52 protein-coding genes and 1 tRNA gene (2 of these 53 cut by a window edge) are annotated in these 57,020 nt (G+C 62.8%); 25 read left to right on the top strand and 28 right to left on the bottom strand.

Features of this window, described 5'->3' with window-relative positions:
• From clpX to O3300_RS01870, 6 genes are all read right to left on the bottom strand, one after another.
• On the bottom strand, positions 1-745 hold the 5' portion of the coding sequence (clpX, locus tag O3300_RS01895; RefSeq protein WP_010398446.1) for an ATP-dependent Clp protease ATP-binding subunit ClpX. Its footprint begins 524 nt before the window's first position; only the first 745 of its 1,269 coding nucleotides appear in the window; it begins with the start codon at positions 743-745; its stop codon lies off the left edge, out of view.
• A gap of 200 nt (positions 746-945) precedes the next feature.
• Complete coding sequence (clpP, locus tag O3300_RS01890; RefSeq protein ID WP_369811567.1) at positions 946-1,563, bottom strand: ATP-dependent Clp endopeptidase proteolytic subunit ClpP; 618 nt, start codon at positions 1,561-1,563, stop codon at positions 946-948.
• 207 nt (positions 1,564-1,770) lie between these two features.
• Positions 1,771-3,111, bottom strand: coding sequence for a trigger factor (gene tig / locus O3300_RS01885; RefSeq protein WP_077409110.1), 1,341 nt, complete (start codon positions 3,109-3,111; stop codon positions 1,771-1,773).
• 724 nt (positions 3,112-3,835) lie between these two features.
• Positions 3,836-3,918: transfer RNA gene (locus O3300_RS01880), tRNA-Leu, on the bottom strand.
• Positions 3,919-4,107: 189 nt separating this feature from the next.
• Positions 4,108-7,206, bottom strand: a complete 3,099-nt coding sequence (locus tag O3300_RS01875) for an efflux RND transporter permease subunit (protein WP_099664143.1) — start codon at positions 7,204-7,206, stop codon at positions 4,108-4,110.
• On the bottom strand, positions 7,203-8,366 hold the full coding sequence (locus tag O3300_RS01870) for an efflux RND transporter periplasmic adaptor subunit (protein ID WP_305051819.1): 1,164 nt from the start codon (positions 8,364-8,366) through the stop codon (positions 7,203-7,205). Before O3300_RS01870 ends, O3300_RS01875 begins: the two co-directional genes overlap by 4 nt.
• Before the next feature lie 289 nt (positions 8,367-8,655).
• On the opposite strand from O3300_RS01870, the gene hpnC reads away from it, so the two are divergent.
• The 6 genes from hpnC to O3300_RS01840 all read left to right on the top strand — a co-directional run bounded on the left by hpnC (position 8,656) and on the right by O3300_RS01840 (position 13,700).
• Positions 8,656-9,537, top strand: a complete 882-nt coding sequence (hpnC, locus tag O3300_RS01865; RefSeq protein WP_289905140.1) for a squalene synthase HpnC — start codon at positions 8,656-8,658, stop codon at positions 9,535-9,537.
• A gap of 46 nt (positions 9,538-9,583) precedes the next feature.
• Entirely contained in the window at positions 9,584-10,417 is an 834-nt protein-coding gene (gene hpnD / locus O3300_RS01860) for a presqualene diphosphate synthase HpnD (protein WP_077403957.1), read from the top strand.
• Complete coding sequence (hpnE, locus tag O3300_RS01855) at positions 10,410-11,789, top strand: hydroxysqualene dehydroxylase HpnE (RefSeq protein WP_305051818.1); 1,380 nt, start codon at positions 10,410-10,412, stop codon at positions 11,787-11,789. The genes hpnD and hpnE overlap by 8 nt, the downstream gene beginning before the upstream one ends.
• Before the next feature lie 130 nt (positions 11,790-11,919).
• The gene (locus O3300_RS01850; RefSeq protein ID WP_305051817.1) at positions 11,920-12,075 is read left to right on the top strand and encodes a hypothetical protein; all 156 of its coding nucleotides are present in this window, start codon (positions 11,920-11,922) and stop codon (positions 12,073-12,075) included.
• Positions 12,076-12,094: 19 nt separating this feature from the next.
• Positions 12,095-12,883 (top strand): DUF1700 domain-containing protein, encoded by a 789-nt coding sequence (locus tag O3300_RS01845; RefSeq protein ID WP_257218618.1) that lies wholly within the window; start codon positions 12,095-12,097, stop codon positions 12,881-12,883.
• A gap of 10 nt (positions 12,884-12,893) precedes the next feature.
• Complete coding sequence (locus tag O3300_RS01840) at positions 12,894-13,700, top strand: head GIN domain-containing protein (protein WP_305051816.1); 807 nt, start codon at positions 12,894-12,896, stop codon at positions 13,698-13,700.
• On the opposite strand, the gene O3300_RS01835 is transcribed toward O3300_RS01840, so the two are convergent.
• On the bottom strand, positions 13,687-14,937 hold the full coding sequence (locus O3300_RS01835; protein ID WP_305051815.1) for a TIGR03862 family flavoprotein: 1,251 nt from the start codon (positions 14,935-14,937) through the stop codon (positions 13,687-13,689). The genes O3300_RS01840 and O3300_RS01835 overlap by 14 nt on opposite strands.
• Positions 14,938-15,092: 155 nt before the next feature.
• Here O3300_RS01835 and O3300_RS01830 point away from each other — a divergent pair, with 155 nt between their 5' ends.
• Entirely contained in the window at positions 15,093-15,335 is a 243-nt protein-coding gene (locus O3300_RS01830; protein WP_099664150.1) for a hypothetical protein, read from the top strand.
• A gap of 47 nt (positions 15,336-15,382) precedes the next feature.
• Here O3300_RS01830 and moaD read toward each other — a convergent pair whose 3' ends face one another.
• Genes moaD through thrC form a run of 3 tightly spaced genes read right to left on the bottom strand, consistent with a single transcriptional unit; the run spans position 15,383 to position 18,355 of the window.
• Positions 15,383-15,637: a molybdopterin converting factor subunit 1 gene (moaD, locus tag O3300_RS01825; RefSeq protein ID WP_077403939.1), complete on the bottom strand. Its 255-nt coding sequence runs from the start codon at positions 15,635-15,637 to the stop codon at positions 15,383-15,385.
• Positions 15,638-15,647: 10 nt separating this feature from the next.
• A complete protein-coding gene (glp, locus tag O3300_RS01820) occupies positions 15,648-16,874 on the bottom strand; it encodes a gephyrin-like molybdotransferase Glp (protein ID WP_305051814.1) in 1,227 nt (408 codons plus the stop codon).
• The gene (gene thrC, locus O3300_RS01815) at positions 16,874-18,355 is read right to left on the bottom strand and encodes a threonine synthase (protein ID WP_305051813.1); all 1,482 of its coding nucleotides are present in this window, start codon (positions 18,353-18,355) and stop codon (positions 16,874-16,876) included. The genes glp and thrC overlap by 1 nt, the downstream gene beginning before the upstream one ends.
• 268 nt (positions 18,356-18,623) lie before the next feature.
• Between thrC and O3300_RS01810 the strand changes: the two genes are divergently transcribed.
• The gene (locus O3300_RS01810; RefSeq protein ID WP_099664153.1) at positions 18,624-19,364 is read left to right on the top strand and encodes an AAA family ATPase; all 741 of its coding nucleotides are present in this window, start codon (positions 18,624-18,626) and stop codon (positions 19,362-19,364) included.
• Positions 19,365-19,489: 125 nt separating this feature from the next.
• On the opposite strand, the gene O3300_RS01805 is transcribed toward O3300_RS01810, so the two are convergent.
• The 3 genes from O3300_RS01805 to kbl are packed head-to-tail and all read right to left on the bottom strand — an operon-like array spanning position 19,490 to position 23,151.
• Positions 19,490-20,890, bottom strand: a complete 1,401-nt coding sequence (locus O3300_RS01805; protein WP_305051812.1) for an L-serine ammonia-lyase — start codon at positions 20,888-20,890, stop codon at positions 19,490-19,492.
• Positions 20,891-20,938: 48 nt separating this feature from the next.
• Entirely contained in the window at positions 20,939-21,904 is a 966-nt protein-coding gene (locus tag O3300_RS01800; protein WP_099664155.1) for an NAD-dependent epimerase/dehydratase family protein, read from the bottom strand.
• Between the two features lie 20 nt (positions 21,905-21,924).
• Complete coding sequence (gene kbl, locus O3300_RS01795; protein WP_305051811.1) at positions 21,925-23,151, bottom strand: glycine C-acetyltransferase; 1,227 nt, start codon at positions 23,149-23,151, stop codon at positions 21,925-21,927.
• Positions 23,152-23,372: 221 nt separating this feature from the next.
• Between kbl and O3300_RS01790 the strand changes: the two genes are divergently transcribed.
• Positions 23,373-23,948 (top strand): helix-turn-helix domain-containing protein, encoded by a 576-nt coding sequence (locus O3300_RS01790; protein WP_077403922.1) that lies wholly within the window; start codon positions 23,373-23,375, stop codon positions 23,946-23,948.
• A 33-nt stretch (positions 23,949-23,981) separates the two neighbouring features.
• Here the strand turns inward: O3300_RS01790 and O3300_RS01785 are convergent, their stop codons facing one another.
• Entirely contained in the window at positions 23,982-25,088 is a 1,107-nt protein-coding gene (locus tag O3300_RS01785; RefSeq protein WP_305051810.1) for a PEP-CTERM sorting domain-containing protein, read from the bottom strand.
• A gap of 190 nt (positions 25,089-25,278) precedes the next feature.
• Here O3300_RS01785 and O3300_RS01780 point away from each other — a divergent pair, with 190 nt between their 5' ends.
• The 5 genes from O3300_RS01780 to O3300_RS01760 are packed head-to-tail and all read left to right on the top strand — an operon-like array spanning position 25,279 to position 30,410.
• Positions 25,279-26,205 carry an STM4015 family protein gene (locus O3300_RS01780; protein ID WP_289905153.1) on the top strand — a complete coding sequence of 309 codons (927 nt, stop codon included), beginning with the start codon at positions 25,279-25,281 and terminating at the stop codon, positions 26,203-26,205.
• A 15-nt stretch (positions 26,206-26,220) separates the two neighbouring features.
• The gene (locus tag O3300_RS01775; RefSeq protein WP_305051809.1) at positions 26,221-27,318 is read left to right on the top strand and encodes an STM4014 family protein; all 1,098 of its coding nucleotides are present in this window, start codon (positions 26,221-26,223) and stop codon (positions 27,316-27,318) included.
• The gene (locus O3300_RS01770) at positions 27,311-28,162 is read left to right on the top strand and encodes an STM4013/SEN3800 family hydrolase (RefSeq protein WP_305051808.1); all 852 of its coding nucleotides are present in this window, start codon (positions 27,311-27,313) and stop codon (positions 28,160-28,162) included. The genes O3300_RS01775 and O3300_RS01770 overlap by 8 nt, the downstream gene beginning before the upstream one ends.
• Positions 28,159-29,538, top strand: a complete 1,380-nt coding sequence (locus O3300_RS01765; RefSeq protein WP_305051807.1) for an STM4012 family radical SAM protein — start codon at positions 28,159-28,161, stop codon at positions 29,536-29,538. The genes O3300_RS01770 and O3300_RS01765 overlap by 4 nt, the downstream gene beginning before the upstream one ends.
• On the top strand, positions 29,532-30,410 hold the full coding sequence (locus tag O3300_RS01760) for an STM4011 family radical SAM protein (protein WP_305051806.1): 879 nt from the start codon (positions 29,532-29,534) through the stop codon (positions 30,408-30,410). The genes O3300_RS01765 and O3300_RS01760 overlap by 7 nt, the downstream gene beginning before the upstream one ends.
• Positions 30,411-30,459: 49 nt before the next feature.
• Here the strand turns inward: O3300_RS01760 and O3300_RS01755 are convergent, their stop codons facing one another.
• Entirely contained in the window at positions 30,460-32,655 is a 2,196-nt protein-coding gene (locus O3300_RS01755) for a prolyl oligopeptidase family protein (protein WP_289898094.1), read from the bottom strand.
• Positions 32,656-33,067: 412 nt separating this feature from the next.
• On the opposite strand from O3300_RS01755, the gene O3300_RS01750 reads away from it, so the two are divergent.
• Positions 33,068-34,855 carry a GGDEF domain-containing protein gene (locus O3300_RS01750; RefSeq protein ID WP_289898418.1) on the top strand — a complete coding sequence of 596 codons (1,788 nt, stop codon included), beginning with the start codon at positions 33,068-33,070 and terminating at the stop codon, positions 34,853-34,855.
• Positions 34,856-34,899: 44 nt separating this feature from the next.
• On the opposite strand, the gene O3300_RS01745 is transcribed toward O3300_RS01750, so the two are convergent.
• The 5 genes from O3300_RS01745 to O3300_RS01725 form a co-directional block, all read right to left on the bottom strand.
• Positions 34,900-35,343 carry a DUF6386 family protein gene (locus O3300_RS01745; RefSeq protein WP_289898095.1) on the bottom strand — a complete coding sequence of 148 codons (444 nt, stop codon included), beginning with the start codon at positions 35,341-35,343 and terminating at the stop codon, positions 34,900-34,902.
• A complete protein-coding gene (locus O3300_RS01740) occupies positions 35,340-35,816 on the bottom strand; it encodes a DUF4262 domain-containing protein (protein ID WP_251348931.1) in 477 nt (158 codons plus the stop codon). Before O3300_RS01740 ends, O3300_RS01745 begins: the two co-directional genes overlap by 4 nt.
• 90 nt (positions 35,817-35,906) lie before the next feature.
• Positions 35,907-37,304 carry a tetratricopeptide repeat protein gene (locus O3300_RS01735; RefSeq protein ID WP_289898097.1) on the bottom strand — a complete coding sequence of 466 codons (1,398 nt, stop codon included), beginning with the start codon at positions 37,302-37,304 and terminating at the stop codon, positions 35,907-35,909.
• Between the two features lie 175 nt (positions 37,305-37,479).
• A complete protein-coding gene (locus tag O3300_RS01730) occupies positions 37,480-38,109 on the bottom strand; it encodes a PolC-type DNA polymerase III (protein WP_171985014.1) in 630 nt (209 codons plus the stop codon).
• Between the two features lie 119 nt (positions 38,110-38,228).
• Entirely contained in the window at positions 38,229-39,479 is a 1,251-nt protein-coding gene (locus O3300_RS01725) for an Hsp70 family protein (RefSeq protein ID WP_034781446.1), read from the bottom strand.
• A 179-nt stretch (positions 39,480-39,658) separates the two neighbouring features.
• Here O3300_RS01725 and O3300_RS01720 point away from each other — a divergent pair, with 179 nt between their 5' ends.
• Positions 39,659-41,761 (top strand): Ig-like domain-containing protein, encoded by a 2,103-nt coding sequence (locus O3300_RS01720; RefSeq protein ID WP_305051805.1) that lies wholly within the window; start codon positions 39,659-39,661, stop codon positions 41,759-41,761.
• A 239-nt stretch (positions 41,762-42,000) separates the two neighbouring features.
• A complete protein-coding gene (locus O3300_RS01715) occupies positions 42,001-43,038 on the top strand; it encodes a LacI family DNA-binding transcriptional regulator (protein ID WP_257218619.1) in 1,038 nt (345 codons plus the stop codon).
• 178 nt (positions 43,039-43,216) lie between these two features.
• Here O3300_RS01715 and O3300_RS01710 read toward each other — a convergent pair whose 3' ends face one another.
• Positions 43,217-43,636, bottom strand: a complete 420-nt coding sequence (locus O3300_RS01710; RefSeq protein WP_034751100.1) for a YidB family protein — start codon at positions 43,634-43,636, stop codon at positions 43,217-43,219.
• A 260-nt stretch (positions 43,637-43,896) separates the two neighbouring features.
• Between O3300_RS01710 and O3300_RS01705 the strand changes: the two genes are divergently transcribed.
• From O3300_RS01705 to O3300_RS01695, 3 genes are all read left to right on the top strand, one after another.
• Entirely contained in the window at positions 43,897-44,109 is a 213-nt protein-coding gene (locus tag O3300_RS01705; protein ID WP_034751103.1) for a hypothetical protein, read from the top strand.
• A gap of 109 nt (positions 44,110-44,218) precedes the next feature.
• Entirely contained in the window at positions 44,219-44,926 is a 708-nt protein-coding gene (locus tag O3300_RS01700; RefSeq protein ID WP_305051804.1) for a hypothetical protein, read from the top strand.
• 88 nt (positions 44,927-45,014) lie between these two features.
• On the top strand, positions 45,015-45,488 hold the full coding sequence (locus O3300_RS01695) for a DUF6328 family protein (RefSeq protein ID WP_305051803.1): 474 nt from the start codon (positions 45,015-45,017) through the stop codon (positions 45,486-45,488).
• On the opposite strand, the gene O3300_RS01690 is transcribed toward O3300_RS01695, so the two are convergent.
• Positions 45,485-46,387 (bottom strand): LysR family transcriptional regulator, encoded by a 903-nt coding sequence (locus O3300_RS01690; protein WP_305051802.1) that lies wholly within the window; start codon positions 46,385-46,387, stop codon positions 45,485-45,487. The genes O3300_RS01695 and O3300_RS01690 overlap by 4 nt on opposite strands.
• Positions 46,388-46,489: 102 nt before the next feature.
• Between O3300_RS01690 and O3300_RS01685 the strand changes: the two genes are divergently transcribed.
• The 3 genes from O3300_RS01685 to O3300_RS01675 all read left to right on the top strand — a co-directional run bounded on the left by O3300_RS01685 (position 46,490) and on the right by O3300_RS01675 (position 49,451).
• Positions 46,490-47,506: an aldo/keto reductase gene (locus tag O3300_RS01685; protein ID WP_305051801.1), complete on the top strand. Its 1,017-nt coding sequence runs from the start codon at positions 46,490-46,492 to the stop codon at positions 47,504-47,506.
• 16 nt (positions 47,507-47,522) lie between these two features.
• Positions 47,523-47,939 (top strand): SRPBCC family protein, encoded by a 417-nt coding sequence (locus O3300_RS01680; RefSeq protein ID WP_305051800.1) that lies wholly within the window; start codon positions 47,523-47,525, stop codon positions 47,937-47,939.
• 294 nt (positions 47,940-48,233) lie between these two features.
• Positions 48,234-49,451 (top strand): MFS transporter, encoded by a 1,218-nt coding sequence (locus tag O3300_RS01675; RefSeq protein WP_083299622.1) that lies wholly within the window; start codon positions 48,234-48,236, stop codon positions 49,449-49,451.
• A gap of 49 nt (positions 49,452-49,500) precedes the next feature.
• Here O3300_RS01675 and O3300_RS01670 read toward each other — a convergent pair whose 3' ends face one another.
• The 6 genes from O3300_RS01670 to O3300_RS01645 form a co-directional block, all read right to left on the bottom strand.
• Complete coding sequence (locus O3300_RS01670) at positions 49,501-50,199, bottom strand: aspartate/glutamate racemase family protein (protein ID WP_305051799.1); 699 nt, start codon at positions 50,197-50,199, stop codon at positions 49,501-49,503.
• Between the two features lie 67 nt (positions 50,200-50,266).
• Positions 50,267-50,671 carry a hypothetical protein gene (locus O3300_RS01665; protein ID WP_305051798.1) on the bottom strand — a complete coding sequence of 135 codons (405 nt, stop codon included), beginning with the start codon at positions 50,669-50,671 and terminating at the stop codon, positions 50,267-50,269.
• Between the two features lie 20 nt (positions 50,672-50,691).
• The gene (locus tag O3300_RS01660; protein ID WP_305051797.1) at positions 50,692-51,213 is read right to left on the bottom strand and encodes a hypothetical protein; all 522 of its coding nucleotides are present in this window, start codon (positions 51,211-51,213) and stop codon (positions 50,692-50,694) included.
• Positions 51,214-51,575: 362 nt separating this feature from the next.
• Complete coding sequence (locus O3300_RS01655) at positions 51,576-51,929, bottom strand: hypothetical protein (RefSeq protein WP_251348942.1); 354 nt, start codon at positions 51,927-51,929, stop codon at positions 51,576-51,578.
• Between the two features lie 524 nt (positions 51,930-52,453).
• Complete coding sequence (locus O3300_RS01650; protein WP_305051796.1) at positions 52,454-53,989, bottom strand: ATP-binding protein; 1,536 nt, start codon at positions 53,987-53,989, stop codon at positions 52,454-52,456.
• Between the two features lie 11 nt (positions 53,990-54,000).
• Positions 54,001-54,831 carry an alpha/beta fold hydrolase gene (locus O3300_RS01645; protein WP_305051795.1) on the bottom strand — a complete coding sequence of 277 codons (831 nt, stop codon included), beginning with the start codon at positions 54,829-54,831 and terminating at the stop codon, positions 54,001-54,003.
• A 238-nt stretch (positions 54,832-55,069) separates the two neighbouring features.
• Here O3300_RS01645 and O3300_RS01640 point away from each other — a divergent pair, with 238 nt between their 5' ends.
• Complete coding sequence (locus O3300_RS01640; RefSeq protein WP_305051794.1) at positions 55,070-56,329, top strand: PepSY domain-containing protein; 1,260 nt, start codon at positions 55,070-55,072, stop codon at positions 56,327-56,329.
• Positions 56,330-56,651: 322 nt separating this feature from the next.
• Positions 56,652-57,020: the beginning of a TonB-dependent receptor gene (locus tag O3300_RS01635; RefSeq protein ID WP_305051793.1), read on the top strand. 1,935 nt of this gene lie beyond the right edge of the window; 369 of the gene's 2,304 nt are visible here — the first part of the coding sequence; it begins with the start codon at positions 56,652-56,654; its stop codon lies beyond the right edge, outside the window.

Below are 57,020 nucleotides of genomic sequence, written 5' to 3'. Positions count from 1 at the left end.
CGCAGATGAACATGATGTTGGTCGTGTCGATCTGCACGAAATCCTGGTTTGGATGCTTGCGGCCGCCTTGTGGCGGTACGGAAGCCATCGTGCCTTCGATGAGTTTCAGCAAGGCTTGCTGCACGCCCTCGCCCGACACGTCGCGCGTGATGGACGGATTGTCGGACTTGCGCGAAATCTTGTCGATTTCATCGATGTAGACGATGCCGCGCTGGGCTTTCTCGACGTCATAGTTGCAGCTTTGCAGCAGCTTCTGGATGATGTTTTCCACGTCTTCACCCACGTAACCGGCTTCGGTCAGGGTGGTGGCGTCGGCGATCACGAACGGCACGTTGAGCATGCGCGCCAGGGTCTGCGCCAGCAGGGTCTTGCCCGAGCCGGTAGGACCGACCAGCAAGATGTTGCTCTTGGCCAGTTCGATGTCGTCTTTCTTGCCCAGGTGCTTGAGGCGTTTGTAATGGTTGTACACCGCCACCGACAGGATGCGCTTGGCAGTCTGCTGGCCGATCACGTACTGATCGAGCAAGGCGGCAATTTCTTGCGGCGTCGGCAGGTCGGATTTGGTACCGGTCACCGTCTCGATGCTCGACGTTTCATCACGGATGATGTCGTTGCACAGGTCGATGCACTCGTCGCAAATGAAGACGGACGGGCCGGCGATGAGTTTCTTCACCTCGTGCTGGCTTTTGCCGCAGAACGAGCAATACAGTAATTTTTCGCCGCTAGAGGATTTTTTGTCTGACATAAGGCATTTTGGTTGGAACTGCATTAACAATATTGCAAAATCGCAAGCCGGATGATGGTTGCCGCCCGTTAAGGCAACTCCCCATGGCGCAAGTCAACAACGTGCACAAGCTCCATGCTACCCGAAATAAAAGCGAAACGCCCGAACGTTTGAGCGCCCGGGCGTTTACTTACGTACTTAGCAATACCGGTAGGGGCTCATCAAGCGCGGCTGGTCAACACTTTGTCGATCAAACCATACTCAACGGCCTCGTCGGCGGACATGAAACGGTCGCGGTCGGTGTCCTTGGCGATCTGTTCGATCGTCTGGCCCGTGCGCTCGGCCATGATGCCGTTCAAGCGGGTGCGCAGGTAAAGGATTTCCTTCGCCTGGATCTCGATGTCGGACGCCATGCCTTGCGAACCACCGGACGGCTGGTGAATCATGATGCGCGAGTTCGGCAGCGAGAAACGCTTGCCCTTGGCGCCAGCGGCCAGCAGGAAAGCACCCATCGAAGCAGCCATGCCCGTGCACAGGGTCGAGACGTCCGGCTTGATGAACTGCATGGTGTCGTAGATGGCCATGCCGGCCGAGACCGAACCACCTGGCGAGTTGATGTAGAGCGAGATTTCCTTTTCCGGATTTTCGCTTTCCAGGAACAGCAGCTGGGCGACAACCAGGTTGGCCATCTGGTCATTGACCGGGCCGACCATGAAAATCAAGCGTTCCTTCAGCAGGCGCGAGTAAATATCATACGAGCGCTCGCCGCGACCGCTTTGTTCCACCACCATCGGCACCAGGCCGAGCATCTCTGTGTCCAGCGCTGGGTTACGGTTCATACCTGTCATTTCATTTCCTTGTGAAGCAGTTAGGGGATGCTACCACCACCTTGGAACACCTGACAAAACCTACTGCGCGTCGCGATTTGCGGCCTCCGATGCTCACTGTGCATTCGCACAGCTCCGCTTCTCAGCCACAACTCCCATCCGCTCGCTACGGTTCTATCAGGTGTTAAAAGCGATCATGGCATCCCAATACCAACTGGTTTACGCTTGTGCGTTGCTTCCCATCAGTTCGTCGAAAGCAACTGCTTTCGTCGTGACTTTCGACAGGCCCAACACGTAAGTGACGACGTTTTCTTCCAATACAAGGGCTTCGATCTCACCCAGACGACGACGGTCGCTGTAGTAGTACTTCAGCACTTCGCGTGGATCTTCGTAGCTTTGGGCGAAATCTTCGATTTGCGCCTTGACTTGCTCAGGCGTAGCTTGCAGCTTGTTGTCGCCCACCAGTTGCGACAGGATCAGGCCCAGGCGTACGCGACGCTCGGCTTTGTCTGCGAACAGTTCTGCTGGGAAAGGCACGTCCTTGACGTTCATGCCGCGCTGCGCCATGTCCTGGCGGGTCATTTCAGCCAGGCGCTCGGAATCCTGAGCGATCAGCGTTTTTGGCACTTCCAGCTCAGCAACTTTGATCAGCGCGTCCATGACGGCTTCCTTGTTGCGTGCTTTCACGCGGCCAGCGACTTCGCGTTGCAGGTTGACTTTGATGTCTTCGCGCATTTTGGCCAGGTCGCCATCGGCAACGCCCAGCGATTTGGCGAATTCAGCATCGACTTCCGGCAGGTGCGCCCATTCCAGCTTTTGCAGGGTGATGGTGAACGAAGCGGTTTTGCCGGCTACGTCTTTACCGTGGTAGTCCTCTGGGAACGACAATGGGAAAGTCTTCGACTCGCCCACTTTCAGGCCCAGGGTCGCTGCTTCGAATTCTGGCAGCATGCGGCCTTCGCCCAGCACGAAAGCGTAGCCTTCAGCTTTGCCGCCTGGGAATTCAACGCCGTCGATCGAGCCGACGAAGTCGACGGTCACGCGGTCGCCGTTGGCAGCGATCGGCTCACCGCCGTCGCCGTGTTCGCCAGCTTCGCCCTTGGTGTGGAAGTGCACGCGCTGCTTGCGCAGGATGTCGATGGTCTTGTCGATTTCGGCTTCCGACACGTCGGCTTGCACGGTTTCGATTTCAACGGCCGTCAGGTCGCCGATGGCGACTTCCGGATACACTTCGAACGTTGCGTCGAAAGCCAGCTGGCCTTCGGCTGCTTCTTCTTTCGGCACGATGTTCGGGAAACCGGCCACGCGCAGATTGTTTTCGTTGGCGGCGTCGTTGAACGCGCGGCCGACTTTGTCATTCAGCACTTCGGATTCAATTTGGTAGCCGTATTGTGCTGCGACCATTTTCAACGGCACTTTGCCCGGACGGAAGCCCGGTGCCTTAGCCGTACGGGCTTGCACTTTCAGGCGCTTCTCAACTTCCGTGCGGACGTCCGTCAGCGGGAAGGAGATCGTGATACGACGTTCGAGTTTGCCCAAGGTTTCGACTGCAGTTGCCATGTAAAAAATCGTCCAAAAAATAAACACTGTTGGTGCGAGAAAAGAAGACCCGACCCCTTGCGCCATCACTGGCGGCAAGACATGGGTCCAGCTTCACTCGCTCGCATATATCATCTGTAAAAGTACTGCAAACAGGACAATGGACCTGGTCTACCCGGCTGAGGGAAAACCCGCACCAGGCACCAAACAATCCGCCGCTTCCAGTACTGCGACAGGGCTCCGAGCGTCCAGCCTTGCTTCTAAGTAAATGCAGGGCCGGCCATCATTCGGTAAAGCGTGGCATTATAACAAAGGACTTCGGGAAAGTGGCTGGCTTTGCAGCGCGGCCACAGAGGATACCAGCGGCGGCGAACGAGTCGCCACAGCCTGGGGGTGCCCTGTCTTTACTCTTGCCCCGGCATTCTTTGTTTCGCCAGAGACAGGCTTTCCAGCCTGCTTCGTTCATTAGTATATGCGAACTGGCGCCCCGTCCGAAACAAAGAAATGCGCTCATAGCGAAGATTTCGGGCAAAAAACCTTTGATTTATCTCAATTTGGCCATTTTTCAGGTAAATCGCCGCCCATACCCCGCCCTATCCTGCCGTGCCGGACGAAAAATAGCGCGATGGAAGACGCATCCCATGACGAAAACACGGGAAGAACGGGAAGAAAAACAGGAAGATGCCTGCACGAGGCTGAAGAACAACTTGGTGGTGCTGCACGTCCGGGCTGGAACAACCCGGATTGGTGCGGATGGGGAGACTCGAACTCCCAAGCCGAAGCACTGGCTTCTAAGACCAGCGTGTCTACCAATTCCACCACATCCGCATTTTTTCACTACCAGCAACAGACTGCCGCCGCGCAGACTGTCGTCTGCGCCTCCCTGATTTTAACAACTCGGGAGCGATCTGGCTACCGCAGACTCAACGAGCAAGCCCTCGGTAAAGCAAAGGCGGCATTCTACTGGATTTCCCAGAGGAATGCCGCCTTTTTTTGCCTAAGCCCTGGCGCAGGCGGCTAGCCTTCTTTTGCGGTCGCCGGCGCCGGCTTCTTGACCCGGAACCAGGCCGCATACAGGGCCGGCAGGAACAGCAGAGTCAAGGCCGTCGCCAGGATCAGGCCGCCCATGATGGCCACCGCCATCGGCCCCCAGAACACGGAGCGCGACAACGGAATCATGGCCAGCGCGGCGGCTGCGGCCGTCAGCACGATGGGGCGGCAACGGCGCACGGCCGAGTCGATGATGGCGTCCCATGGAGCCGAACCATCGCGGATGTCTTGCTCGATCTGGTCGACAAGGATCACCGAGTTGCGGATGATCATACCGAACAGCGCGATGACGCCCAGGTTGGCCACGAAGCCCAGCGGACGGTGCAGCAGCAGCAAGGCAAACGCGGCGCCCGCCACGCCCAGCGGCCCCGTCAGGAAGACCAGCAGGGAACGCGAGAAACTGTGCAGCTGCAGCATCAGCAAGGTGAAGATGATGAAGATAGCCAACGGCAAGTTCGCCGAAATCGACGCTTCCGCTTCGCCGCTGTCGGCCGCCACGCCCTTCACATTGATGCGGTAGCCGGCCGGCAACTTGGCCCGCAAGGCGTCCAGCTGCGGCGCCAGCTGCGTCGACACGGTGGCGCCCTGGATGCCGTCGATCACGTCCGACTGCACCGTAATGGCCCATTCACGCTTGTCGCGCCAGACGACACCCGGTTCCCACACGAAATGCGCGCGGGCCAGCTGCGAGATGGGTACGGACTTGCCCGTCGCCGTCGGGATATTCGTGTCATTCAGCACGGAAATCGTCGCCCGCTCTTCCAGCGGCTGGCGCACCTGGATGTCGATCAGCTTATTGTCTTCACGGAATTGACCGATGACGGTGCCCGACAGAATCGTATTGGCCGCCTGCATCACCGTTTTCGACGTGACGCCCAGCGCGCGCATCTTGTCCTGGTCCAGGTCCAGGCGCAATACTTTCACCGACTCATTCCAGTTGTCGTTCACGCCCAGGGTGTTCGGATTGGCGCGCATGATGTCCTTGACCTGGTCGGCGATGGCGCGCACACCGGCCACTTCCGGTCCCGTGACGCGAAATTGCACGGGATACGGCACGGGCGGCCCGTTCGGCAACAGTTTGACGCGGCCCCGCACTTCCGGGAAATCTTTCTTGAAGACATCGACGATTTGCTGGCGCAAGCGTTCGCGGTCAGCCAGGCTCTTCGGCAAGACCACCACTTGTGACACGTTGGTCTGCGGGAAGATCTGGTCCAGCGGCAAGTAGAAACGGGGGCTGCCCGTGCCGACATAGCTGGTGACGCTTTCCACGCCGTCGAGCTTGCCCACGAAGGCTTCGAATTTCTTCACCTGCTTTTCATTCGCGGCAAACGTCGTGCCTTCGGGCGACCACAACTCCACCATCAGTTCGGGACGGCTGGAATCGGGGAAGAATTGCTTTTCAATAAAGTTAAAGCCGTAAATGCCCAGCGCAAAGATAGCCAGGGTGGCGGCAATCGTCGTCTTGCGCCATTCCACGCACCAGGTGACGGCGCGGCGGAAGCGGCGGAAGTTCGGCGTATCGAACAATTCATGGTCGTTATGCGCGTGCGGTTTGACTTTCAGCAAGACATAGCCGATGTAGGGCGTGAAGACGACGGCCACCACCCACGAAATGATCAGGGCCAGCGCATTGACGGAGAACAAGGAGAACGTGTATTCGCCGGCGGCCGACTTGGCCAGGCCGATGGGCAAAAAGCCCGCCACCGTGATCAGGGTACCCGTCAGCATGGGCATGGCCGTCGACGTATAGGCGAACGTGGCCGCGTCGAAACGCGACATGCCCTCTTCCATCTTGCGCACCATCATCTCGACGGCAATGATGGCGTCATCGACCAGCAATCCCAGCGCGATGATCAGGGCGCCCAGCGAAATCTTGTGCAAGTCGATGTCGAGCAGGCGCATGAACAGGAAGGTGACGGCCAGCACCAGCGGAATGGTCAGCGCCACCACCAGGCCGGGACGCACGTCGATGCGCAGCGGTTTCGTGTGCAAGCCCAGCGCGACAAAGCTGACTGCCAGCACGATCAGGATGGCTTCGACCAGGGTATGCACGAACTCGCCCACGGAAGCGGACACGGCTTCCGGCTGGTTCGACACGCGCTGCAGTTCTATGCCGACCGGCAACTCGCTCTTCATGCGCGTGACCGTTGCCTGCAAGGCCTTGCCCATGTCGATGATATTGCCGCCCTTTTCCATCGACACGCCCAGGCCGATCACTTCCTTGCCGTTGAAACGCATCTTGTCCTTCGGCGGATCGATGAGTTCACGTTTCACGGTAGCAAAATCACCGAGGCGGAAGGTGGTGCCGTTGGCGCGCAGTTCCAGGTTTTCCAGGTCCTTGACGGTCAGCATGGCGCCCGTCACGCGCACTTGCAGATTGTCCGTCGGCGTCACCAGCACGCCCGTGGCGTTGATGCTGTTTTGCGCGGACAGTTGCTGCACGATGGCGTCGAAAGGAATGCCCAGCTGGGCAAATTTCTTGTGCGAAAAGACGATATTGATCTTTTCATCCTGCACGCCGAACAGTTCCACCTTCGATACCTGTCCCACGGCCAGCAGTTCCTGGCGTACCTTGTCCGCGTAATCCTTCATTTCCGCGTAGGTAAAACCGTCGCCGGACAGGGCGAAGATGGAGCCATACGTGTCGCCGAACTCGTCATTGAAGAACGGGCCCACGACGCCGGCCGGCAAGGTGCCCTGGATGTCGCCGATCTTCTTGCGCACCTGGTACCAGGCGGCGGCCGTTTCCTTGGGCGGCGCCGATTCGCGCAGTTCCAGCAGGATCAGGGTTTCGCCCGGCTTCGAATAGCTGGTGATTTCGTCGATGTACGGCGTTTCCTGCAGCTTCTTTTCCAGCTTGTCCGTCACCTGCTCGGCCATCTGCAAGGCCGTGGCGCCGGGCCAGTACGCTTGCAGCACCATGGCGCGGAAAGTAAACGGAGGATCTTCATCCTGGCCCAGGCTGGCGTAGCTGAGCATGCCGCCGATCAGCAGCACGGCCATCAAGTAACGCGTCAGCGGGATGTGTTCGAGCGCCCAGCGCGACAGATTGAAGCCGCCCTTCATTTGACCGCACCCACGCTGACGGCGGCGGCACCGGCGGCAGGCTTGCTGGCCAGTTCGGCGCCGAGGATGGTCACTTTCTGGCCCGGCTTGAGCAGGTTGACGCCGGCCGTGACCACGGTCTGGCCCGCCTTCACGCCCGAAGTCAGCAGCAGCTCATTGCCCGCCACGCCGCCCACCGTCACCGGCACCAGCTTCACGGCGCCGTTTTCCACCACCCACACGGAACTTTGCGATTTCTCATTGAACAGGGCCGTCAGCGGTACCTTGATCTGCGGCGTGGCCGTCTGCGAGGCGAACTGCACCACGGCCGTCATGCCCAGGCGCGCCTGCGGCGCGTCCGGGATGCTGACCTTGGCGATATAGGTGCGCGTGGCGGCATCGGCCACGGGCGACACTTCGCGTATCTTGCCCGGCAAGCCCTGCTTCGGGTCGGCCCACAGGCGCACCACCACATCCTTGACGCCGCGCAAGGTCTCGACCTTGTCTTCAGGAATGCCGATCACGACTTCCTTCTCGCCGCTCTTCGCCACTTGCACGACGGGCGCGCCGGGCGCCACCACCTGCCCCACTTCGGCCTCGATGCGCGTGACGACGCCATCGACGTCGGCCAGCAAGCTGGCATAGCCGGACTGGTTCGCCTGGCCACGGTACAGGGCCTGGGCCGCTTCCACGTTCGCCTGCGCCGCCTTGTAGGCGGCGTCCTTGCCGTCAAGCACGGCCTGGCTGACGAAATTTTTCTCGCGCAAATCCTGGTAGCGCTTCAATTCCGCGCGCGCCAGGTCGCGGCTCGTTTCCGCGCTGACGAGCGAAGCCTTGGCCTGCGCCTGCGACAGCTGCAAGTCGGCAGGGTCGAGCTGCATCAGCACTTGCCCCTTCCTGACGCTGGCGCCCACGTCCACCTTGCGCGCGACGATCTTGCCGCCCACGCGGAAGCCCAGCTGCGATACGACACGGGGCACGACCTCGCCCGACAGCTCGGCACTCACGTCAACATTACTGCTAGACAATACGATCGCGCGCACGGGGCGCACGTCTTCCACTTTGACGGCAGGCTTGGAACAAGCCGCCAGGGTCAGCGCCAGGGCGGCGGCGGCAATCAGCCGCAGGGCGGGAAGTGCGGGAGCGCCGGTCTCGCGGCGCAGGGTTTTCAGGGCAAACAAGGTATTTTCCTTTACTATGCGGGCTGCAATATTTTTATGCGGAGAAACTTTTTGCTTGTCCTTTGGGCCAAGCCAAACTTTTTCGCACGCGATATCCTTAAATTTGTGACAATATCAGCTTGGTCATCGCGGGGAGCGATTTTCCCCTAATGACTTTCTGGTTATTAATTATAATCGTGCGTAAAAGTTTTTAGTGACTTTTGCGTCATTAATCTTGAGACGTACAACGTCCGGCCCCATTCCAGCGTGTGAGGGTGCCGGACAAACGCAAGACTAGAGAAGTGTGTTCATGCCTGTAGACCATTACGAAAATTTTCCTGTTGCATCATTTTTACTGCCGCGCCGCCTGGTGCCCGCCGTCGAAGCCATCTATGCCTTCGCCCGCAGCGCCGACGACCTGGCCGATGAGGGCGACGCCACGCCGGCCGAGCGCCTGGCCGCCCTGCACGCCTATGAAGAAGCGCTGGGCCGCATGGACCGCCACGAAGGCCATGCCGGCGAGAACGCCGCCATGTTCGAGCGCCTGGCCGCCGTCATCGCCAAACACCAGTTGCCGCTGAAGCCGTTCCACGATCTGCTGTCGGCATTTAAACAGGATGTGGAAACGACGCGCTACGCCAGCTATGACGATGTGCTCGATTACTGCGCCCGCTCGGCCAACCCCGTGGGGCTGCTGATGCTGCACCTGTATGGCGCGGCCGATGAACAGAATGTACGCGATTCCGATGCGATATGTTCAGCTTTGCAACTAATTAATTTCTTGCAAGACGTCGCCATCGACCAGCAAAAAGAGCGCATCTACCTGCCGATGGAAGACTTGAGCCGCTTTGCCGTCTCCGCCGCCGCCTTCGAGCGGCCCGAGGCGCACGGCAAGTGGAGCGCCCTGATGCGCTTCGAAGTGGCCCGCACGCGCGCCCTGATGCTGTCCGGCGCGCCGCTGGCCCTGCGCTTGCGCGGCCGCATTGGCTGGGAATTGCGCCTGGTGGTGCAAGGCGGCTTGCGCATCCTCGAATGCATCGAAGCCGTCAATTACGACGTGTTCCGGCGCCGTCCCAAGCTGGAGAAACGCGACTGGCTGATCATTTTCTGGCGCGCCCTGCGCATGTCGCGCAAAAGCTTGCATCAAGAGACACAAGTAAAAACGGCTTTTCCCCCGTCGCCCACTCTGTAAGACGATAGAATAGCGGCTTCGATCTGCAACCCTTGCTCTTTTGACTATGTCTCCCGACGAATACTGCCAACAAAAGGCCGCCCAGAGCGGCTCCAGCTTCTACTACAGCTTCCTGTTCCTGCCCGCCGAGCGCCGCAAGGCCATCACGGCCCTGTACGCTTTCTGCCGCGAAGTCGATGACACGGTCGATGAATGCACGGACGAAGCCGTGGCACGCACCAAGCTGGTCTGGTGGCGCAAGGAAGTCAAGGCCATGTACGAGGGCATCCCCACGCATCCCGTGATGCGCGCGCTGGAACCGCATCTGGCCGTGTATCAACTGGAAGAAAAGCATTTGCAGGCCATCATCGACGGCATGGAAATGGACTTGAACCAGACCCGCTACCTCGATTACCAGGCCATGAGCCGCTATTGCTGGCATGTGGCCAGCGTGGTGGGTATCTTGTCGGCCAGCATCTTTGGCGCGACCCGCCCGGAAACCCTGCTGTACGCGGAAAAACTGGGCCATGCCTTCCAGCTGACCAACATCATCCGCGACGTGGGCGAAGATGCGCGCAAGGGGCGCATCTATTTGCCGATCAGCGAATTGCAGCAATTTAATGTGACGGCGGCCGACTTGCTGAACGCGCGCCACAGCGAAAACTTTGAAAACCTCATGCGTTTCCAGGTGGCGCGCGCGCAAAAGGCGTATGACGAAGCTTTCGCGCTGTTGCCAGCCGAGGATCGCCGCGCCCAGCGTCCGGGGCTGATCATGGCCGCCATCTACCGCACCCTGCTTAACGAAGTCGAGCGCGACGGCTACCACGTGCTGAAACAGCGCATCTCGCTCACGCCGATCCGCAAACTGTGGCTGGCCTGGAAGACCTGGGTTCGTGGCTAAGCCTATCGTGAAGCAACGCTACGCCGTCATCGGCGCCGGCTGGGCCGGCTGCGCGACGGCCATGGAACTGGCGCGCGCCGGTCACCCGGTGACCGTCTTCGAGGCGGCGCGCACCCTGGGCGGGCGCGCGCGCAGGGTCGAGAGAGAAAACACGGTGCTCGACAACGGCCAGCATATCTTGCTGGGCGCCTACACGGAAACCTTGCGCCTGATCAAACTGGCGGGGCAAGACCCGGACGAACTGATCCTCACGCTGCCCCTGCAGATGCGCTATCCGGCCGGCTCCGGGGGCATGGATTTCATCGCGCCCCGCCTGCCCGCGCCGCTGCACCTGGTCTGGGCCCTGCTGCGCGCCACGGGATTATTGCGCGCCGACAAACTGGCCCTGATGCGCTTTTCCACCGCCATGCGGACGATGGGTTGGCAACTGTACAACGATTGCACGGTCAGCGAATTGCTGCAGCGCTTCGACCAGACGGACCGCCTGAACCGGCTGATGTGGCACCCGCTGTGCCTGGCCGCCCTGAATACCCCGCCCGAGCGCGCCTCGGCCCGCGTCTTCCTCAACGTGCTGCGCGACAGCCTGGGCGCCAGCCGCCGCCGCGCCTCGGACATGCTGGTCCCGAAGGCCGACCTGAGCAGCGTGCTGCCCGACGCGGCCGCCCGCTATGTGGAACAACATGGCGGCGCAGTGCGCACGGGCGCCAAGGTGGCCGCCCTGCAGGCGCTGCCCGACGGCCGCTGGCGGCTCGATGACGACGTCGACGATGGAGATATCTTTGACGGCGTCATCGTCGCCACCTCGTCCGTGCAAGCGGCCGGCCTGCTGCAAGGCTTGCAGGACGCGCGCCTCGATGACGTTATTGCCAAAATGCAAGCCTTCACGCCGGAAGCGATCAGTACCTGCTACCTGCAATACGACGCCTCGGTGCGCCTGGACTTGCCGTTCTACGCCCTCGTCGATACGCCGGCGAACCGGCACTGGGGCCAGTTCGTCTTCGACCGGGGCCAGCTCGACAGCAAACAGGCCGGCTTGCTGGCCGTCGTCATCAGCGCCTCCGGCCCTGCCGCCGAGCAAGGCCACGGGCCGCTGGCGCAAGCCATCGCGGCGCAGCTGGCGCAGGTCTTGCAGCGCCCTGCCCTGGCCCAGCCCCTGTGGACCCAGCTGATCACGGAAAAGCGCGCCACGTTCGCCTGCACGCCGGACCTGGCGCGCCCCGGCAACGCCAGCGGCGTGCCGGGCCTGCTGCTGGCCGGCGACTACACGGCGAATGACGACCGGACACAAGACTATCCGGCCACCATCGAGGCGGCCGTGCGCAGCGGCGTGGCGGCCGCCAAGGTCGTCACCACGGGCAAGGCGGCAAAGTAGACTTGACGGTGCATCCTCCCCTGGCGTCGCTCGCCCCCGCGAAATTGCATTCTGTCGCACCGCGCTGGTGCGCTCGCGTGCGCTTGGGTACAGTCTGATCATCGACAACGGCCATGCCACGAGGAATACCATGCACACCACCTTGCACTTGAAAAACAGCTTGAAAGCCCTGGCGCTGCTGGCGGGTGTGGTGCTAACAACCTTGATCGTCATGCAGGTACAGCAGGCGCCACAGGCACCGTTGCTGCTGAGCCAGGCAAGCATGTTGCTGCCGGCAGTGGGCTGAAGCGGCGGACAGGAAGAATATGATGAACAAGCAAGATTATCTCGACGCGCTGCGGCGCGCACTGGCAGGCTTGCCACCGGACCTGGTGGCCAAGACCCTCGATTATTACGAACAGACCTTCATCGAAGGCGCTGCGGCCGGCCGCAGCGAGCACGAAATCGCCGATGACCTGGGCGACCCGAAAAAAATCGCCCTCACCTTGCGCAGCAGCACCCATCGCCAGGCTTTCGAGCAAAAGAAAACGCCCGTCAACCTGCTGCGCCTGCTTGTCTCGCTGGTGGGCCTGACCATCTTCAACCTGTTCATGGTCGTGCCTGCCGCCGTCTACGCGGCCCTGCTGGCCACCCTGTACGCCGTCGGCCTGAGCTTTTACCTGGCCGGCATCGCCATCACGGCCAGCGGCTTGTCCGGCGCCAACGAACTGGTGCTCGATGGCCCCCTGCGCCACGTCTTCATCCATGACGATGACGGCGGCGAAGGCGGCGAACGGCGCGAAACGCGCATCACCATCGGCGACACGGGCATCGAAGTCGACCACGTGCCCGGCCCCGTCAAAGCCGAGTCCGCACCCGAGGCACCGGGCGCCTCATCGCGCATGATGGAGCGGGCCGAAGCGCTGGCCGGCGGCGGCATCCGCATCTCCACCGACATGGACCGCGATGCGCGCACCACGCAAACCGTCTTTGGCGTGGGCATGCTGCTCGGCGGCATCGCCATCTTCCTGCTCAGTCTGGTCGTAACGCGCTATACCTTGATCGGCATCAAGCGCTACGTTGCCATGAATGTTTCCCTGCTCAAAGGTCACTAGAAAGGCTGCCATGAAACGCTTGCTCAAAGTTGGCCTGTCCATGCTCTTGCTGGCATTGGTCCTGATCGCCATGTCGTATGCGGCGCTGCGCGCCAAGGGAATCAGCAATCCCAGCAGCGCTGCCGGCCGCGCCGTGCGCAGCGAAACGCGCCCGATTTCCGCCGATATCACCAGCATCGACCTGGCCGGCCCCATCGACCTGGTGCTGCGCCGCGGCGCCACGCCATCGCTGAAGGTCAGCGGCGAACAGCGTTTGCTGTCGAACGTCGACACCACGCAGGATGGCACGACCGTGCATATCGGCCCGAAAGGCATGCTGTTCCACCATCGCCAGCCGCTGCAGGTGGAACTGGTGCTGCCGGCCCTCGTGCGCGTCGAAGTGCACGGCAATGGCGACAGCAAGATCACGGGCTTTTCCGGCGACAGTTTCATCCTGGAATTGACGGGTTCCGGCGACGTCAGTTTCACGGGACGCTACAAGCAGGTACAAGCCACCGTCAACGGCAGCGGCGACCTCGACATCAATGCCGGCAACAGCGACAGCGTGGTGCTGGAAATGGTGGGCTCCGGGCGCATCGCCGCCAGCGGCAACACGAAATTCCTGCGCGCCGACCTCAGCGGTTCAGGCGACATCGATGCCGAGCACCTGGCCGCCGACAAGGCCAGCGTCAGCCTGCAAGGCTCGGGCACGAGCACCGTCTTCGTGCGCGACGCCGCCAACCTGACCGTGCGCGGCAGCGGCGACATCCACGTCCACGGCAACCCGCGCCAGCGCGAGACGCAGAAAAGCGGCTCGGGCGAAATTACCTGGCACTAAGGTTCTCTTCCAGCCAGCTGACCGCCTGCTCGCCGGCCGCCTTGCCTTGCGCCAGGCAGGCCGTTAGCAGGTAGCCGCCCGTCGGCGCTTCCCAGTCCAGCATTTCCCCCGCCAGGAACACGCCCGGCATGGCACGCAGCATGCTGCCTTTGACACCTTCAAAATCCACGCCGCCGGCGCTGCTGATGGCTTCATCGATGGGGCGCGGACGCCTTAAGGTGACGGGCAGCAGCTTGATGGCGGCGGCCAGCCTGGCTTCGTCGGCAAAGTCGGCCGCACTCAGGCATTCGCGCAGCAAACCCGATTTCACGCCCTTGATGGCCAGGCGGCTGTTCAGGTGGCTGGACATGGAACGGGCGCCGCGCGGGCGCGTCACTTCTTCGAACACGCGTTCATGACTGTGGTCGGGCGCCAGGTCGAGCCAGATGGTGGTGCTGCCCTCGGCGGCGATCTGCTCGCGCAGCGCGGCCGACAGCGCGTAGATCAGGCTGCCCTCGACGCCGCCCGCCGTGATGACGAACTGGCCCTGGCGCTTGATCGTCAAGCCATCGATGTCGCGCGCCGTGATGGCCACGGTGGTCAGCGGCTCGCCCGCATGACGGCTGCGGAAATACTCGCTCCAGTCCACGTCGAAGCCGCAATTGGCCGGCGCCAGGGGCGTCACGGCCACGCCGCGCCCTTGCAGCAGCGGCACCCAGGCGCCGTCCGACCCCAGCCGCGCCCAGCTGCCGCCGCCCAGCGCCAGGATCACGGCGTCGAAAGCGAATAGCCGTTCGCCGTCCGGCGTGGCGAAGGCCAGCTGGCCGTCTTGCCAGCCCGTCCAGCGGTGGCGCATGTGAAATTGCACGCCCGCTTCGCGCAGGCGGTGCAGCCACGCGCGCAGCAAGGGCGCCGCCTTCATGTCCGTCGGGAAGACGCGGTTCGAGGAGCCGACAAAGGTTTCCACGCCCAGGCCATGCACCCAGTCGCGCACCTTTTGCGGGCCGAACTGGTCCAGCGCCGGTTTCACCCGGTGCGCTTGCCTGGCGTAGCGCGAGACAAAGGCCTGGTAACCTTCCGCATGCGTGATATTCATGCCGCCCCGCCCCGCCAGCAGGAATTTGCGGCCGACGGACGGCATGGCGTCGAACAGCTCCACCCTGGCCCCCTGGTCGGTGGCCGCCTGGGCGGCCATCAGGCCGGCGGGGCCGCCGCCGATGACGGCGATGTGAAACGGAGGGGAACTGGTTTGGGTCATGGCGAGCTGGAAAGACGGTGAAAACCCCGGCATTTTAGTCGAGATAAGGCCGGCGGATGGCAAGAAGGCCGAAAAATGATGCATACTGCGCGGACATGCTGCAGCGATCGGCACTTCGACTTCACGAGACAACGCGACGACAAGAGGAGAAACACATGGGCGCAGGATTCTGGATTTCCCGTTATTTGCTGGCCAGTTCGATTTTATTCATCATCCTGACGGTGGTCGAGTACAGCAAGGGCACCACCAGCCGCGCCGACATCCTCAGCGCGCTGGCCTGGTCGCTGGTGGCGTCAGCCATCTTCATCGGCTCGAAATACTGGCGCTACAAGAAAGCCATCGCCTGCGCCACCTGCGGCGATACCACGGCCAGCAAGCCGAAAACCAAGGCGCCATGAAAAAACGGCCACTTCGATGAAGTGGCCGTTTCATTTGGCGCGCAGGATCAGCCGCCCGTCACGGGCGGGAAGAACGCCACTTCGTCGCCGTCGCCTGTCACGGTATCGGCATCGCACATCACCTGATTATGCGCCATGCGCAGCGCGCGTCCCTGCGCCAGCGCATATTCCCAGTTGCCGCCGCGCGCGATCAGCAGGGCCCGCACCTCGCCCACCGTCAGCGGCCCGGCCACTTCCAGCGCTTCCTGGCCCGTGCCCACCAGCTCGCGCACGCTGGCAAAAAATCGCAGATTGATCTTCATCAAGACTTCCTTAGTACAGCAATTCGTTAAACGGGATAAACCGCAGCATGTCGCCGCGCGCAATCGACAGCCCCGGCGGGCAATCGATCAAGCCGTCGCCCCACACGGTGGACGTCAGCACGCCCGAACTCTGGTTGGCGAACAGTTCCAGCTCGCCTTCTTCATTGACCTTGGCGCGCAGGAATTCGTTACGCTTGTCCGCCTTCAGGCGTTCAAACGCGGCCGGCAGCCTGTAGCTGCGCGGCGCCAGGCTCCCCGCCACGCCCTGCAGGCGCAGGATGAACGGGCGCACGAACAGCAAAAAGGTGACGAAGCTGGAGACGGGATTGCCGGGCAAGCCGACAAAGAACGCGTCCTGCACTTCGCCAAACGCCAGCGGCTTGCCCGGCTTGACGGCGATCTGCCACATGTTCAGCCGCCCTTCCGCTTCCACGGCCGGCTTGATATGGTCTTCCTCGCCCACGGACACGCCGCCCGAGGTGATGATCAAATCATTGCCCTGGGCCGCCTGGCGCAGCACGGCGCGCGTCGCTTCCAGGCTGTCGGGCACGATGCCTAGGTCCGTGATCTCGCAGCCCAGATTTTCCAGCAGGCCGCGCAAGGTAAAACGGTTCGAGTTGTAGACGGCGCCCGGCGCCAAAGGCTCGCCCGGCATGGCCAGCTCGTCGCCCGTGAAGAAGACGGCCACGCGCAGCTTGCGCAGCACCGGCACTTGCGCCAGGCCCACCGAGGCGGCCAGGCCCATTTCCTGGCTGCGCAGGCGCCGGCCGGCGCCGAGGATTTCGCCGCCGGCGCGGATATCCTCGCCCTGGCGCCGCACCCATTCGCCCGCGTGCGGCACGTGATTGACCGTCACCACGCCGTCAAGCAAGGTGCACTGCTCCTGCATCACCACGCAATCGGCGCCGTCCGGGATCAGGGCGCCCGTGAAGATGCGCGCCGCCGTCCCCGGCTGCAAAGGCTGGCCCACGTGGCCGGCCGCGATGCGCTGCGACACGGGCAGGCTGGCCGCGCCGCTGGCGCAATCCTGCGCGCGCACGGCGTAGCCATCCATCTGCGTGTTGTCGCGCTCGGGCACGTTCAGGGTCGACGTTTGCGCGGCCGCCAGCACGCGGCCGTTGGCGCGCATGGTGTCGACCAGCTCCACGTCGGCCACCGGGCGCGCCGCGCCCAGCATGAAGGCTTGCGCCTCGGCCACCGACAGCATGGGTTTACGTACAGTGCTCGCGTCTGTCATCACAGCCCCGTATTGGCGGCGATGTACGCCTTCATTTTTTCCACGTCCGCATCCATCACGACGAACTTTTGCGGCAAGTCTTCGATGTTTTCGAAGCCGGCCGGGCGCTCCGCATCCACGCCCAGCGCTTCGAGGATGGTTTCGTTGAACTTGGCCGCCAGCGCCGTTTCCAGCACGATCATCGGCACGTTCGGCTCCAGGTGCTCGCGCGCCACCTTGATGCCGTCGGCCGTGTGCGTGTCGATGGTGATGCCATAGTCGTCGGCCACGTCGCGGATGGTGTCGAGGCGGTCCTGGTGCGTGGACTTGCCCGACTTGAAGCCATATTTGGCCACCAGCTTGAACTCGTCGCCATCGCTGCCCGGCTTGCCGGACAAGTCGAAGCCGCCGTGCGTTTCCACTTTCGTGAACAGCGCGCGCACGCGCTCGCTGTCGCGGCCCACCAGGTCGTAGACGAAGCGCTCGAAGTTCGACGCTTTCGAGATATCCATCGACGGGCTGCTCGTATGGTACGTTTCGGCGGACTTGCGCACGCGGTAGACGCCCGTGCGGAAGAATTCGTCGAGCACGTCGTTTTCATTCGTCGCCGCCACCAGTTTCGAGATGGGTAAACCCATCATGCGGGCGATGTGGCCGGCGCAGATATTGCCGAAGTTGCCAGACGGCACCGTGAACGACACTTTCTGTTCGTTGCTGGTGGTGGCCGCCAGGTAGCCGCGGAAGTAATACACGACTTGCGCCACGACTCTTGCCCAGTTAATGGAATTGACGGTGCCAATCTTCTGCTTCGCCTTGAATGGCAAGTCGTTCGACACTGCCTTGACCATGTCCTGGCAATCGTCGAACACGCCTTCGACGGCGATGTTGTAGATGTTCGGGTCTTGCAGGCTGAACATCTGCGCCGTCTGGAAGGCGCTCATTTTCTTGTGCGGCGACAACATGAAGACGCGGATGCCCTTCTTGCCGCGCATCGCGTACTCGGCCGCGCTGCCCGTGTCGCCCGAGGTGGCGCCGAAGATATTGAGTTCGGCGTCGTGCTTGGCCAGCGTGTATTCGAACAGGTTGCCCAGCAACTGCATGGCCATGTCCTTGAAGGCCAGGGTCGGGCCGTTCGACAGCGCCTGCAGGATCAGGGTGGTCGATCCGCCCTTGACGACGTTTTCTTCCAGCACGCGCAGCGGCGTGATGTCGGCCGCATTTTCGCCGGCGCGGGCGTTCTTGTAGACTGCCTTGGTATAGGTTTTCGCCGTCAGCGCCTTCAGGTCCGCGGCCGGGATATCGGTGGCGAACTTCTTCAGGATTTCGTAGGCCAGGTCGGCATACGACAATGTGCGCCAGGCGTTGAGCTCGGCACCAGTGACTTGCGGGTAGTGTTCAGGGAGATACAGTCCGCCATCGGGGGCCAGGCCGCCCAGGAGGATGTCGGAGAATTGCTGCGGATTCATTGGCGCTTTATCAGCGCGGGTAGACACGTAGTGCATAGATTTGAAGAGTCCAGTTGAGCTGAGTGCGGTTGATCATGAATGGCAGCGGATATTATAGTGCCAGCCGCCGTCCAAGGCGAATCGCGTGGCGCACGCCGGTTGCCGGCGTGACAATTGGAGAGCCATGCTGTTGTCAAACCACACATAATGCTTGAGATCAAGGCAGGTGGACATGGCCTGTGTGCGCACTGGCGCGCGCCGCCAATTTGCGCCACACTGCAGCTGTTACCCCGGAGCGGGGCCACTATGGAGTCGAAAACCGGCCATGTCGCTGAGTAAAAAACCGTATTTGCAAAGCGCCGCGCTGCGCCCTGACGCCGTCGTCGACCTGGACCACTATCCGTTCACCATTCCCGCCATCCGCGACTTCGTGCACATGGACTTTCATCGCGACGTGACGTTTTTCGTGGGCGAGAATGGCAGCGGCAAGTCGACCATGCTCGAAGCGCTGGCCGTGGCCCTCGGTTTCGGCAAGGATGGCGGCACGCGCAACGTGCGCATCGCCCTGCCGTCGGACGAGGAATCGGGCTTGCACGCGCACTTGCGCCTGAGCAAGAGTTATAAAAAACCCGAGGACAGCTATTTCCTGCGCGCCGAAAGCTTTTTCAACGTCGCCACCTACATGGACGACATGCCGGAATACCTGGCCAGCTATGGCGGCAAGTCGCTGCACGCGCAATCGCACGGCGAAGCATTCATGGCCACCCTGATCAACAAGCTGCGGGGAAAAGGCTTGTACCTGCTGGACGAACCCGAGGCGGCCCTGTCGCCCAGCCGCCAGATGGCGGCATTGTCCGTGATCCACCAGCTGGTGCAGGACGACTCGCAATTGATCATCGCCACCCATTCGCCCATCCTGCTGGCCTATCCGAATGCGAAAATCCTCAGTTTTACGGGCGGCGGCATCCACGAAGTGGCGTATGAAGACACGGAACACTACGCCGTCACGCGCGATTTCCTGAATAACTACCCGAGGAGGCTGGAGCAGTTGTTTGAGGAGGAGTAAGGGTGATGGCTTGCTGCCATGGTGATGTCGGCTTACGCCTGTTTGAGGAGGAGTGATGCCATAAGGCGCAGCGGAAATCTGGGTCAGACGGGGACGCCGAGTCCCGGCGGGTCTGACCCCGGCACTTAGCAGGCTGCATGGTTGACGGTGATTACATGCACGGCCAGCCCGCCCAAGGACGTTTCCTTGTACTTGTCCTGCATATCCGCGCCCGTCTGGCGCATGGTTTCGATGACTTCGTCGAGGCTGACGAAGTGCGTGCCGTCGCCCTTCAGCGCCAGCGAAGCGGCCGTGATGGCTTTCACGGCGCCCATGCCGTTGCGCTCGATGCAGGGAATCTGCACCAGGCCGCCGATCGGGTCGCACGTCATGCCCAGGTGGTGTTCGATGCCGATTTCGGCCGCGTTTTCGATTTGTTCATTGGTGCCGCCCAGCGCCGCCACCAGGCCGGCCGCCGCCATGGCGCAGGCCACGCCCACTTCGCCCTGGCAACCCACTTCGGCGCCCGAGATCGAGGCATTGCGTTTGCACAACATGCCGATGGCGGCCGCCGTCAGCATGAAGCGGCGCACGCCGCCGACCGGGTCGCTGGGGCGGCAATCCTGCGCGTAGTAGCGCAGCACGGCCGGGATGATGCCGGCGGCGCCGTTGGTCGGCGCCGTCACCACGCGGCCGCCCGCCGCGTTTTCCTCGTTGACGGCCATCGCGTACAGGCTGACCAAGTGCACGGCGTCGTGCGGCAAGTCGTTGGCGCGGTTGTCGGATGCTTTCGCTTCCTGCGCCAGACGCCACAATTTCGCGGCGCGGCGCTTCACGTTCAAGCCGCCCGGCAGGTTGCCCGTCGTTTCCAGGCCGTGCGCGATGCAGTCGCGCATGACGTGCCAGATGCGGTCCAGTCCTTCATTGAGTTCCGCGTCGCTGCGCTTGACGCATTCGTTCGCGCGCAGCATTTCCGGGATCGACAGGCCGCTTTCCACGCCGTGCGCCAGCAACTGCTCCATGGTATCGAAGGGGAAGACGACCCGCGCGCTGGCCGCCGACTCCACGGCCGCTTCGGCCTGGGCCTCGCCGGCTTCGCGGATAAAGCCGCCGCCGATCGAGTAATACACTTTGTCGACGCGGCTGCCATCCGCCAGTTTCAGGGTAAAGCGCATGCCGTTCGGATGTTCGGGCAGGGATTCGCTCTTGTGCCAGATCAAGCCCGTGGCGGCCGTAAACGGCACCACGTGCGTGCCCAGCAAGGCGATTTCGCCGACCGCCTCGATGGCGGCCAGCTTGCTGTCGACGGCATCGGGCGCCACGTCTTGCGGCGTTTCGCCCATCAGGCCCAGAATGACGGCCTTGTCCGTGGCATGGCCCACGCCCGTCAGCGCCAGCGAGCCATACAGGGCCGCCTCGACGCCCACTACCTGGTCCAGCGGACCGTATTCGACCAGAAAACGCCGCGCCGCCACCATCGGCCCCACAGTGTGGGAACTCGACGGCCCGATGCCGATCTTAAACAGGTCAAATACGCTCATGTCCATGTAGTGTCTCTTTATATTAGTATGTTTTTATGCAAGCGGGTTCGTACTTCAGGCAGCCTTGGCGGCATGGCCCACATCGACATTGGCCAGCATGTCCGTGACCATCTGCTCGACGCCGATCTGCGCCTTCCAGCCCCAGTCGGCGCTGGCCTTGCTGTCGTCCAGGCTTTGCGGCCAGCTGTCGGCGATGGCCTGGCGGCTGTCCGGCTTGTAGCTGATCTTGAAGTCCGGGACCATGCGCACGATGGCCTTGGCCAGCTGCTCGGGGTTGAACGACACGCCGGCCACGTTGTACGAGGAGCGGATCTTGATTTGGGCCACAGGCGCGTCCATCAGTTCGATGGTGGCGCGGATAGCGTCGGGCATGTAAATCATCGGCAAAGTGGTGTTCGCATCGAGGAAGCAGTCATAGCGCTCGCCGCGCAAGGCCGCATGGAAGATGGCGATGGCGTAATCGGTGGTGCCGCCGCCCGGAGGCGATTTGTAGCTGATGATGCCCGGGTAGCGGATGCTGCGCACGTCGACGCCGTACTTGTTGAAGTAGTACTCGCACAGGCGCTCGCCGGCCAGCTTGCTGATGCCGTACATCGAGGTCGGGTCCATCACCGTCATTTGCGGCGTGTTCACCTGCGGCGTGTTCGGGCCGAAGGCGGCGATCGACGACGGCCAGAAGATGCGCAGCGGCTTACCCGCTTCGCCCCGCTCGCGCGCCAGCTCCAGGATATTGAGCAAGCCGTCCATGTTCAGGCTCCACGCCTTCAACGGCGCCGCTTCGCCCGTGGCCGACAGCATGGCCGCCAGCTGGTACACCTGGGTGATGCCTTCGTCGGCGATGATCTTCGCCAGGCCGTCCTTGTCCAGCACATTCAATTGCGCATAGCGCTTGGCCTGGTACAGATTATTCGTGCCGATGTCGCTGGCGATGACGTTGTCCGCGCCGTGCTGCTGCGCCAGTGCGCCCACCAGTTCACTACCGATTTGGCCGTTTGCGCCAATGACTAAGATGCGTTCCATGCTATTTTCCTGAATTCTTGTTAGTTGGTAGTGGTCGTGGCGGTCAGCAAACCGAGTTCCTTGCCAGCCTGCTCGAAGGCGGCCAGCACTTGCACCAGCTGTTCGCGGGTGTGGGCTGCCGACAGCTGCACGCGCACCCTTGCCTGGCCCATCGGCACGACCGGGTAGAAGAAGCCCGTCACCAGCACGCCCAGTTCATACAGGCGGGCGGCGAATTTCTGCGCCACGGGAGCGTCGAACAGCATCACGGGAACGACGGGATGGGTGCCCGGCTTGATGGTGAAGCCGATGCGTTCGATCTCGCTGCGGAAGAAGGCCGTGTTTTCATGCAGGCGGTCGCGCAGTTCCGTCGACTTGGCCAGGCGCTCCAGCACCGACAGCGAAGCGCCGGCGATCGATGGCGCCAGCGTGTTCGAGAACAGATAAGGGCGCGATTTCTGGCGCAGGGTGTCGATGACTTCCTTGCGCGCCGACGTGAAACCGCCCATGGCGCCGCCCAGGGCCTTGCCCAGGGTGCCCGTGATGATGTCGATGCGGCCCATCACATTGTGGTGTTCGTGCGTGCCGCGGCCCGTCGCGCCCATGAAGCCGGAAGCGTGGCATTCGTCGATCATCACCAGCGCGCCGTACTGGTCGGCCAGGTCGCAGATCTTGTCGAGTTGCGCGATCGTGCCATCCATCGAGAATACGCCGTCCGTGACGATGACTTTATGGCGCTTGCCGGCGGCGACGGCCGCTTTCAGCTGCACTTCCAGGTCGGCCATGTCGTTGTGGGCGTAGCGGTAGCGGCCAGCCTTGCACAGGCGGATGCCGTCGATGATGGAAGCGTGGTTCAGCGCATCCGAGATGATGGCGTCGTTTTCATCGAACAGGGGCTCGAACACGCCGCCGTTGGCGTCGAATGCGGCCGCGTACAGAATCGTGTCTTCCGTGCCCAGAAAAGCGGAAATCGCCTGTTCCAGTTCTTTATGCACGGTTTGCGTGCCGCAGATAAAACGCACGGACGACAGGCCGTAACCATACTTTTGCGTGGCGGCAATAGACGCTTCCTGCGTCTGCAGGTCGCCGGACAGGCCCAGGTAGTTGTTCGCACACATATTGATCAGGGTACGGCCATCGTCGCACACCACTTCGGCGCCCTGGCGCGAGGCGATCACGCGCTCGGGCTTGTACAAGCCCTGTTGGCGCAGTTGATCGAGATTCTGTTGCAGACCGCTGAAAAAGGTGTTCTTCGCTTGCTCGCTCATGATGATCCTTGTGTGTCCCTGTTGTATGTGTGCTATCCGGGTGAGCTCAGTTGCCATAGGGAAAAGCGTCCGCTTGACCGGTGCGCGCACAATGCTGTACCGTGAAGCGCTGTTTGAAGTCTACACGTTTCCGTGTTTTTCCTCAAAATCCACTATTTCGAACTGAAATTCAATATAGTGGATATTACCCAAGCCTTTTGAACTTTGCAAGCCACCTGCCGATGAAAACCAGCGTTTCGACCAATTCTCCGCCCGAAGTGGGCGCCACCCTGCAACGGCTGCGCCTTGCGCGCGGCCTGACACTGGAGGATTTGTCGCGCATCGCGGGCGTCTCGAAGTCCATGCTGTCGCAGATCGAGCGCGAAAAGGCCAATCCCACCATCGCCATCACGTGGCGCCTGGCCAACGCCCTGGGCGTGCAGATCGGCGAATTGCTGTCCAGCGCGGAAAAAGCCGTGGAAACCATCCGCATCACGGACGCCCACGAAACCCCCACCCTGCCCGGCGACCACGCGGGCTACGTGCTGCGCATCCTGGGACCGATGGAACTGGCCGGCAAATATGAATGGTATGAGGTGACCCTGGCGCCGGGCGGTGAACTGGCGTCGCAGCCGCACGATCCGGGCACCACCGAGCATTTGACGGTGATCCACGGCAACCTGGAACTGGAAGTGGGGACGGCGAAGAAAAAGGTCAAGAATGGCGGCACGGCCAGGTATCCGGCGGACTTGCCGCATACGATACGCAACCTGGGCAAGACGGAAGGAAAAGCGCTGCTGGTGGTGATCCACCGCTAGTGGCCACCAGCAGCACGGCGTACGGCTCCGGCGTCAGGCCTGGCGCTGACGTCTTCTGCTGACAAAGCCGAGCAATGCCAGGCCGCCCAGCAACATGCCATAGGTTTCAGGCTCCGGCACGGCGCTGAGCGGGTCGAGGCGGATCACTTCACAAAAGCGGTCGTTGCAGCGGCTGGCGGCGATCTGGCCAGCCTCGTTGATGCCATTGACTTGCAGATTGCGCCAGCCTTCCATGCCATCGACCAGGTCGGCCAGCATATAGGTGTTGCCATTCATATTGATAATGGATTCCGCACCTGAAAGGCTGATGCCCACCACGTTCCCTTTGCCATCGATCCCGAGCGCTTCCGACATGGAGTTGATCCCGCTCCAGCTGCCATCCACCATCTTGAAGGCGCGGTAGGGAACCGGCCAGGGGGCATTGGGGAAGTACTGGTTGAACACGATTTCCCCTGCATTGTTAATCCCTCGCATCTTCACCTCGGCGTCTCTGATCGTGGGCGTGATGTCTCTCATCACACCATTTTCATAGATATAACCGTGCTGCTTGCCGCTGGCCGTCGAGGAGTTGCCGACGATGACCCCATGATCATTGATTGCTGAAACACTACTCCAGGCGCCGCCCAGCGTACCGAGGGGAGTAATGCCCGATGCGGAATCGTACAGATAGGCGTTGGTGCTGCTGACCTTGGTCTGGCTGTCGACCACGGTGGCGCCAAACGCGACTTTCCCCGACGCATTAACTTGACCGGTCCACGACACCTGGCCGGGAATATCCAGCGACGTCAGGGTGTTGCCCGACTGCAGTTGCATGTGCAAGGTGCCATCGGCGGCGGTGGAGCGCAGCAGCAAGTCTCCTGCAATATTGCCGCCACGCAGCATATTCGTTGCCTGAGCCGCAGGCATGGCCGTCACTGCCGAGCCTGATGTGCCGTACCACATGTCCACGCCATTCAGCTGAACATAGCCATACAGTTCGCCCAGCGCCGTGATGCCGCCCCACTGCAAACGGCCAGTCGAGGGGAGCGCAAACGTTGTCGAAGAGAAAATCGGTGCAGGTGCAGGCAGGATTTGTGCAAACGCCGTCGTTGTCGCAGCGCTCAACAGCAAGAAACACAGGGTTTTATGTATCGGTTTCATTGTCAATTTTCCAATAAAATTAACAAGATAATCGATAATATAAAAAAGGTAAACATTTTTGACAACTTTGATGCAAGATAAGCATCGATGGCTCCCATTGCAGGGGCCAGCAGTGTGCAATAAGCCCTTATGCCCATGCTAAGATTTCGGACTAGACAAGATTTCCACTGCCCTTCATGGAGCCTTACCGATGACGATTTCCGACAGCACCACCACCTTCCACAACAAGAAAGTCGTCCAGTACGACCCTGACCTGCCCTTCGACGCCTCGCCCGACATCGTCTACCGTTTGTCGCTCGAGTACGACGACAAGCGCAAGATGGACGAGCTGATCGCCGGCTTCCTCGCCAAGGCGGACCAGAACGCGCTCGCAGCGCTGATCATCGGCATGTGGGGCGATCCGTACGAATCGGGCGCCGACGAAGTGATCGCCGCGCTGATCGCCCACGCGCCGCAACTGCCCAATGTGCGCGCCCTCTTCATCGGCGACATGACGTACGAGGAATGCGAAATCTCGTGGATCGTGCAAGGCAGCTACAAGCCCCTGCTGGACGCCTTCCCGCAGCTGGAAGAATTGCGCATCCGCGGCGGCAATGAGCTCGTCATCGAACCGTTCGCGCACCAGCACCTGCGCCGCTTCACCATCGAAGCGGGCGGCCTCGATCAAAAGATCGCCGAAGCGCTGGCGCAATCGAGCATGCCGCAGCTGGAACACCTGGAGCTGTGGCTGGGCACAGAGGAATACGGCTTCTCGGGCGACGTCGACCTGTACCGCAAGGTGCTGGCGCAGTTGACCGTACCGACCCTGCGCTACCTGGGCTTGCGCGACGCGGAAATCGCCGACGACCTGGCCGTGTGGCTGGCGGAAGAGCCGCTGGTGGCGCAGCTCGACACGCTCGACCTGTCGCTGGGCACCATCGGCGACCTGGGCGCCGTGGCCGTGCTCAATCACACGCAGCTGGGCAAGCTGAAACGCCTGGACCTGTCGCACCATTACATCTCGGAAGAAAACCAGGCCAAGCTGAAGGCGCTGCCCTTCGAAGTGGTGCTGGACGACCCGCAGGAAGCGGACGAAGACGACGGCGAAAGCTACCGCTACGTGGCCGTGGGCGAATAAGCGGAGTCTTTTCCTTTGGCTACACCCCTCACCCTGCTGGCCAGCGCCGGCAGCAAGCGCGTGCGCCTGATGCAGGCGGCGCGCGCGCAACTGCGCCTGCCGCCCGCGCAGGTGCTGGAATGGCGCGACTGGCTGGCGCAGCCGGCGCTGCTGACAGACGCCTTGCGCCAGCCCGGCCTGCTGAAGATCGAGCCGCCCGGCGACGCTCCCGCCGCCCATTTTCTCTTGCTGCAGGCGGGCTGCCGTTTGCTGGACCGCGCCCCCGTGCGTGCGTCCGAACATGGCGAGCTGCTGGCCATGGATGCGTGGTTTGCGGGCTTTGCCAGCGCCATGCAAGACCTGGCGGGGCAACTGGCGGCTTTGCCGGCAATACGCGTCTTCAATGCGCCGGCCGAGATTGTCCGCATGACGGACAAGCTGGCCTGCCAGCGCCACCTGGCCGCGCACGGCATCGCCATTCCCGCCCTGCTCGGCCCCGTGCATGGCTACGAGCACCTGCAAGCGCTGCTGCGCCAGCATGACCTCGACCGCGTGTATCTGAAGCCGCGCTACGGCTCGTCCGCGTCCGGCGTCGTCGCCTACCGCCGGAACAAGGCGGGACGCCAGCAAGCCACCACCTCGGCCGCCCTGCAGCATGGGGATGGCGCGGCGCGCCTGTTCAATGTCAAGCGCATGGCGCGCTATGACACGCGGCACGACATCGCCGCCCTCGTCGACGCGCTGGCCGCCCAGGAACTGTATGCGGAAACGTGGCTGAACAAGCCGCGCTGCGGCGACAGCCACTACGACCTGCGCGTCGTGACCCTGGCGGGCCAGCCCGCGCACCGGGTGGCGCGCATCGGACAGCACATGATGACCAATCTGCACCTCGACAACCGGCGCGGCGAGGCATCCGGCCTCTTGAACGCAGCCGACCTGGAGGCGCTGGAAGCGGCTGCCGCCCAGGCCGCGTGCGCCTTCCCCGCCAGCCACGTGACGGGCTACGACCTCGTCGTGCGCCAGGGCCAGGCCCACGTGCTGGAAGCGAACGCCTTCGGCGACCTGCTGCCAGGCCTGCTGTGGCAAGGCGCGGACACCTATGCGGCGCAATTGACGCAACTGACACATGCTTAAAGATACACCGGACACACCGGCCATCCCCGACATGCACGCCATCGTCGGCAGCCACGATATCGTCTTCCTCACGCTCGACACCCTGCGCTTTGACGTGGCCCAAGCCCTGTACGAGGCGGGTGAATTGCCCGTGCTGGGACGTTTTTTACCGCCGGGCGGCTGGGAACGGCGCCACTCGCCCGCCACGTTCACCTATGCGGCGCACCAGGCCTTCTTCGCGGGCTTCTTGCCCACGCCGGCCGCGCCGGGCCGCCATCCGCGCCTGTTCGCCAGCGCGTTTGCGGGCAGCGAAACGACGTCGCGCGACACGTTTACCTTCGCGGAAGCGGACCTTCCCGCCGCACTGGCCGCACGCGGCTACCGCACCATCTGCATCGGCGGCGTGGGCTTCTTCAACAAGCAAACGGCGCTGGGCACGGTGCTGCCGTCGCTGTTCCAGGAAAGCCACTGGAGCGCGGGCATGGGCGTGGCCAGCCGCCATTCGACGCAAAAGCAGGTGGCGCTGGCCATAGCCCGCCTGGCGGATGGCGATCAGCGCACTTTTTTGTTCATCAACGTGGCCGCCCTGCACACACCGAACCGCGCCTACCTGCCCGGCTGCCGCGCCGATTGCCTGGACAGCCACGCGGCAGCGCTGCGCTATGTGGATGGCGCGCTGGCGCCCCTGTTTGCCGCCTGCGCCGCGCGCGCGCCCACGTTCGCCATCGTCTGCTCGGATCACGGCAGCGCCTATGGCGAAGATGGCTACCGCGGCCACCGCATCGCCCACGACAGCGTGTGGAACGTGCCATATGCGCACTTCTTCATCGCCCCCGATACACCTCCCAAGGAGTCCCCACCGTGAACCCAGCCGAACAACCTGGCACCCTGGCGCAACGCATGCGCCACACGCCCTATCAGGCGTATTCGTATTCGTATCCGCACAAGGCGGCCTACCGCGCCTTGCCGCAGGCGGCGCCGCTGGCGCCCCTGTGGGCGCGGCAAGACCGCTCCGCCCTGTTCGCGTACATCCATATTCCGTTTTGCGAGATGCGCTGCGGCTTTTGCAACCTGTTCGCCATGGCCCGCCCCAGCGCCGACATGGTCGAACGCTACGTGCGGCAAGTGCTGGTGCAGATGCGCGCACTGGCCGGCGCGCTGGGCGAACGGCGCTTTGCCCGCTTCGCGCTGGGCGGCGGCACGCCCACCTATCTGTCGCCGGCGCAGCTGGACACCTTGCTGTGCGGCGCGCGCGACATCCTCGGCATCGATTTGCAAGCCACGCCGGCCGGCATCGAAGCGTCGCCCGAAACCATCACGGCCGAACGCCTGGCCGTCTGCCGCGCGCACGGCATCGACCGCGTCAGCCTGGGCATCCAGAGCTTTGCCGCCGGCGAGATGCGCGCGCTGGCGCGTCCCCAGCAAAACGCCACCGTCCATCACGCCATCGGCCTGATACGCGCAGCAGGCTTTCCCACCCTGAACCTGGACCTGATCTACGGCATCGCGGGCCAGACGGTGGCCAGCCTGCTGGCGTCCATCGACAGCGCGCTGGCCTTCCGGCCCGAGGAAATCTATCTGTATCCGCTGTACGTGCGCGAGCAGACGGGCCTTGGCAAGATCGCGCGGCGCAAAGGCGCCGATACGCTGAACCCCATCATGCTGGCGCAGGACGGCGACAGCCGGCTGGCCCTGTACGCGGCCGCGCGCGACCATTTGCGCGCGCAAGGCTATGAGCAGGTATCGATGCGCATGTTCCGCGCTCCCCATGCGCCGGAACAAAACGGTCCCTCGTACTGCTGCCAGAATGACGGCATGGTGGGCCTGGGCGCGGGCGCGCGCTCCTACACGGCCAGCCTGCATTATTCGAGCGAGTACGCGGTGGCACGGACAGAGACCATCGGCATCATCGACAACTACCTGGCGCTGGACGAAGTAAGCTTCGCGCAGGCGGAACACGGCTACGTGCTGGGCGAGGAAGAACAGCGCCGGCGCTACGTGATCCAGTCGCTGCTGACGGAACCGGGCCTGGACCGCGACGCCTACACGGCGCGCTTCGGCACGCGCTGCGAGATGGATCTGCCGCAGCTGGCCGAATTGCACGCGCTGGAACTGGTGCAGGAGGATGGTCCGCTGCTGCGCCTCAATGACCGCGGCTACAGCTACGCCGACACCATCGGCCCGTGGCTGGCCTCCGAGACGGTGCGCACGCTGATGGCGCAAGAGGGCCAGGCGTGCTGACAACGCCGCCTGGCACTCTGTCCCTGCTGTACCGGGGCACGCTGGCGAGCTGCAACTACGCCTGCGGCTACTGCCCGTTTGCCAAGAAGCGCGACAGCCGCGCCGCGCTGGCCCGCGACGCGCGCGAGCTTGTCCGCTTCACGGACTGGGTGGCGCGGCAAACGCGCCCCATCGGCGTGCTGTTCACCCCCTGGGGCGAAGCGCTGGTGCGGCGCCACTACCGCGCGGCCATGCAAACCCTGGCCGCACTGCCGCACGTGCGCCAGGTGGCGCTGCAAACGAATCTGTCCGGCCCCCTGAACTGGCTGCAGGGGATGGATGGACTGGAAAAGATCGGCCTGTGGTGCACCTACCACCCGGACCAGACGACGCTGGCCCGCTTTCTCGAACGCTGCGCGCGCCTGGACGCCATGGGCGTGCGCTATTCCGTCGGCGTCGTGGCGATGAATGAACACCTTGACGCCATCCGCGCCCTGCGCGCAGCCCTGCCCGCGCACGTCTACCTGTGGCTGAACGCGTATGACCGGCGTGGTCCCGGCTACTACGCGGTGGAAGACCTGGCCTGGCTGGACGCCGTCGACCCGTGGTTCGCGCAAAACCGGCGCCCTTCGCCCTCGCGCGGCAAGCCCTGTCTGGCGGGCGAGGCGTCGCTGTCCGTCGATGGCGACGGCGAGCTGGCGCGCTGCCATTTCGTGCCCGAGCGCCTGGGCAACCTGTACACGGACGACCTGGCGGACCTGCTGCAAGAGAAATCCTGCCCGCGCTTCAAGTGCGATTGCTATATCGGCTATGCGCAGCGCAAGGATTTGCCGTTCCAGTCCACGTTTGGCAACGGCGTGCTGGCGCGCATCGCGCCTTTGCACCAGACGTAAAAAAGCGCGGGCCAACGGCACCCGCGCTTTTTACCTGAACACTACCTGTTTACTGCGCCGCCACCTTGGCCGGCTCCGCCACTACCGGCGTCATCTTCAGCGAACGGCTGAGGAAGCCCCAGCGATCGGCTACTTCTTCGATCTGCTTGGTCGTCGGCTTGCCGGCGCCGTGGCCGGCCTTGCTGTCGATGCGGATCAGCACGGGCGCCGCGCCGCCTTGCGCTGCCTGGGCAGCGGCGGCGAACTTGAAGCTGTGGGCAGGCACGACGCGGTCGTCGTGGTCGGCCGTCGTGATCATGGTGGCTGGATAGCAACCGCCCGCCTTCAGGTTGTGCAGCGGCGAGTATTTCACCAGCGCCTTGAACTGTTCGGCATCGTCCGACGAACCGTAGTCAGGCACCCAGCCCCAGCCCACGGTGAACTTGTGGAAGCGCAACATGTCAAGCACGCCCACTTGCGGGATCGCCGCGGCGAACAGGTCGGGACGCTGCGTCATGGCCGCGCCCACCAGCAGGCCGCCATTGCTGCCGCCGCCGATGGCCAGCTTCGATGGCGAGGTGACCTTGTTGTCCACCAGCCATTGCGCCGCGCCAATAAAGTCGTCGAACACGTTTTGCTTGTTCAGCTTGGTGCCAGCCTGGTGCCAGGCTTCGCCGTATTCGCCGCCGCCGCGCAGGTTGGCCATCACGTAGACGCCGCCCATTTCCACCCAGGCAAGATTTGCCACGGAGAAGCTCGGTGTCAGCGAAATATTGAAGCCGCCATAGCCGTACAGATAGGTCGGGTTGGAACCGTCGAGCTTCATGCCTTTTTTCGAGACGATGAACATCGGCACCTTGGTGCCGTCGCGGCTGGTGAAGAATTGCTGGCGCGTTTCAAAGGCGTTCGGGTCGAAATCGACCTTCGGCTGGCGGTACACGCTGCTCTTGCCCGATTTCATGTCGTAGCGGTAGATGGTCGCCGGCGTCGTGAAACTGGTAAACGAGTAGAACGTTTCCGTGTCGCCACGCTTGCCCGCAAAGCCGCCGGCCGAACCGATGCCCGGCAAGGCCACTTCGCGCACCAGCTTGCCGTTCAGGTCGACGATCTTGATTTGCGTTTGCGCATCTTTCAAGTAATCGAGCACCAGCTGGTTGTTGATCAGGTTGACGGCAACGAGGGTTTCCGCGCTTTGCGGCACGATTTCCTTCCAGTCGGCAGGCGCAGGCTTGCGCGTGTCGATGGCGATCACGCGCGATTTCGGCGCCTTGTTATCCGTCTTGAAGAAGAACACGGGGCCGTCATTGTCGATGAACGAGTACGATGCATCGAACGCTTCCAGCAAGCCCACCACCTTGGCGTTCTTTTGGCGCAAGTCCTTGTAGAAAATGCGGTTCTTGCGTTCCGTGCCTTGCGTGGCCGTGATGATCAGGTAATTGCCGTCGTCGCTGACGGTGCTGCCGCCAAACGCCCATTCCTTCTGGTCGGGACGGTCGAAGACGAGCACGTCGTCGCTTTGCGGCGTGCCGATTTTATGGAAATACAATTTCTGGAAGTAATTGATATCGGCCAGCTTGGTCGCTTCGTTCGGCGCGTCATAGCGGCTGTAGAAGAAACCGGTGTTGTCCTTGGTCCACGAAGCGCCGGAGAACTTGGCCCACTTGATGTGGTCCGTCAAATCCTTGCCCGATTCGATGTCGCGCACCTTCCACTCGTTCCAGTCGGAACCGGAAGCGGACGTGGCATACGCCAGGTACTTGCCGTTCGGGCTGATCGAGGTGCCGGCCAGCGCCACCGTGCCATCCGTGGACAGGGTGTTCGGGTCCAGCAGCAGGCGCGGCTCGTCCGTCAGTTTTTTCACCGTGTACAGCACGGCCTGGTTCTGCAAGCCGTCATTGCGGCTGTAGAAGTAACGGCCGCCCTGCTTCGTTGGCGTAGAGAAACGCTCATAATTCCACAGCTTGGTCAGGCGCTGCTTGATCGCGGCGCGCTCCGGGATGGTGCCCAGGTACGATTGCGTCAGCTTGTTTTGCGCCGCAACCCATTCGCCTGTCTCGGCGCTGTTGGCATCTTCCAGCCAGCGGTACGGGTCGGCGATGGTGGTGCCGAAATAGCTGTCTTGCTGGTCGACTTTTTTGCTGACCGGATACGTCACGGGTGCGCCATCGCCGGCCGGGCACGATGGCATCGCGGCGCTTTGCGCCAGGGCATTGCCACCGAAGGCGGCCATCAAGCTGAATATGAGGGTTGCACTACGTAATTGCATGGGTTGTTGTCTCATTGTTGGATGTCGAGGAAAGCAGGCCGCCTGCATGCGCGGCGGCTGCCCATGTTGACTTTCGCCAAGAGAAATCATAGCGCGGATTGCCACTTTTAAAGCACAGTTATCCGGTGGATTTACCGTCTTTTGTTTGGGGAATTTACATGAATGGCCATGATAAATCTCGCTTTCGCCGGAATCGGCAAACTGACATTCATGCAAGAAACATTATCAAAAACAAAGTCGTTTCATCAAGCCGTCATAAATCTTCTTTACTATCGGCAACATGTTCATGGCCCGTCCAGAGGCCGTGCCGCCACATCCGCCTATGCACACTCTCGCCCTCCCCACCGCCACCGCCGCGCCGCCCGGCGCGGTGCCATCGAATGTGGCTTACCTGAAGCCACCATCGATATCCATGAGCATCGAAGGGACGGATGCCTTGCATGAGATCATTGCGGGCCGCAAGCTCAGCGCGCTGTTCCAGCCCATCATCCACATGCACAGCGGCGACATCATCGGCTACGAAGGCTTGATACGGGGGCCGTCCGACAGCCCCCTGCATGCGCCGATGAATCTGTTCAAGGTGGCGCGCGCGCATGACCTGACCCTGGAAGTAGAGCACCTGTGCCGGCAAGTGGTGCTCGAACGCTTCGCCGAACTACAGCTGCCGGGCAAGCTGTTTCTCAATGTCAGCCCCGAATGCCTGCTGCTGCGCAATGCCCGCCATGGCGAAACTCTGGAATACATCGAGCATATCGGCATCAATCCGGACCGCGTCATCATCGAACTGACGGAAAACCAGCCTACGTATGACTACGAGCTGATGCGCGAAGCGGTGCTGCATTACCGCAATATGGGTTTCCAGATCGCCATCGACGACCTGGGCGAGGGATTTTCCAGCCTGCGCCTGTGGTCGGAACTGCGCCCGGAATACGTGAAAATCGACATGCATTTCATCCAGGGCATCAATAATGACCCCGTGAAACTGCAGTTCGTGCGCTCGATCCAGGAAATCGCGGAGAAATCGGGCACCCTGGTGATCGCCGAAGGCATCGAAGCGCAGACGGAATTGCTGGTCTTGCGCGACCTGGGCGTGGCGTTCGGACAAGGCTATCACCTGGGCCGGCCCAACGCGGTGCCGGCGCGCGCCCTGCCGGCCGAAGTGGTGCAGGCGCTGGGACGCAACGGCGTGGCCGTGTATCCGCAGCGCAGCAGCCTGGAAAAGAATGGCGCCAGCATCCGCAAGCTGCTGCACCGCGTGGCGGCCGTTTCGCCCGAGAAAAACAATAACGAGGTGTACGATATTTTCCTGAAAGACCCGAAGCTGATGATCATTCCCGTCGTCGACGATGGCGTGCCGCTGGGCCTGATCAGCCGCTTCGAGATGATCGACCACTTCGCCCGTCCCTACCAGCGCGAACTGTATGGCAAGAAATCGTGCAGCCTGTTCATGGATGCCACGCCCCTGATCGCCGACCACGAGACGAGCTTGCAGGAACTCAGCTACACCATGGTGCAATCGAGCGCCCACCATCTGTTCAACGGTTTCATCATTACCGAACACGGCCGCTACCTGGGCATGGGCACGGGACACGACCTGATGCGCGAAATCACGCAGATGCAGATCAACGCGGCCCGCTATGCCAACCCGCTCACGCAACTGCCCGGCAACGTGCCCATCAACGAGCATATCGACCGCCTGCTGCACAGCGGCAGCCGCTTCTGGGTCTGCTATTGCGACCTCGACCACTTCAAGCCTTTCAACGACGTGTACGGCTACCGCAAGGGCGACGACGTGATCCAGCTGACGGGAGAAATCCTCAGCAGCCACTGCGACCCGAACCGCGACTTCATCGGCCACATCGGCGGCGACGATTTCATGATCCTGTTCCAGAGCGAAGACTGGGAAGCGCGCTGCCAGGCCATGCTGGACGACTTCGCGGCCGCCATCCTCGCCTATTACAGCACCAGCGATTGCGAACGGGGCGGCTACATCAGCGAAGACCGGCAAGGCAAGAAAGTGTTTTATTCCCTGATCAGCCTATCCCTGGGCGTCATCAAGGTCGAGGCGCACCAGTATTACACGCACCACCAGATTGCCACGCAGGCGGCGGAAGCGAAGAAGCAGGCGAAGAAAATCCACGGCAACAGCCTGTTCCTGGACCGGCGGCAAGGCGCGGGCGCGGCGCGCCTGGATGCGTAGCCAGAGGCACTAGTCAAAGCTGGACGGCGGCAGGCTGGCCGCACTCAAATACGCACGAGGTCGCCAAACGCATTGCTGCTGCGGGCATCGGGCACGAATGCCAGGCTGATGCGTGCCCCGTCGCGGCGCGCCTGCAAGCGGTAACTGCCCGCGGGCACGTCGACGAACAGGCCGCCATATGCCGTGTCCGGTTCCAGGCCGCCGCCGGTGACGTCCTCCCCGGCGCCGATGAAGACGCGGCCGGAGACCACGGCCAGATGCACGACCACATGCGGCTCGGCAAGTTCGGCGTGCAAGGCGATGTCATACGCGCCGTCGCCGCCGACGTTGAAAAACGCTACCTGCCCCGCGTTCACGGCCGCCAGTTCCGCACTGGGAATACTCCACCAGTCGCAGTCATCTTCCAGCTTGTGGCGCAAGAGGGCCGGGTCGAACACGCACAGGGTGGCCGTGCCCGTCACAATGCTGACGGACGCGCCTGCCGTCATGCCGCCAGCGGCGCCGGTCCCAGCAGCGGCTGGCTTTCCACGTACTGCGCACTGGCTTGCGCCTGCCATGGAAAATGGCCATCGCGCGACGGCCAGACGATCTGGTACACGGTAAACTCGTCACCCTGGTAATACCAGCGCGCATAGCCGACATAGTTGCGGTATTGCTCGACGGGCACGCGCACGAAGGCGCACTGATGGCCCTTCAGCAAGACGTCCGTGGTGGCCGTGAAATCCGTGATGGCGCCGCTGCGCGCGGCGTCCAGCGCCACGTCGAGTATCTGGTGGGCCACGGCCCGCGGCAAGCCCATGATGAGAAATTCGGGCTGGCCAAAGCTGTGGCAGGCGCCTATCGTGAAGGCGTAGCCGGGGCCCTCTTCATCGGCACTGATATGCACGCCATGCCAGCCATGCGTGGCGATGTCGTCGATGACTTTTTGCTCGGATGCATCCTCGCCTGCCTGCCTTACCATGTTCCGCCTTTCACTGTGCCAAAAACCACGCCGCCTTCGCGACATTCCTGCCAGCAATTATCGCACGCAGCCCGCGTCCGCGCCCACGCTTCAGTCGCGCGGTGGCCGTGGCGACCGCGGCGGGGAACGCACCTGGTGCCATTGCCGCATGCGCTGCTGCGCCTCTTGCAGCTGTGCCGGCTCCAGCCTGGCGGCAGCCGCTTCCCGCGCCCGGGCCGCCCCGCTATCGCCGCCCTCGGCCGCCAGCGCCAGCCACATATAGCCGCAAACGGGATCCTTCTCCACGCCGCGCCCGCTGTTGTACATGCCGCCCAGGTTGTACTGCGCCAGCGCATGGCCCTGGCCGGCCGCGCGCGCATACCATTGCACGGCCAGGCCATCGTCTTGCGGCACGCCGTGACCGCTTGCATACATGACGCCCAGGTTGTTTTGCGCGCTGGCATCGCCCTGCTCGGCCGCCGTGCGGTACCAGCGCACGGCGCACACCTCGTCGCGCTCCACGCCCTGGCCATTCGCATACATCACGCCCAGGTTGAACTGCGCATTCGACGCGCCCTGGGCCGCCGCCCTGGCATACCAGTCCAGCGCCTGGCGCAGGTCGCGCGCGACGCCCCGCCCGCCTGCAAACATGCCGCCCAGATTGTATTGCGCCATGCAGTGACCTTGCAGGGCGGCACGCCGGTACCAGACGACGGCGCGCGCCTCGTCCTTGTCCACGCCCTGCCCCCGCGCCAGCATCAGGCCCAGGTTGAACTGGGCGTCGGCGTCATCCTGCTCGGCCGCCCGCTGCAGCCAGGCGTAGGCGCGCAGCTGATCGGGCGCCACGCCCAGGCCTTCCGCATACGCCACGCCAAGTTGCCGCTGCGCCACGGCCAGGCCCTGGGCGGCGGCCTGGCGGAACCAGGCCAGCGCCTGCGTATCGCTTTGCGCCACGCCCTGGCCCCGCTTGTAGACGAGCCCCAGGTTCAGCTGCGCCTGCGCATCGCCCTGCAAGGCTGCCTTGCGGAACCACGCCAGGGCCAGCGCATCGTTCTTTTTCGCGCCCAGGCCTTGCGCATAGGCTTCGCCCAGCAAGGATTGCGCGCTGGCCACGCCCTGTTCGGAGGCGCGGTAAAACCATGCCAGGGCCAGTTCATCGCTCTGCAGCACGCCCCGTCCCTTGCGGTACATCTGTCCCAGGTTTTGCTGGGCCGACGCATCGCCCTGCGCAGCCGCGCGGCGAAACCACAGCACGGCGTCCTCGTCGCTCTGCGCCACGCCACGGCCGTGGTAATACAGGGCGCCCAGGTGGTTTTGCGCGAACGCCAGCCCTTGCAGCGCGGCCAGCCGTAGCCAGACAAAGGCGCGCGCATCGTCCTGCGCCACGCCTTCGCCCTTCTTGTACATCAATCCCAGATTGAACTGGGCGTAGGCATTGCCCTGCTCGGCAGCCGTGCGGAACCAGATATACGCCTCGTGGCTATCTCTGGCAGTATGGTGCTTGTCCATGTGCGCCCCCATCCACATTGCGCTTGCTGGCAGCACGCGCAAAACGGCGGCCCAGGGCGGCGAAATCATGTGTTGCTTAAATTTTAAATTCGATGCGGGGGAAGGACTTGAGCAGGCTCAAACGAAATAACAAAATTATATCGTTTTGATGAGCCCGCTTAGGCAGGCATGGCGCTCAGCGGCGGGATGGGTGTTTTTGCAGGAATTGCGGTACCTTGGCGGCGGCCAGCTTGTTCAGCGACACGAGCAAATCCGCGTCGACGTCAGCGATGCCATAGCTGCTGCGCAAATGGCGGCCGATGTGGATCAGCACTTGTGCCGCCACTTCCGCATCGGACTCGGCCCTGTGGGCGGCGCTCTTGAAGGCGATGCCCAGCTGGCTGGACAGCAAGCCCAGCTTGTAGCTGGCCATGCCGGGAAACACGCGGCGCGACAGTTTCAATGAACACACGAGCGACTGGTGCGCCGGTGTCAGGTTCAGCCTGGCACTTTCCGCGCGCAGGAATTTTTCATCGAAGCTGGCATTGTGCGCCGACAAGGCATCGCTGCCGATGAAGTCGAGCAGCTGCGGCACCACCTCGGCCACGGGCGGCGCCTTGTCCACCATCGCTTGCGTGATGCCCGTCAAGCCCGTGATGAACGAGGGGATGCGCGCATTGCAGTTGATCAGGGTCACATAGCGGTCCGTGATCTGCCCGCCCTCGATGCGCAGCGCCGCCACTTCCGTGATGCGGTCGCCCATGTCGGGAGATAAACCGGTCGTCTCGAAGTCGATCATGACGATCGGTTTGTCAAACACATTCATGGGGCGTTCTTTCGTGGGTGCAACAGTGGGGGTATCGATAAAATGCGCAGGGCAAGGCGCCGTGTCGCAGACAGTACACCAGTACGGCAAGACGCGGCAACGCCGCCATGCACATTTTATCAACCAAATTTACGCACGGCGTCCAGCGCGAGTCCCGCACCGATACTGCCGAACAGATCACCCTCGACCTTGCGCGCGGCCGGCACCAGGGCGGCGATCTTTTCGCGCAGCAAGCGCACGCCGCTCGAACCGCCCGTGAAGAACACGGTGTCGACGGCTTCCGGCGCCACGCCCGCGTCGCGCAGCAGACGCAGCACGGTTTCTTCCACGGAACCGCACAGGTGGCCGATGGCCTCGTCGAACTGCGTGCGTTTGAGCAACAGACTCTGCGCGGGCGACAGGCGGTCCAGTTCCAGCTGCACTTCGGCTGCGTCGGACAGGGCAATCTTGCCCTCTTCCACTTTCATGGCCAGCCAGTGGCCGGCGCGCTCGTCGATCAGCTTTTGCAAACGGCCCATCTTGTCTTGCTCACGTGCATCGCGGCACACGTCGGCCAGCTGCACCCAGATCTTCTTCGTGTACGCCAGGTTGATCGTGTGCCAGGTCGCCAGGTTGAAATAATAGCTGGACGGCACTTCGCTATTGTTATGCAGGCGGCTGCCGTAGCCCAGCAAGGGCATGACGGAAGACAGGCTCAGATATTTATCGAAATCCGTGCCGCCGATGTGCACGCCGCCGGTGGCGAGGATGTCGTCGCGCCGCTCGGTTTTCTTCGCCCGTTCCGGCGACAGGCGCACCAGCGAAAAGTCGGACGTACCGCCACCGATGTCGGCGATCAGTACCAGTTCTTCCTTGTCGATTTGCGACTCGTAGTCGAACGCGGCGGCAATCGGCTCGAACTGGAAGGCGACGTCCTTGAAACCGACGGAGCGCGCCACTTCGGCCAGCGTGTCTTGCGCCAGCTGGTCGGCTTGCGCATTGTCGTCGATGAAGAAGACGGGACGGCCGAACACGGCGGACGAGAATTCGCGGCCGGCGGACTGCTCGGCGCGGCGTTTCACTTCGCCAATGAATTGCGCCAGCAACATGCGAAATGGCAAGGCGCGGCCACCCACTTCCGTCTGGCCATCGATGAGGCTCGTGCCCAGCAAGCTTTTCAGCGAGCGCATCAAGCGCCCCTCGTAACCGGCCAGATAGCCGGCCAGCGCCGCGCGGCCAAAACTGACTTCCTCGTCTTCCGCATTGAAGAAGACGACGGACGGTAAGGTCGTCTTGCCATCTTCCAGGCCGAGCATGGTGCTCTGCCCGGGACGTGCCCAGCCTACCGTGGAATTTGACGTGCCGAAATCGACGCCGCAAGCATTGGCCATGTCGACCCTTCCCTGAATAAAGGGGCGTTATGTTATCAGAAGGCAGGCTATTGCACCAGCAAAACCCGTTCGACGGGGTCAACAGCATAAGCTTGCTTTGCATCAAGTAGCGGCCGCGCGCAAAAGCTACTCTTGGGAAATGAATGCCGAGCAACTCGGCCAGCTCCCGGAGACCCATCGTGCCCCTCGCCCGCCTGCGCCACCCACGCCACCTGCCCGCCGCTTTGCTGCCTGCTACCTTGCTGGCGGCCTTCCTCGTTTCCCTGGCCGGCTGCGGCGGCGGTTCGGCCGATACCCAGGCTGGCGCCGGCTGCTCGCTGCACAGCACGGCAGGCTGCGGCGGCAGCCCGCTGCCCACCGTGCCGCCCGTGAAGCCGCCGGTCACCCCGCCCGTGACGCCCCCCGTGATTCCTCCCGTCACGCCGCCCGAGCCGGCCAGCCTGGCCAGCGCCGTCAACCTGGTGTTTTCCAGCACGGAACTGGCCTCGGCGGGATTGGCCGGCAGCGAAGTGGCCGTCACCGCCCTCGTCAAGGATGGCGCCAACCTCGCCTTGCCAAACGCAAAGATTTCCTTTGCCGCCGATTCCGGCATCCTCGGCAGCGTCGACGCCGTGACGGACAAGAATGGCCAGGCGCGCGCCCTGCTGGGGACCGGCGGCGCCAACAGCAACCGCAGCATCACCGTGACGGCGACTGTCGGCGCGCGCAGCGGCAAGGGCACGGTGGCCGTGACGGGCAGCAGCGTGGAAGTGCTGGGGCCTGCCGCCCTGATGCTGGGCCAGGGCGCCGACCTCACCGTCACCGTGCGCGACTCGGCGCGCAAACCCGTGGCCGGCGCCGCCATCGCCTACAGCACGGGCGCCGGCAACGGCGTGCGCGTCAAGGATGGGGGCGCGGCGCTCAGCAATGCGCAAGGCCAGCTGGTGCTGCGCCTGACCGCTGGCAGCCTGGGCAAGGATGCCGTGTCCGTCAGCGCGCTGGGCGCCGCCGCCACGCAAGCGTATGCCGTGGCCGGCAGCGACCTGCGCCTGAGTCCGGCCGTGGGCCAGGACGCCAGCGGCGCGGACGTGCTGCCGGAAGTGGCGACCCTGGCGTGCCAGCCCATCGACGCGCGCTATGACAAGGCGGGCGTGCCGCAAGCGGGCAGCGCCAGCCTGTCGACCTCGCGCGGCAGCCTGTTCAGCGACAGCGCCTGCAGCCAGGCCTTGCCTGCCAGTTTGATTTTTAGCAATGGCAACTTGCCGCGCAGCTATGTGCAATCGGCCAACGCGGGCGTGGCCACCCTCACGGCCGCCGTGGCGGGCGGCCCCTCGGCGCAGACGCGGCTGGAATTCGTCGCGCCCCTGAGCGGCGCCAGCAAGCTGGCCGTGCAAGCGGACCCTGCAGTGCTGCGCGCGAATACGACCACTTCGGCGGCATCGGCCGACAACGTCAGCACAAGTATCAGCACAATCAGCGCCGTGGTGCGCGATGGCGCGGCCAACAACCTGGTCAAGAACGCGCCCGTGCTGTTTTCCATCTTGAGCGACCCCAGCGGCGGCTACCTGCGGCAGGCGGGCCGGGTGCTGACGGGCAGCGATGGCCTGGCGCGCGCCGTGTTTGTGGCGGGGCCAGCCGACAGCGGCCGCGACGGCGTGCTGATCCAGGCCCGCATCGAAGGCGCGCCGCAAGCGGCGGCCACGGCCCTCGTGCGCCTGACGGTGGCGCGGCAAGCGCTGTCGATCAAGCTGGGCACGGGCAGCCTGCTGCGCGAATATTCACCCAGCGTGCTGCAGAAGGACTTTGCCGTGTTCGTGTCCGACAGCGCCGGCAATGCCGTGCCGGGCGTCGCCATCACGGCCGCCGCCTGGCCCAGCCGCTATGCCAAGGGATCTTACGTGTGGCAGGCGGACAAGCCCGAGTTCCCCGACACAGGCGTCTGGCGCCTGGCCCTGCCCCTCTACAGCTGCGCCAATGAAGACGTCTTGCGCAACGGCATCTTTGACGCCGCCTACGACCGCAACGGCAATGGCGTGCTCGATCCGGGCATCCCCCTGACCGTCAGCGCCAGCGGCCTGAGCGACGCGCTGGGCATGGCCACCGTCACCGTCAGCTATCCGCGCAATTTTGGTTCCTGGGTGCACGTGGCGCTGACCGTGCGCGGCACCGTCAGCGGCACGGAAGCGAGCGCCACGGCGGAATGGCCATTACCCACGCTGGCCAGCGATTTCAGCGCGCGCCGCGTGGACCCGCCGGGACGCCTCAGCCCCTATGGCAGCGGGCCCTGCGACAGCGCCGATTGAGGAGCAAGCATACCACTTGCCATTCAGTCATATTTTTTGCAACATGAACAAGAAAACAGTCTTGCCATGCGGCAATCTTTTACGCTATGCTCATTCTGCCCGCCCAGGCCGCCACAAGCGGCCGGGCCTGCAGGAATACTTTGAGACAGGTTGCTTGCCAGACCAATATGCGAAAAAAGAATACTGTAGCCCGGACACCCAGCACCGCCAGCCGCGCCATACCCGGCGCCGGACGGCGCGTGACCTCGTATGACGTGGCCTTGCTGGCCGGCGTGTCGCAATCGGCCGTGTCGCGCTGCTTCAAGCCGGGCGCCAGCATCTCGCAAGCCACCCACGCCAAGGTCATGCAGGCAGCCATCAGCCTCGACTACATCCCCAACGCGGCCGCGCGCAGCCTGATCACGCGCCGCTCGAACCTGGTGGCCGTCATCATTTCCAATCTGGCCAATCTGTACTATCCGCAAGTATTGTCCGACCTGAGCCAGCACATCGCCCGCCAGGGCAAGCGCCTGTTATTGTTTACCCTGGAGCGCGAAGCGGACATCGGCAAGGCCCTCAGCGATGTCTGGCAATACCAGGTCGACGGCGCCGTCGTGGCCGCCTGCCTGTCGGACGAGCAGATGGCCGAATTCGGCCGGCGCGACGTGCCCCTGGTGCTGTTCAACCGCAGCCCGCGCGAACACGCCGTGCATGCCGTGCTGTGCGACCAGGGCGAAGCGGCGCGCCTGCTCGTCTCGCGCCTGGCCGAAGCGGGCCACCGCCAGTTCGCCATCATCGACGGCCCCGGCGATTCGGCCGTCGCGCAGGAACGCAAGGCCGGCATGCTGGACCGCTTGCTGACCCTGGGCTTGCCCGCGCCCATCGTCGTCAGCGGCAACTACGACTACGCCAGCGGCGGACGGGGCTTGCGCAAGGTCATCGACCGCCTGGGCCGCGTGCCGGACGCCGTCATTTGCGGCAACGACATCATGGCCATCGGCTGCCTGGACACGGCGCGCCACCAGATGGGCATCCAGGTGCCGCTGCAAATGTCGGTGGCCGGCTTCGACGCGCTGGAAGCGTCCGGCTGGCTCAGCTACGACATCACCACCCTGCGCCAGCCCGTGCAAAAGATGGCCGCCGATGCCGTCGCCATGCTGGGCGAACTGATGGAACGGCGCGGCGGCAGCGCCGAGCGGAGACGGTATTGCTCGTATCTGGTGGAAGGGAGTACGGCCAGACTGACCAGCGAACCGGCGTATATGGCGCAGCGCCTGGGAATAATGGCCGCCGCCTGAAAAACGCCCGTGGCGTTGTTGCCGGGGTTACTCTTGTCCTTCGCCGTACTCGCGTACTGTCTTCGGGGCGGCGCCTAGCCACAGGCGTTTTTCCGACGTTAACTCTGATCCCCCAGAAACCTTGCACATAAAAAAACCTCGCATCGCTGCGAGGTTTTTCACTTGCAAGACCAGGGAATCAACCGAAGATCTTGCCCTTGAGCATATTCAAGCCCTGGCTGACGAGGTCGTTGCCTTCCGGCACCTGACCGTCCGGGGTCAGCTTGTCGATCAGCTGGGGCAGCAAGGCTGCCAGGCCGCCCGAGGCCGCGTCCGGGGCGACGCCAGCTTTTTCAGCGATCTGGGTGATCGTGTCGCTGCCCAGCGCATCCTTGATCTGTTCGCCGGAGACGGGCGCATTGGCGCCCGTGCCGATCCAGCTGGCCACCTGGTCGCCCAGGCCGCTTTCCTGGAATTTCTGCAGCAGGCCGGGCAAGCCGCCGTGCTGGTTGACCAGATCCATCACGCTGGCCATCAATCCCGATGGGGCTTCCCCGTCAGCACTTTTATTGCCCAAAGCGCTCATCGCCTGTCCTGCAAGTTGATCTAGCAAACTCATCGTATTCTCCTGAACGCTATCGATTGGTGCCGCGTGACCGCGGTGTCCGGCATGGCGCAGACCATTCTCCGCCATGGAAATCATTATACTATGAATAATAATAGTGACATAATTACAATATCAAGACGAACGCACAGACTACCTCACTGTCGAGGCGCCCACCTCCATCATATTTAGTTCGGCACAACTTGCAAGCGTAAATTGACGGTTCTCAAAAACGTGTAGAATTAATTTTCCCACTTACTGAGGAGTATCAACACATGAACATCAATAAAGCGGTAGACAAGGCTTACGAAAAAAAGACGTTCAAGGAAATCGCTGATGCACCCGTCGATGCGTTGCAAGGTGTGAGCGAGAAGGATGCGGAGCTGCTCAAGCAGGCATTCAATATCAAGACCGTGCGCGACCTGGCAAACCTGAAATACTCGAAGTGGGCGCGCGCCATCGTCACCCTGGCCGATACAGAAGAATAGACCGGGCCATGCCTCAGGCATCCCCGTCAGCACAGCCCGCCCCAACCGGCGGGTTTTTTGCTTCAGGCCGGCGGGCGGCTGGCAAGCCGATAGCCGCGCGGAGGCGCCATTGGCCACGCCGCTGACCCTGCCCGGCATCTGCTGGCCCCTGCACGCGAGCACGGGCCATCTTGCCGTCACCACGTCCCACATCACGGGCCACTTTCGGGCCGGCGCGGGACTGGACGCCATCATCGTGTGCGATTTGCTGCCCGCTGGAAAATTTCGCAATGGCGCGGTACGCCAATGGTGCCGCACGCACCAGTGCTACTGGGGCACGCAAGCCGACCTGGCCGCTTGCCCATCCGCGCAACCCATGCAATGCCGCCAGCACGCCCGCCCCATGGGCTATGTGCTGTATCCGGAATTGTTCGACCCCACGCAATTCCACGCCAGCACCCTGCGCCTGGGCAATGATGGCCTGCTGCAACTGCGCGCCCGGGCCAATGACGGCGGCGCTCTGTTCAGCCGCGACCTGCCAGCCCTGACCATCGACTGCCGCGCCCTGCCCAGCCTGTTTCCTCCCGACATAGTGCAACTGAATATCACGCCGCCCGCCGCGCAGGCGTTCGCCGCCGCCTTGCAGGCTGGCGCGCCGCTGGGCTGCAGCGACTGCGCCCGCTGCGGCCACCCGCACCTGGACCTGAGCGACTTCGCGCTGGCGCCGCACCGGCGCCACAGTTGCGGCCATTGCGGCCACGACGCCTCGCACAGCGCCACGGCCATCGTCTCGACGCCCTTGTGGCGGCTGCGCCAACGCTACCCGCACTGGTTCTGACGCAATGCGTCCGAAGGTGCGCCCGCCCACAGTCGGCCCGGCCGCCTGTGCGTAGACTGGCCCCATCGCCACCAACAGGAATAGCGCCATGCCGCACACCCCGCCACATGACGACAATAATCAAGCAGGCGAGGAAGGCGACTTGTCCGACCTGCTCAGCGAATTGCGCATCCTCTTGCCGGGCGCGCAGATGCTGACGGCCTTCCTCATCATCCTGCCCTTCAACGGCGGCTTCGCGAAGATCGTGCAGGCGGAAAAAATCGTCTTCCTGCTGACGTTTTTCCTGTCCATGACCAGCCTGGTGCTGCTCAGCGCGCCAGCCATCCAGCACCGCGTGATGCGCCCCCTGCAAGACCGCGAACGCTTCAAGCGCGTGGCCGACCGCATCATGATGTGCGGCGCCTTTTCCCTGGCGCTGGCGTTCATCCTCGGCACCAATCTGGTGATGTCGGAAGTGTTCGGCCACGTCGCAGGCATCGTCGCCTGCGTGCTGATGGGCACGCTCATCATTTGCATGTGGTGGTGGCTGCCCTTGCACTTGAAGCACGGCAAAAAGATTTAAGCGGCCACGCCCGCCTGCTGCAGCAAGGTTTCCCGGAAAATCCCCACCAGCGGACGCAAATTGACCTTGTGCCAGGCCAGCCACAATGGCGTGCGGTAGCTGAACCACGGCAATTCCCTCACGACGACGCCGGCCGGCGCGTGCTGGCGCAGGCTGTGCTGGATCATGGCCATGCCCAGTCCGGCCGCCACCAGGCCCAGCGCCGTCAGCGGTTCCGTTGCTTCCATGCGGATGTCGGGCGTAAAACCGGCGCGCGCGCAGGCGGCGATGAAGTTATCGTGTTTCAGCACGCTTTCCTTGTGCAGCACGGCGATCCACTCCTGGCCCGCCAGGTCGTCCGGGGTCAGCTGGGCCTTGGCCGCCAGCGGATGCGTCGCGGGCAAGGCCAGCAGCATGGGGTCGCTCAGCACTTGCGCGCAATCGAGGTCCGCGTCGTTCGGCAGCGGCGGCTCGCACAGCAGCGCGATATCGAGGCTGCGCTGGCGCAAGCCCTCGATCTGCTCGGCCGAATGCAGGTTGTACAGGGCCACGTGCACTTGCGGCCGCGTGGCGCGCAAGGCGCGCAGCCCCTCCGGCAAGACGCCCGCATGCATGGCGTTCTCGATGTAGCCTATGCACAGGCCGCCCTCGTCGCCGCGCCCCAGGCGTTTCGCCAGCGCTTCCAGGCGGTTCCCGTGGGTAATGAACGCGCGCGCTTCGGCCAGGAAGGTGTGGCCGTCGCGCGTCAGGCGGATGCGCTGGGCGCTGCGCTCGAACAGGGTCAGGCCCAGCCGATCTTCGAGCTGGGCGATCTGCCGGCTCAGCGGCGACTGGGAAATATGCAGGCGCTCGGCGGCCCGCCCCACGTGTTCTTCCTCGGCGACGGCGATGAAGTATTGCAATTGGCGTATGTCCAGCATGTCAGACCTTTCAGGACTCAAGTTGGGCCAATTATGTCTTGGACAGGCTTAACTTGTCCAGCTATTCTGTCTGCACTGACTCACTCATTGAAGGAAAACAGCATGACAATCAAACACTTACTGACAGGCAAACTGGGTTTCGGCACGGCGCCGCTGGGCAATATGTTCCGCAACATTCCGGAACAGGAAGCGCTGGCGACCGTCGACGCGGCCTGGGAATCGGGCATCCGCTACTTCGACACGGCCCCGTTCTACGGCGCCGGCCTGGCCGAGCTGCGCCTGGGCGCCGCCCTGAAGCAGCGCCACCGCGACGATTACGTGCTGAGCACCAAGGTCGGCCGGATGATCCTCGACGAACTGGAAGACCCCGCCACCCGCGAACTGGGCGAAAAAGGGGGATTGTTCGAATTTGGCCGCAAGAACAAGATCGTCGATGACTACTCGGCCGACGCCACCCTGCGTTCGATCGAAGACAGTTTGAAACGCCTGGATACGGACCGCCTCGATATCGTCTGGGTGCACGACATCGCCCAGGATTTCCACGGCGACAACTGGCTGGCGCAATTCGAGATTGCCCGCACGGGCGCCTTCCGCGTGCTGACCCGCTTGCGCGAAGAAGGCGTCATCAAGGCCTGGGGCGTGGGCGTCAACAAGGTGGAACCGCTGGAACTGACCCTGGACCTGGCCGAAGCCCAGCCGGACGCCTTCTTGCTGGCCGGCCGCTACACCCTGCTCGACCATGAACGTGCGCTGCAGCGCCTGATGCCGGCCGCGGCAAAACAGAACGTCGACATCGTCGTGGGCGGCCCCTACAGTTCAGGCATCCTGGCCGGCGGCGCGCACTTCGAATACCAGAAGGCTTCGCCCGAAATCATTGCCAAAGTAGAACGCATCAAGGCAATTGCCGCGCGCCACGGCGTCAGCGTCAAGGCTGCCGCCCTGCAATTTTCCTTGGCCAATCCGGCCGTGGCTGCCGTGATTCCCGGCGCCAGCCGTCCGGAACGCCTGGCCGAAGACCAGCAAGCGTTACACGCCGTCATCCCCGCCGCCTTCTGGCACGACATGCGCGCCGAGCAACTCGTGTCGCCGTTCGCCCCGCTGCCAACCGGCGCCAACTAATAGATAAGGAATACATATGGCACACACCACCACCTCGATCGACATCGCCGCCACGCCGGCGCAAGTATGGCAACTGATCGGCGGCTTCAATGCCCTGCCCGACTGGCTGCCCTATATTCCCAGCAGCACCTTGAGCGCAGGGGGCCGCATCCGCCACCTGACCAACCCGGCCGGCGACGTCATCGTCGAGCAGCTGGAAGCGTACGACAACACGGCGCGCAGCTACAGCTATTCCATCCTGCAGGCGCCGTTTCCCGCCGCCGATTACCTGTCGACCCTGAAAGTGGAACCACTTGCCGGCAGCGACGGCGCGCGGGTCACCTGGTCGGGCCGCTTCACGCCCGTGGGCGTGAGCGAGCAGGAAGTGACGGACCTGTTCCACGGCATTTATGTGGCGGGACTGGAAGCGCTGCAGCAATCGTTAGCGAAGTAATACGCAAGGAAGACCATTTCCGCCACAGCCAGGCTTTCTTCGCTCACCCTGTGGCGGAATCGCGCTGATTCCGTGTTATCGTTAACAATAAGAGCAAACGCTGTTGTGTGCAGTGCAGCAGATTTTAGCCGGCGCCCTGCAGAGCTTGCCCGAATCTCTTACAATGTTGTCTTTGGGCAGCTCTTCTAGCCCGAAAATACCGGCCATCCGTCGACTCTGGTGGCGCATTGCCACCTCCGGCTGGGCCACTGCGCGCCCCTCCGCCCTGTCATTCTTTACCCAACTAACAAGAACATGCACGCCTCCGTAGATCCCCTGATTCCGCGCGTCACCGCGCCTTTTGGCGCTGGATACGCCGACCTGGCCCTGGCCATCGGCGGCCTCGCCATCGGCACGGGCGAGTTCGCCTCCATGAGCATCCTGCCCGTGGTGGCCGACGACCTGGGCACGACCTTGCCGCAGATGAGCCACATGATCAGCGCCTACGCGCTGGGCGTGGTCATCGGCGCGCCCCTGATCACCATCTTCCTGGCGCGCATGCCGCGCCGCTTGATGCTGATCTGTCTGATGCTGATGTTCGCTGGCGGCAACTTGCTCAGCGCCATCGCGCCGAATTATGGCTTGCTGGTGGTGGCCCGCTTCGTGGCCGGCATCCCGCACGGCGCCTACTTTGGCGTGGCGGCCCTGGTGGCGGCCGCGCTGGCCGAACCGGACCGGCGCGGCCAGGCCGTGGCCCGCGTCCTGATGGGCTTGACCGTGGCGAATATCTTCGGCGTGCCCCTGGCAACCTACATCGGCCAGACCCTGGGCTGGCGCTCGGCCTTCCTGCTGGTCGCCGCGCTGGGCTTATTGACCATGCTGATGGTGCGCATCTTCGTGCCCATGGTGGCCGCCGGCGATTCCAGCCCGCGCCGCGAACTGGGCGTGTTCCGCCGCCTGCAAGTGTGGCTGACCCTGCTGATGGTGGCGATCGGCTTCGGCGGCATGTTCGCCGTCTACACGTTTATTACGCCAACCCTGCTGGAAGTGACGAAAGTGTCGCCGCTCGTCATTTCCATCTTGCTGGCCATCATCGGTATCGGCATGACGGTGGGTAATCTGATCGGCGGCTGGCTGGCCGACCGCTCGCGCCTGTGGACCATCTTCGGCGTGCTGCTGTGGAACGTGGCCGCGCTGGCCGCGTTTACTTACACCAGCAGCAATGTCTGGTTGACGGCGATCAACCTGTTCGCCATCGGCGCCGGCATCGCCGTCGCCCCGGCAGTGCAGACGCGCTTGATGGACGTGGCCGGCGACGCGCAAACGGTGGCGGCCGCCCTCAACCACTCCGCCTTCAACATCGCCAACGCCTTGGGCGCCTGGGCCGGCGGCATCGCCATCGCCATGGGCATGGGCTTGCGCTCGACGGGCTGGGTGGGCGCCATGCTGGCCTGCGGCGGCATCGTCGTGCTCGGTATTTCCGTGCTGGTGGAAAACCGCAGCCGGAATGTGAGCGGCGCGCAGCCGGCTTGATGCTGACGAGAGCGGCAGCCTGCCCAGGCAGCCGCTCTGTTGCCAGCGCTTAATCTTCGATGGCAAACGCCACCGCCGCCTCGCAATGAATGGCCGTGGTATTAAATAGCGGCAAGTCCACATCGCCCTGCTGGATCAGCAGCGGTATCTCCGTACATCCCAAAATCACGCCCTGCACGCCTTGCCGCCGCAGTTTCTCGATGATGGCGAGGAAAATCTTCCGGCTGGCGTCGGTAAAGATATTCTGCACCAGTTCCGTATAGATCAGGTCGTGCAGGATGTCCTGGTCGGCCAGATCAGGCGTCACCGTGGTGATACCGCGCTGCTCCAGCGCATCGTGATAAAAGCGGCCCGCCATCGTCTGCTTGACGCCCAGCAAACCCACCTTGCGTATGCCCGACTGCTGCACCCGCTTTGCCGTTTCCTCGACGATACTGATAAAAGGCAAGCCGATAAGCGGCACGACGGCCGGCGCGAAGCGGTGCGCGCCATTCGCGCACAGCAGGAAGAAGTCCGCGCCCATGTCTCGCAGGCGCTGCCCTTCCCCGACAAGGAATTGCTCAATGGCATGGGAATCGGGCTGCGCTGCGTGCGCGACGAAATCGGCCTGGTCCATGCTGACCAGCATGATGCGCGCGCTGTGCGCTGGCCCGATGCGCGCCACCAGCATTTCATTGATGAGCCGGTAGTACTCCAGGGTCGAAGCCCAGCCGATGCCGCCAAGTAAACCGATAGTCTTGTTTTGCACATTATTCCCTGCGAAAAGAATTGCGCAAATTATACGATAGCGGCCGCCCGCCACGCGCATGCCGACCTTAGGCGTCGATCCACGCAAACAGCGCCTTGTCCGGCGTGGCGGATTGATGCCAGGTCGATTGCAACTCCATCAGAAATCCGGCCAGATCGAAGGGATTGACATCCAGCCCGGCCCATGGCGCCATCTGCGCCCATGCCACCGCGATATCGGCCAAGTCGTCAGCCGTCAGCCGCTCGAGAGCCTGCCCCATGGCATGCGCAAACACGTAAAGCTCACGCCCCGGGATAGACACGGGCCTGATGGCAGGCGCTGCCGAATGGGTCAGCAATTGCCCCAGCGACGCAAAATCCAGTTCGCCGGGCAAGGCAATGCCCGTGACGGGAAAGGAGTCGAAGGCATCCTGCCAGCTGGCACATGCGCGCATCTCGGCGTCGGAACAGACAAAAATATCGATTTTTTTCATATTGCAGCCATTTGGCACAATCAAACGCTTGCCGCATCATGTTGGCTGGATGCCTCGCGGCTGTATTTGCGCTCGAACGCGGCCAGGCTATCCGCCTGCGCCCACAGGCTGGCGATATAGCGGAATTCATCCTCGAATGGCTGCTCGAAATCGGCTACGTCCGTCGCATACTCGCAATTGCGGCTCAGCATGACCAGCCAGTCGGGATAATCGAGCGCCGGGTACAGGCGGGTAAAGATGGCGTCGAGCGACGCTGCGCTTTCCCGGCCCGCCAGGTAGGCGGCGCGCAGTTCGACGATGTATTTTCCGGCCAGGAATTGTTCACTGAGGCGCTGCGTTCCCCGGTAGCGCGCGATGATCACCTCGGCCAGCGGCAGCACCTCGTCGCGGCCCCGGGCGCTGGCCAGCAGCACGACTTCCAGGTCGTCGCCTTCCTGGTCGAGGCGCAAACGCTCCACTGCCCAGTCCACGCAGCGGTCCGCCCGGCCATCGCCATGGCGCAGCTGAAAGCATTCCAGCTCAAGTTCCGTCAATTGTTCCATTGTTATTTTTCCCGTGCGCATAAATGGACGTCAATGCACATAATGATTCAACTCCGACCCGGCCAATTGCCATAAACGGCGAACGGTGCCCGGCACGCGGAACGAAGAGTATGGCTGGCATATTATACGACGGACAGTGGAAAGCCCGTACCGGATAATGAGCGGGAGGAATGGGAACGCTTCGATAGAAAAGAGAGGGAGGAGCGATTAAATACACTGCCACACAGCGGGGCATTTATTCAGAACAGGGAATACAAGCGATTCACTAAAATGAAAAATCCAGGTTTATCTGGAAAGTATTCATTTAAAGAAACATCAAAACAGGCCATGCGCGCGGCATGCCGAACATGGCCCTTGCCCGATTATTGCGGATTCGACGCCACGATGAATGGATCGAAGGTCAGCAGAGTATTGCCCGCCAACAACAAGGTTATCGTATATTGCACATTGCTGCCTTTGGCATTGACGCGGCCACCCCATACGGTGCTGTCATATTGCGGGTAAGGCGCCGGATTGATCATGCCGCTGGTGATGGCGGTGCCATCGAAGTTGTGGATGGAAACTTGTTCGGCCGGGTCCAGCGAGCTCACGTTCCAGACGATGGTGTCGCCGTTCTTGCACGTTGTCACCAGTTCATTGCCGCCTTCGTTGCCATTGCCCGAGTAGCCGGTCGTATCGACCATGAAGACGTACTTGCTCAGATTTTTTTGTGCCACTGCCTGACCAACATTGACCGCTACCAGTACATTAATTGTTGCCATGATTTTACCCCTATTTGGAATGGAATTAAACATTACAACTATCCTTTGTGCGATGAAATAATGAAGACCCATTCAGGTTTCCGGCAGCGCTCGCGGCGTAATCGGATTCCATCACTGGTGCATAAAAATACGCGAAATGTATCAATTAAAAATACACAAAATATATCAATAAATCACCAAATCTATCGATAAGATAATACGCCTGATGACCAATGATGTTTTTTGACCCTCATTACCGCAACCACGAAGTGAGGATATTTCGTTTATTTTCGCAAGTCAAATTATTTTTAATAATATTTAGAATCTATCCATTAATAACATTTAATTTTTAAATGAAATTTCTTTTATTTATAACATTGAAATTCCGTGTTTGATTTACCGCAAACAATAGAGGTGTATCAACGGAAACAGATAATGAAAAGAAAGAAAACAGGGGATGTGATGGGCGCCGCAGGCGGGCAGGATGGCGCTACGGCAACTCAGCTCGTTTGCAGCATCTTCTGCAGCACCGCATCGAGCTCATAAAAATCCACGGGCTTGGTCAGATGTAAATCAAAGCCCGCGTCGGACGCCATCTGGCGGTCCTTGTCCTGGCCCCAGCCCGTGACGGCCACGAGGATGGCGTCCTTGCCGCAGGGCTGGCTGCGCAACAGTCTCGCCACGTCGTAGCCATTCATGTGCGGCAAGCCGATGTCGAGCAAGATCACTTGCGGCATGAAAACTTGTGCGGCTGCCATGCCCGCCGCGCCATCGTAGGCCGTGCGCACGTCATAGCCGAGGATGTCGAGCGCCAACGCCAGGCTTTCGGCCGCGTCGGCGCTGTCGTCGATCACCAGCACCTTGCCTTCGCGCGTGCCGGCCAGCAAGCGGCGGTTGGGTTCGGGCGGCGCCTGCAAGGGTACGGCAGGCAGCGGCAGGCGCAAGGCGAAGGTGCTGCCCTGCCCCACGCCATCGCTGTGCGCGCTGATGCTGCCGCCATGCAACTCGGCCAGGCCGCGCACGAGCGACAGGCCGATGCCCAGGCCGCCTTGGGCCCGCGACAGGGCCGGTTCCAGCTGCGAGAACAGGTCGAATACCGTGTCCAGGTGCTCGGGCGCAATGCCGATGCCCGAATCGCGCACGCTGATGTGCACGTCGTTATCCGTGCATGCCACTTCCAGCCCGATGACGCCGTTGGCGGGCGTGTACTTGATGGCGTTCGTCAGCAGGTTGGCGATCATCTGTCCCAGGCGCGTGGCGTCGGCGTCGAGCCAGATGGCTTGCGGCCATTGCTCCACGAGTACCTTGTGGCCGGATTGCACGGCCAGCTCCGCCACGCTGTGCAGGGCCGCCTCCACCACGGGCGCCAGTTCCACGCTGGCGCGGCGCAGTTCCAAACGCCCCTGCGTGATGCGCGACACTTCCATCAAATCGTCGACCAGGTGCGTCATGTGCCCCACTTGCCGGCCCAGCACGTCGCGGACCCAGCGCAGCTGCGGGTCGTCCAGTTGCGCCAGGCGCAACACTTCCAGCACGTTGCGCATGGGCGCCAGCGGATTGCGCAACTCGTGCGCCAGGGTCGCCAGGAATTCGTCCTTGCGCCGGTCGGCGGCCGCCAGCTGTTCATTGAGCTCGCCAGCCTCCTTGCGCGCCAGTTGCAGCTGCTGTTCATACTTGCGCCGGTCGCTGGCGACAAAGACGGCGATCTCGTCATAACGCACGCCATCATGTTCGCGGCGCACGGCATTGAACAGCATGGGGATGGACTGCCCCTGGCGCTGGCGCATGTCGAGCAGGATTTCCGACACGCTGCCCTGCACCTGCATCAGCGGCAGCCAATGCGTCTGGTGGAATACGCGCCCGCCGATGGTCAGCAAGTCTTGCAGTTTCTTTTTCCCGAGCAACTCCCCGGCGCCATAGCCGAGCCAGCCGCAAAAGGTGGCGTTCGCCTGCACGATGGTGCCGTCGGCCGTGCACAGCAGCAAGCCGCAAGCTGCGTGCTGGAACAGGGTAGCGGCGTCAGGCAAGGAAGGCATCGTGTCGCGCATTACAGGTGTTGGCCGTCGAGAAAGTGGCGGATGGCGCGGTAGCTGGCGTCGGGCACGCTCATGTGCGGACAATGGCCCACATTTTCGAGCACGTGCAGGGTGCTGTGCGGCAACATTTCACGCAAGTACACACCCACGCAAGGTGGCGCGATGAAGTCGTCGCTGCATTGCACGATCAGGGCCGGCGTGCTGTTTTGCGGCAAGACGGCGCGGTGGTCGGACAAGAACGTGGCTTGCGCGAAATGCCGGGCAATGACGGGGTCGGTGCGGCAAAAGCTGTTCGCCAGGTCTTGCCCCAGCGCCGGCTGCCCTGGCGCGCCCATGATGGCAGGCGCCATGCCGGCGGACCAGCCCAGGTAATTGCTGTCCATGGCATCGAGCAAGTCGTCGATATCGGCACGGCTGAAGCCGCCCCGGTAGCCGGCCGCCGCATCGTCGACATAGCACGGCGACGGCGCCAGCATGACTTGCGCGGCGAACAGCTCCGGCTCGGCGATGCTGGCCAGCAAGGCGCTCATGGCGCTGACGGAATGGCCGACGCAAATCACGGGAGCGCCGCCGACGGCATGGATGACCTGGCGCAAATCGGCGCCATGCGCGTCGAGCCGCGCGTAGCTATCGAAATCATAGGCACTGAGGTCGGAAGCGCCGCTGCCGACCAGGTCGAACAGCACGGTGCGGTAGCGCGCACGAAACAGCGGCTCCAAGTAACGCCACATGGTTTGGTCGCAGCCAAAGCCATGCATGAACACCATGGTGGCAGCCGCGCCCGCCTGCGGCGCACCGCTGCATTCGCGAATGCGGACATTGTTCCGGTCTTCTATGCGCATGCAGCCTCAGCCTTGAATATTTCCATGTGGAATGTAAATTAACTTCTTGCTAGCATCTTAGCATGCGCCATTTGACCCTGGGCAACACCATTGGCGCTGGACAAACGCCACGCCACGGCGGATAATGAGAACGATTCCCATTATCAAAATAGCAGGCGTGTGCCTGGCTTTTCCCTGTGCGCCCCCGTGGCGCCTGCTGGCGGCAACAAGCCGGTTTTATGTTGAAGGTTTGTACCGCATGCGCGCTTTCTGGACTGTCATACACCGCTGGGCCGGCCTGACCATCGCCCTCTTCCTCATCGTCGCGGGCCTCACGGGCGCCGTCACGTCGTGGGACCACGAACTGGACGAATGGCTCAACGCCGACATCATGGACACGCCGGGCCGCGGCCCCCTGCAGTTGCCGTTTGCGCTGGCGCAAAAAGTCGCCGCCGCCGACCCGCGCGTGGAAGTCAATTACATGACCCTGGGCCTGGAAGAAGGCCATGCAGGGGCCTTCATGGTGCGTCCGTTGACGGACCCGGCCACGAACAAGCCGTTCGTGCTCGACTACAACACCGTCTACATCGACCCCGTCACGGCGCAGATCACGGGCACGCGCGATTCGACCGCCATTTCCCTGTCGCGCCGCAGCCTGATGCCATTTTTGCGCCACCTGCATTACAGCCTGCACGTGCCCGCCTTCTGGGGTACGGACCGCTGGGGTTACTGGCTGATGGGCACGGTAGCCCTGGTGTGGCTGCTCGACAGCATGGTGGCGTTTTATCTGACCACGCCGCGTCGCCTGCGACCGCGCGCGCAGGACGAGGCGCCGCGCCACCGCGACGCCGCCAGCTGGTGGCAGCGGTGGAAACCGTCGTGGGTGCTGCGCTGGGCGGCCGGCGGCTACAAGCTCAATTTCGATCTGCACCGCGCGGGCGGACTGTGGGTATGGCCCGCCATCATCGTCGTCGCGTTTACCTCGTTCTCGCTGAACCTGTACCGCGAAGTGTTTTATCCCGTCATGTCGCTCGTGTCCACCACCACGCCGGGACCGTACGAAACGCAGGTGCCGGCGCCCTACGGCACGTATATCACGCCCGCAATCGGCTTCGAGCAAGCGGTGGAGATTGCCAAAAAGCAAGCCGCGCAGCGCGGCATCACGGCGCCCATCGGCGGCATTTATTATGGCGGCAATTATTCGTTCTACAACGTCTCGTTCTTCGATCCGGCCGACGAATTCGGCGCGGCCGGCATGGGCCTGTCGAACCTGTATGTCGACGGCATGGACGGCAGCATCATCGGCCAGCACAAGCCGTGGGAAGGCACGGCCGCCGACGTCTTCGTGCAACTGCAATTCCCCCTGCACTCGGGCCGCATCCTCGGCTTGCCGGGACGCATACTGATGTCCTGCATGGGCCTGATGGTGGCCATGCTGTCCGTGACGGGCATCGTCATCTGGGAAAGAAAACGGCGCGCGCGCCGGCTGCAGGCGAAAAAGCCAGCGAACTTCACCTGAAGCAGCGACTCCATCACGGCGCAGGCGGACCAATGCAGTCTGCGCCGCACACCTTGCCAGCGGCCTGATCACGCGCAACGCGCAAGAGCAGCACACCTCCCCCCTTTCCAACCCAGTAGCCGGCACATGCCGGCTGCCTGCGCTGCGCAGCTTCCGTGCGCCAGTCCGCCGACGCCATCAAATGCAGTTTACTTGCAATAGCATCAGGCGCAAGCTATTATTGCAACTCAATTGCATTTATACCTTCACGCCGGGCCTGCGTCCAGCACCACCTTCCGCCTTTTTAGAAAGTCCTATGCGCCATCACGTATTCGCAGCTGCCATGCTGTCCACTGCCCCGCTCGCTTACGCGGCGGACGACGTCACCCTGCAAACCATCAAGGTCCGGGCTGACCGGCCTTCCAGCATCGACAGCGTCGTCCTCGTCGAGAATACGCAAGCCCAGAACCGGACCCTGGGCGGCATGCTCGAGCATGTCTCGGGCGTGCAAAGCAGCGCCTTCGGGCCGAATGCGGGCGCGCCGGTGATACGCAGCCTGAGCGGCAGCCGCGTGCAGATCCTCGAAGATGGCCAGTCCATCCTCGGCATGAATGCGCTCAGCGGCGACATCAACATCCCTTTCGATCCGCTGTTCGCGCGCACCGTGACGGTGAACAAATCGTCCGATAGCGTGCGTTTCGGCGGCAATGCC

The organism is Janthinobacterium sp. SUN206, assembly GCF_030587305.1.
Lineage (GTDB): Bacteria > Pseudomonadota > Gammaproteobacteria > Burkholderiales > Burkholderiaceae_D > Janthinobacterium > Janthinobacterium kumbetense.
This window is presented reverse-complemented; position numbering and strand designations above follow the sequence as displayed.

What these genes read in the sequence shown, in the direction of transcription:
- clpP (WP_369811567.1), bottom strand. Translation starts at nt 1,563, where the DNA reads ATGAACCGTAACCCAGCGCTGGACACAGAGATGCTCGGCCTGGTGCCG.
- tig (WP_077409110.1), bottom strand. Translation starts at nt 3,111, where the DNA reads ATGGCAACTGCAGTCGAAACCTTGGGCAAACTCGAACGTCGTATCACG.
- O3300_RS01875 (WP_099664143.1), bottom strand. Translation starts at nt 7,206, where the DNA reads ATGAAGGGCGGCTTCAATCTGTCGCGCTGGGCGCTCGAACACATCCCG.
- hpnC (WP_289905140.1), top strand. Translation starts at nt 8,656, where the DNA reads ATGCCTGTAGACCATTACGAAAATTTTCCTGTTGCATCATTTTTACTG.
- hpnD (WP_077403957.1), top strand. Translation starts at nt 9,584, where the DNA reads ATGTCTCCCGACGAATACTGCCAACAAAAGGCCGCCCAGAGCGGCTCC.
- O3300_RS01850 (WP_305051817.1), top strand. Translation starts at nt 11,920, where the DNA reads ATGCACACCACCTTGCACTTGAAAAACAGCTTGAAAGCCCTGGCGCTG.
- O3300_RS01845 (WP_257218618.1), top strand. Translation starts at nt 12,095, where the DNA reads ATGATGAACAAGCAAGATTATCTCGACGCGCTGCGGCGCGCACTGGCA.
- O3300_RS01840 (WP_305051816.1), top strand. Translation starts at nt 12,894, where the DNA reads ATGAAACGCTTGCTCAAAGTTGGCCTGTCCATGCTCTTGCTGGCATTG.
- O3300_RS01835 (WP_305051815.1), bottom strand. Translation starts at nt 14,937, where the DNA reads ATGACCCAAACCAGTTCCCCTCCGTTTCACATCGCCGTCATCGGCGGC.
- O3300_RS01830 (WP_099664150.1), top strand. Translation starts at nt 15,093, where the DNA reads ATGGGCGCAGGATTCTGGATTTCCCGTTATTTGCTGGCCAGTTCGATT.
- moaD (WP_077403939.1), bottom strand. Translation starts at nt 15,637, where the DNA reads ATGAAGATCAATCTGCGATTTTTTGCCAGCGTGCGCGAGCTGGTGGGC.
- glp (WP_305051814.1), bottom strand. Translation starts at nt 16,874, where the DNA reads ATGACAGACGCGAGCACTGTACGTAAACCCATGCTGTCGGTGGCCGAG.
- thrC (WP_305051813.1), bottom strand. Translation starts at nt 18,355, where the DNA reads ATGCACTACGTGTCTACCCGCGCTGATAAAGCGCCAATGAATCCGCAG.
- O3300_RS01810 (WP_099664153.1), top strand. Translation starts at nt 18,624, where the DNA reads ATGTCGCTGAGTAAAAAACCGTATTTGCAAAGCGCCGCGCTGCGCCCT.
- O3300_RS01805 (WP_305051812.1), bottom strand. Translation starts at nt 20,890, where the DNA reads ATGGACATGAGCGTATTTGACCTGTTTAAGATCGGCATCGGGCCGTCG.
- O3300_RS01800 (WP_099664155.1), bottom strand. Translation starts at nt 21,904, where the DNA reads ATGGAACGCATCTTAGTCATTGGCGCAAACGGCCAAATCGGTAGTGAA.
- kbl (WP_305051811.1), bottom strand. Translation starts at nt 23,151, where the DNA reads ATGAGCGAGCAAGCGAAGAACACCTTTTTCAGCGGTCTGCAACAGAAT.
- O3300_RS01790 (WP_077403922.1), top strand. Translation starts at nt 23,373, where the DNA reads ATGAAAACCAGCGTTTCGACCAATTCTCCGCCCGAAGTGGGCGCCACC.
- O3300_RS01785 (WP_305051810.1), bottom strand. Translation starts at nt 25,088, where the DNA reads ATGAAACCGATACATAAAACCCTGTGTTTCTTGCTGTTGAGCGCTGCG.
- O3300_RS01780 (WP_289905153.1), top strand. Translation starts at nt 25,279, where the DNA reads ATGACGATTTCCGACAGCACCACCACCTTCCACAACAAGAAAGTCGTC.
- O3300_RS01770 (WP_305051808.1), top strand. Translation starts at nt 27,311, where the DNA reads ATGCTTAAAGATACACCGGACACACCGGCCATCCCCGACATGCACGCC.
- O3300_RS01755 (WP_289898094.1), bottom strand. Translation starts at nt 32,655, where the DNA reads ATGCAATTACGTAGTGCAACCCTCATATTCAGCTTGATGGCCGCCTTC.
- O3300_RS01750 (WP_289898418.1), top strand. Translation starts at nt 33,068, where the DNA reads ATGAGCATCGAAGGGACGGATGCCTTGCATGAGATCATTGCGGGCCGC.
- O3300_RS01745 (WP_289898095.1), bottom strand. Translation starts at nt 35,343, where the DNA reads ATGACGGCAGGCGCGTCCGTCAGCATTGTGACGGGCACGGCCACCCTG.
- O3300_RS01740 (WP_251348931.1), bottom strand. Translation starts at nt 35,816, where the DNA reads ATGGTAAGGCAGGCAGGCGAGGATGCATCCGAGCAAAAAGTCATCGAC.
- O3300_RS01735 (WP_289898097.1), bottom strand. Translation starts at nt 37,304, where the DNA reads ATGGACAAGCACCATACTGCCAGAGATAGCCACGAGGCGTATATCTGG.
- O3300_RS01730 (WP_171985014.1), bottom strand. Translation starts at nt 38,109, where the DNA reads ATGAATGTGTTTGACAAACCGATCGTCATGATCGACTTCGAGACGACC.
- O3300_RS01725 (WP_034781446.1), bottom strand. Translation starts at nt 39,479, where the DNA reads ATGGCCAATGCTTGCGGCGTCGATTTCGGCACGTCAAATTCCACGGTA.
- O3300_RS01710 (WP_034751100.1), bottom strand. Translation starts at nt 43,636, where the DNA reads ATGAGTTTGCTAGATCAACTTGCAGGACAGGCGATGAGCGCTTTGGGC.
- O3300_RS01705 (WP_034751103.1), top strand. Translation starts at nt 43,897, where the DNA reads ATGAACATCAATAAAGCGGTAGACAAGGCTTACGAAAAAAAGACGTTC.
- O3300_RS01695 (WP_305051803.1), top strand. Translation starts at nt 45,015, where the DNA reads ATGCCGCACACCCCGCCACATGACGACAATAATCAAGCAGGCGAGGAA.
- O3300_RS01690 (WP_305051802.1), bottom strand. Translation starts at nt 46,387, where the DNA reads ATGCTGGACATACGCCAATTGCAATACTTCATCGCCGTCGCCGAGGAA.
- O3300_RS01685 (WP_305051801.1), top strand. Translation starts at nt 46,490, where the DNA reads ATGACAATCAAACACTTACTGACAGGCAAACTGGGTTTCGGCACGGCG.
- O3300_RS01680 (WP_305051800.1), top strand. Translation starts at nt 47,523, where the DNA reads ATGGCACACACCACCACCTCGATCGACATCGCCGCCACGCCGGCGCAA.
- O3300_RS01675 (WP_083299622.1), top strand. Translation starts at nt 48,234, where the DNA reads ATGCACGCCTCCGTAGATCCCCTGATTCCGCGCGTCACCGCGCCTTTT.
- O3300_RS01665 (WP_305051798.1), bottom strand. Translation starts at nt 50,671, where the DNA reads ATGAAAAAAATCGATATTTTTGTCTGTTCCGACGCCGAGATGCGCGCA.
- O3300_RS01660 (WP_305051797.1), bottom strand. Translation starts at nt 51,213, where the DNA reads ATGGAACAATTGACGGAACTTGAGCTGGAATGCTTTCAGCTGCGCCAT.
- O3300_RS01650 (WP_305051796.1), bottom strand. Translation starts at nt 53,989, where the DNA reads ATGCCTTCCTTGCCTGACGCCGCTACCCTGTTCCAGCACGCAGCTTGC.
- O3300_RS01645 (WP_305051795.1), bottom strand. Translation starts at nt 54,831, where the DNA reads ATGCGCATAGAAGACCGGAACAATGTCCGCATTCGCGAATGCAGCGGT.
- O3300_RS01640 (WP_305051794.1), top strand. Translation starts at nt 55,070, where the DNA reads ATGCGCGCTTTCTGGACTGTCATACACCGCTGGGCCGGCCTGACCATC.